The sequence below is a fragment of the Streptomyces sp. NPDC034043 genome, assembly GCF_055575675.1.
The window spans coordinates 681,975-738,021 of record NZ_JBVISF010000002.1 but is presented as its reverse complement, the minus strand read 5'-3'; the positions used below and the strand labels follow the sequence as shown (position 1 = coordinate 738,021).

The following is a 56,047-nucleotide window of genomic DNA, read 5'->3' as shown; positions in this document are numbered from 1 at the left end:
CGAGGAGGGCGAGTGGCAGGAGTTCCTGCCGCGCACCCGCCTGCAGCCCGACACCAACCACCGCTTCGTGCTGGACGCCCCGGCGGTCGGCACCCACGTGCGGATCGACATCTTCCCGGACGGCGGCTTCTCCCGCCTGCGCCTCTTCGGTTCGCTGACGGAGGGCGGCGCGGCCGCGCACGCCGCCCGCCACCAGGAGCTGGGCGGCTGACCCGCCCCGGCCGACCGCTCCGGGGGCCGACACCCCCGGGGCACGGGCACGGCCCTGTGGGGCGCACCGCACGCGGTGCGCCCCACAGGCGTTCCCGGGGCGGCCGGGCAGGGCTCCCCTCACGCCGCCGGTCAGGCGGCGTGGCCGCCGTCCACCGAGAACTCCGCACCGGTGACGTACGCGGCGTCCGGCCCGGCGAGGAAGGACACCACGGCGGCGACCTCCTCCGGGGTGCCGTAGCGCCCGAGGGCCGTCATCGACCGCTGCGGGTCCGCGTACGGACCGCCGGCCGGGTTCATGTCGGTGTCCGTGGGGCCGGGGTGCACCAGGTTCGCGGTGATGCCGCGCCCGCCGAGCTCCCGGGCGAGGGACTTCGTCAGGCCCGACATGGCCGCCTTGCTCATCGCGTACAGCGTGCAGCCCGCGCCGGGGACCCGCAGCGCCACGCAGCTGCCGATGGTGACGATCCGTCCGCCGGGGCCCATGTGCCCGGCCGCGGCCTGCGCGGCCAGGAAGGCGCCCCGGACGTTGACCCCGAGGACCCGGTCCACGTCGGCGGTGCCGAGCGTGCCGATCGGGCCGAGCACGCCGACGCCGGCGTTGTTGACCAGGACGTCGAGCCGCCCCAGCGCCCGTACGGTCTCCTCCACCGCGGTCCGCGGGCCGTCGGCGGCGCCCGCGTCGGCGCGCACCGCCAGCCCCCTGCGGCCGAGCGCCTCGATCCCGCTGACGACCTCGGCCGCGGCCGCGGCGCCGCTGACGTAGGTGAGCGCCACGTCGAAGCCGTCCTCGGCCAGCCGCAGCGCGGTCGCCGCCCCGATGCCCCGGCTGCCACCCGTCACCAGTGCCACCGTGTTGCCGTCCATGTGGTTCCTCTCCGCTCCATTTGGTTGCGGGTTCAATGAAATCGGGAGGGTGTGGACGGCGCTGGCGGGAATCCGCCCTGGCGTTCACGCGCGCCGCACCGATGAGCCGCGGCGCCGGCGGGAGTCTGAACCGACAACGGGATCCCAGCCACCGACACAAGGAGCGCCGAGCCATGGGCAAGCTGACCCTCACCACCTTCCTGACCCTCGACGGAGTGATGCAGGCCCCGGGCGGGCCCGACGAGGACCGCAGCGGCGGGTTCGAGTACGGCGGCTGGCTCGTGCCCTTCGCCGACGAGGGCATGGGGGAGTTCGTGAACGAGCTCTTCGGCCGCGCCGGGGCCTTCCTCCTCGGGCGCCGGACCTACGAGATCTTCGCCTCGTACTGGCCGCAGCACGACGACCCGGCCGACCCGGTCCCGGACAAGCTCAACCGGCTGCCGAAGTACGTCGCCTCGACCACCCTCGAGGACCCGGCCTGGGGCCCCGCCACCGTGATCGACGGGGAGCAGCTCCAGTCGGAGGTCGTCCGCGTCAAGGACGCCCTGGACGGGGAGCTCCAGGTGCACGGCAGCGGCCGGCTCGCCCAGTGGCTGCTGGCGCGCGACCTCGTCGACGAGCTGAACCTGCTGGTCTTCCCCGTCTTCCTCGGCGCGGGCCGCCGTCTGTTCCCCACCGGCGGGCTGCCCACGGCCTTCGAGCTGACCGGCTCCCGCACCACCGGCAGCGGCACCGCCATCCACACCTACCGCCCCACGGGCCGCGCCTCGTTCGGCACCTTCGAGGACTGAGCCCGGGCGGGGGCGGCGGAGCGTCCGGATAACGGGATTTCCGGTCGACCGGCAAGATCGGGACGGTTACCGTGGGCGCGCACCCGTGCGAGCCGCCGCCGTCTCCACGCCCTTCCCGCCGTCGGAGCCGCCCCGGTGTCCACCCTCGCCGCCCCCGCGTCCACGCTCGCCCCCCGCCGCGCCTGGCTCGCGGACCTTCCCGTACTGCTCGTCGCCGTCGTCTGGGGCGGCAGCTACCTCGCCGCCAAGGGCATCACCACCACGCACACCGTGATCGCGGTCCTCGTGCTGCGCTTCGCGCTGGTGCTGCCCGCCCTCGTCCTCGCCGGCCACCGGCGGCTGCGCGCGCTGAGCCCCGCCCAGCTGCGCGGCGGCGCGGCGCTGGGACTCGTACTCGGCGGGATCTTCCTGCTGGAGACCTACGGAGTGGTGCACACCTCCGCCACCAACGCCGGTCTGATCATCAGCCTGACCATGATCTTCACCCCGCTGGCGGAGTCCGCCGTACGCCGTCGGGCGCCGTCGGCCGGCTTCCTCGGGGCCGCCGCCGTCTCGGTCGCGGGGGTCGTGCTGCTCACGCAGGGCGCCGGGTTCACCGTGCCCGGCACCGGCGACCTGCTGATCCTCGGCGCCGCCCTGGCCCGCACCGCCCACGTCCTGCTGATGGCGCGGATCAAGGCCGTCCAGGACGCCGACCCGCTGTCCCTGACCACCGTCCAGCTCGGCGGCGCCGTCCTGGTCTTCGCGCTGCTGACGCTCGTGCCCGGCACCGGCGACGGCCCCTGGGCCACGGCCGCAGGGTTCGGGCCCGCCGAATGGGCCGGGCTCGTCTTCCTCTCCGTCTTCTGCACCCTCTTCGCCTTCTTCGTGCAGATGTGGGCCGTACGCCGCACCTCGCCCTCCCGCGTCAGCCTGCTCCTCGGCACCGAACCGCTGTGGGCGGCCGCCGCGGGCATCGCCATCGGCGGCGAACACCTCGGGGCCGCGGGCCTCGCCGGCGCGGCGCTCGTCCTCGCCGGCACCGCCTGGGGGCGCCGCGCGGCGGGCTGACCGCCCCCACCGCACCGGCCGGGCGGCGCGCCGAATGGCCGGTATACGGCTCCTGCGGGCTTGATCACGGGCCCTACTGTGGCCCGCATGCCCGCCAGCGCGTCCGCCCTACAGGTCCGGGAGCTCCTCCAGCCGTACGGGGCGGCGCTCGCGCCGGGAGCGCTCGCACGCCTCGGCCACGCGGAACGCGGCGAGCGCCTGGAACCCGTCGCAGGGATTGCCCCCCTCGCCGCGCACCAGCCGTACGAAGGCCGCCAGCTCGGCCTCGTACGCGGGCCCGAACCGCTCCAGGAAGCCGGTCCACGGCTTGCTCGCCGGGGGCGGGCCGTGCGGCTCCGTCGAGGCGATCGGCGTGCGGTCGTCCAGCCCGGAGGAGACCTGGTCCAGCTCCCCGGCCAGCTCCATCCGCACGTCGTACCCCGCGCCGTTGCAGCGGGTGCCGGTGCTGGTGACCAGGGTTCCGTCGTCCAGCGTCAGGACGGCCGCCGCCGTGTCGATGTCCCCCGTCTCGCGGAACCGGGCCGGACCCCCGTCGGAGCCGGCCGCGTACACCTCGGCCACCTCGCGCCCGGTCACCCAGCGGACGATGTCGAAGTCGTGCACCAGACAGTCCCGGTACAGGCCCCCGGAAACCGCCAGGTACCCGGCCGGCGGCGGAGCCGGATCGGCGGTCATCGTGCGCACCGTGTGCAGCCGCCCCAGGGCACCCGACCGGACCAGCTCGCGCGCGGTCCGGTAGCCCGCGTCGAAGCGGCGCATGAAACCGACCTGGAGCACCCCGCCGACGGCCCCCACCTCGCGCAGCACCGCCAGGGTGCGGGCCAGGTCCGGGGCCAGCGGCTTCTCGCAGAACACCGGCAGCCCGCCGCGCGCCGCCCGTACCACCAGGTCGGCGTGGCCCTCCGTGGCACAGGCCACCACGACGGCGTCCACGCCCCAGGTGAAGACCTGGTCGACCGTCGGCGCGGCGGTGGCCCCCAGCCGGTCCGCCAGCCGCGACGCCCGCCCCGGGTCGGCGTCGGCCAGCAGCAGCGAGCCGGCGTCCGGGTGGCGGGCCAGTGCGGCCGCGTGGAAGGAACCGATCCGGCCCGTTCCGATGAGCCCGATGCGCATGCACTCAACGTGACCCCGTACGGGGGACCTGTCAATCTGCCCGCGCCTGCCCCGATGACCCTTCATGGTCCACTGTGGCGGATACTGGGCGGCTGAAACCGGAATGACCGATTGATGACGGACGAGGGAAGGGCACGGGGACGTGGCTAGGGTTCGGACAGGGGTACGCGTCGTCGGCGCCGTGCTCGCGGCGGTACTGGGGGCCTCCCTCGCCGGCTGCAGCAGCACGGGCGGCAAGCGCGCCGAGGAACGGGCGAAGGCCGCGGAGGCGGGCCGGCCCGCCGTGTCCACGCCGCGCTGGACCTTCGCGATGATCACCCACGCGGGCGACGGCGACACCTTCTGGGACATCGTCCAGAAGGGAGCCAAGGAGGCCGCGGCGAAGGACAACATCAACTTCGTCTACTCGCACGACGACCAGGCGCAGCAGCAGGCCCAGTTCGTGCAGAACGCCATCGACCAGAAGGTCGACGGGATCATCGTCAGCCTCGCCAAGCCCGAGGCCCTCAAGGACGTCGTCGGCAAGGCCGTCAAGGCCGGCATCCCGGTGATCACGGTCAACTCCGGCTCCGCCCAGTCGGCCGAGTACGGGGCGCTCACCCACATCGGGCAGGACGAGCAGATCGCGGGCGAGGCCGTGGGCACCGAGCTGGCGAAGCGGGGCCGGAAGAAGGCCGTCTGCGTCCTGCACGAGCAGGGCAACGTCGGCCACGAGCAGCGCTGCGCCGGGGCGAAGAAGACCTTCGCCACGTCCGGCGGGGTCATGGAGAACCTGTACGTCGAAGGCACCAACATGCCGTCCGTGCAGGCCGCCGTCCAGGCCAAGCTCCAGGCGGACCCCACCGTCGACTCCATCGTCACCCTCGGCGCGCCCTTCGCCCCCACCGCCGTCAAGGCGAAGGACGCGGCGGGGAGCAAGGCCGAGGTGGACACCTTCGACCTCAACGAGTCCGTCGCCCGCGACCTGAAGTCCGGCACCCTCGGCTTCGCGGTGGACCAGCAGCCCTACCTCCAGGGCTACGAGGCCGTGGACCTGCTCTGGCTCCACCGCTACAACGCGGACGTCCTCGGGGGCGGCCGCCCCGTGCTGACCGGCCCGCAGATCGTCACCGGCGCCGAGGCCGCCGAGCTGGAGGAGTACATCAAGCGGGGCAGCCGATGAGCACCCCCGCCGCCCCGGCCGTGGACGAACGCCTCGCGCCGGCCTCGTACGTCCGCCGGCTGCTGGGCCGCCCCGAGCTGGGCGCGGTCGTCGGCGCCGCCGCGGTCTTCGTCTTCTTCTGCTTCGCCGCGGACAGCTTCCTGAAGCCCTCCAGCCTCAGCACGGTCCTGTACTCGGCCTCCACCATCGGGATCATGGCGGTCCCGGTCGCCCTCCTGATGATCGGCGGCGAGTTCGACCTGTCCGCGGGCGTCATGGTCACCACGTCGGCCCTGTTCAGCTCGATGTTCAGCTACCAGATGACCGCCAACGTCTGGGTCGGCGTCCTCGTCTCCCTGCTGGTCACCCTGGCCATCGGCTTCTTCAACGGGTTCATGCTGACCCGCACCCGGCTGCCCAGCTTCATCATCACGCTCGGCACCTTCCTGATGCTGACCGGCCTGAACCTCGGCTTCACCAAGCTGATCAGCGGCTCGGTCTCCACCAAGACCATCGCCAACATGGAGGGCTTCTCCTCCGCCCGGGCCCTGTTCGCCTCGCAGTGGAACATCGGCTCGGTCACCCTCAAGGTCACCATCCTGTGGTGGCTGGCCCTGGTCGCCGTCGCCACCTGGATCCTGCTGCGCACCCGCGCCGGGAACTGGATCTTCGCCGTGGGCGGCGGTGCCGACGCGGCCCGCGCCACCGGCGTCCCGGTCGTCAAGACCCGGATCGGCCTCTACATGGGCGTCGCCCTGTGTGCCTGGATCTCCGGGCAGCACATCCTCTTCTCCTTCGACGTCGTCCAGTCCGGCGAGGGCGTCGGCAACGAGTTCCTCTACATCATCGCGGCCGTCATCGGCGGCTGTCTGATGACCGGCGGCTACGGCTCCGCGATCGGATCGGCCGTCGGCGCCTTCATCTTCGGCATGACCAGCAACGGCATCGTCTACGCGCAGTGGAACCCGGACTGGTTCAAATTCTTCCTGGGCGCCATGCTGCTGCTCGCCACGCTGCTGAACGCATGGGTCCGCAAGCGGGCGGAGGCGAAGTGACCGCGCTGGTGAAGCTGACGGACGTCAGCAAGTACTACGGCAACATCCGCGCCCTCCAGGGCGTCTCCCTGGAGGTCTCGGCCGGCGAGATCACCTGCGTGCTCGGCGACAACGGGGCCGGCAAATCCACCCTCATCAAGATCATCGCTGGTCTGCACCGGCACGACGCCGGCAGCTTCGCGATCGAGGGCGAGGAAACGGAGCTCGCCAACCCCCGCGCCGCCCTCGACCGCGGCATCGCCACCGTCTACCAGGACCTGGCCGTCGTCCCCCTCATGCCGGTGTGGCGCAACTTCTTCCTCGGCTCCGAGCCCACCAAGGGCCGCGGCCCCTTCCGCCGCCTCGACGTGGAGCTCATGCGCGAGACCACCCGCACCGAGCTGCTGCGCATGGGCATCGACCTGCGCGACGTCGACCAGCCGATCGGCACCCTCTCCGGCGGAGAGCGGCAGTGCGTGGCCATCGCCCGCGCCGTGTACTTCGGAGCCAAGGTCCTCGTACTGGACGAGCCCACCGCCGCCCTCGGCGTGAAGCAGTCCGGCGTGGTCCTCAAGTACGTCGCCGCCGCCCGCGACGCGGGCCTCGGGGTGGTCCTGATCACCCACAATCCGCACCACGCCCACCTGGTCGGCGACCGCTTCGTCCTCCTCAAGCGGGGCGCCATGGCGGGCAGCCACGACCGCGACTCGATCACCCTGGACGAGCTCACCCGGCAGATGGCCGGCGGCTCGGAGCTGGAGGAGCTGAGCCACGAGCTGGAGCGGGTGGCAGAATCAGGGGCGACCACGCCCTCCGCTCCGGCCACCGACAGGGACGAAACGACTCGATGAGCACGTACCGGGACTTCACGCTCGCCCACCGGGGGGCGGCGCGGGGCACCGTCCTGCGGACCGTCGGGACCCGCGAACGCCGCTCGCTGCGCACCGCCCCGCGCGTCCCGACCGTCGGCATCGACATCGGCGGCACCAAGGTGATGGCCGGCGTGGTCGACGCCGACGGGGTCATCCTGGAGAAGATCCGTACCGAGACCCCGGACAAGTCCAAGAGCCCCAAGGTCGTCGAGGACACCATCGTCGAGCTGGTCCTCGACCTCTCCGACCGGCACGACGTGCACGCCGTCGGCATCGGGGCCGCGGGCTGGGTCGACGCCGACCGCTCCCGCGTCCTGTTCGCCCCCCACCTGGCCTGGCGCGACGAACCGCTGCGCGACGCCCTCCAGTCCCGGCTCGCGGTCCCCGTCATGGTGGACAACGACGCCAACACCGCCGCCTGGGCCGAATGGCGCTTCGGCGCCGGCCGCGGCGAGGACCACCTCGTCATGATCACCCTGGGCACCGGCATCGGCGGTGCCATCCTCGAGGACGGCCAGGTCAAGCGCGGCCGCTACGGCGTGGCCGGCGAGTTCGGGCACATGCAGGTCGTCCCCGGCGGACACCGCTGCCCCTGCGGCAACCGCGGCTGCTGGGAGCAGTACAGCTCCGGCAACGCCCTGGTCCGCGAGGCCCGCGAGCTGGCCGCCGCCGACTCCCCGGTCGCGTACAACATCATCGCCAGGGTGGGCGGGAACGTCCACGAGATCACCGGTCCCCTCATCACCGAGCTGGCCCGCGAGGGCGACGCCATGTGCGTCGAGCTGCTCCAGGACATCGGCCAGTGGCTCGGCGTGGGCATCGCCAACCTCGCGGCCGCCCTGGACCCGTCCTGCTTCGTCATCGGCGGCGGCGTCAGCGCCGCCGACGACCTGCTCATCGGCCCCGCCCGGGACGCCTTCCGCCGCCACCTCACCGGCCGCGGCTACCGCCCCGAGGCCCGCATCGCCAAGGCCCAGCTCGGCCCCGAGGCCGGCATGGTCGGCGCCGCCGACCTCGCCCGGCTCGTCGCCCGCCGCTTCCGCCGCGCCACGCGCCGGCGCGTCGAGCGGCACGAGCGCTACGCGCAGCTCGGCCGGCGCGGCGCCGCGGGCCCCACGGACCCCAAGGATCAGGAACCGCAGTGACACCGCCCTCCCTGCCCCGCCAGGCCGCCTCCCCCGAAGGAGGAGGCGACCGGCCGCCCACCCCCGAGGAGCGCGAGGACCGCCGCCGCACCGTACGGCGCCGCTGGGTCACCGCGATCATCATCCTGCTGCTCATCGGCGTCCCGGCGGGCTACCTGTTCGTCTCGGCCCAGCAGAGCCGCCAGAGCGGCAGGGACAAGGCCGCCCGGGTCGGCGCGGTCAAGGTGCGCACCGACTGGCCCTCCCGGGTGCAGCGCAGCATCTACGAGGTGCCCATCCCTCTGATGGCCTCCCACGTCGGCTACCTGGAGACCAACAACTGGCGCACCAGCCGGCTGTACGTCCAGTTCCAGGTGACCCCCGCGCAACTGGACGCCTTCCTGGCCGACGCCGGGACCAGCAGGGAGGCACTGACCCCCGGCGTGTCCGTCTCCGACCGCGACGCCGCGGTCGCCGGCTGGAGCTGGAGCCCGAAGCACACCTGGTCCGGGGTCACCCTGGAGGCGCAGGACCCGCGGCCCACCCGGGACATCACGGTCGACTCCACCAATCCGGCCGCTCCCCGCGTGTACGTGGTCTCCACCGCCGTTCCCTAGACCGCCTCCGGACACGGCCTATGGTGGGATCATGAAGCTCACCAAACGGCTGCATTCCTGCGTCCAGTTGGAGAAGGACGGGCGCGTGCTCGTCATCGACCCGGGCGCGTTCAGCGAACCGGACGCGGGCCTCGGGGCGGACGCCCTGCTGGTCACCCACGAGCACCCCGACCACTTCGACGAGGGCCGGCTGCGCGCGGCGCTCGACGCGAACCCGGCCGCCGCCCTGTGGACCCTGCGCAGCGTCGCGGACCGGATGGCCGCCGCCTACCCGGGCCGGGTGCACACCGTGGGCCACGGCGACGCCTTCACCGCCGCCGGGTTCGAGGTCCAGGTCCACGGCGAACTGCACGCCGTGATCCACCCCGACATGCCGAGGATCACCAACGTCGGCTACCTCGTCGAGGGCTCCCTCTTCCACCCCGGGGACGCCCTGACCGTTCCGGACGCCCCGGTGGAGACGCTGATGCTGCCGGTGCACGCGCCCTGGAACAAGATCGCCGAAGTGATCGACTACGTCCGTGAGGTCAAGCCCGCCCGGGCGATCGACATCCACGACGCCTACCTCGCGGACATCGCCCGGCCGGTCTACGACATGGTCCTGGACAACTTCGGCGGAGCCCCGCACGGCCGTCTCGGCGCAGGTGAGAGCGCCGTAGTCTGACTGTCGGTGCCGGGCGGTAGGTTGGTGTACATGCGTATCGCCACGTACAACGTCAACTCGATCACCGCCCGGCTGCCGCGCCTGCTGGCCTGGCTGGAGAGCTCCGGCACGGACGTGCTCTGCGTCCAGGAGACCAAGTGCTCCGTGGATCAGTTCCCCGCCGCCGAGCTGCGCGAGCTGGGGTACGAGTCGGCCGTCAACGCCACCGGCCGGTGGAACGGCGTCGCCCTGCTCTCCCGCGTCGGCCTGGAGGACGTGGTCATGGGGCTGCCCGGCGGCCCCGACTACGAGGGCGTGCAGGAGCCCCGCGCCATCTCCGCCACCTGCGGCGGGGTGCGCGTCTGGTCGGTTTACGTGCCCAACGGCCGCGAGGTCGAGCACGACCACTACGGCTACAAGCTGAAGTGGTTCGGCGCCCTGGCCACCGCCATCGCCGAGGACGCGGCGGGCGTCCGCCCCTTCGCGGTGCTCGGCGACTTCAACGTGGCGCCGACCGACGAGGACGTGTACGACCCCGCGGTCTTCGCGGGCCTCACCCATGTCACCCCCGCCGAGCGGGCCGCCCTGGAGGCGCTGCGGGTCGCCGGGCTCTCCGACGTCATGCCGCGCGCCCTGAAGTACGACCGCCCGTACACCTTCTGGGACTACCGCCAGCTCGCCTTCCCCAAGAACCGGGGCATGCGCATCGACCTGGTGTACGGGAACGAGCCCTTCGCGAAGGCGGTCAAGGACGCCTACGTCGACCGCGAGGAGCGCAAGGGCAAGGGCGCCTCCGACCACGCCCCGGTCGTCGTCGACCTGGACGTCTAGAAGGCCGCCGGCCCGGAGGTCCAGAAGACGGAGGGATCAAGGCGCGCCCTGTGGCCAGCGGGGGATCCGGGTGTCAGGGTGGTCGGTATGAACATCCCTTTCCTGGCCAACTGGCTGAACCGGCACGAAACGGAACAGGGTGCGGGGCTCGCCGCCGCCCTCGTGGATGATCCCGAGGGCGTCGCGGAGCTGTTCGCGGAGTGCGAGATGCTGCGGTCCCAGGCGAGGGCGGCCGGGCTGGAACTCGACCACACCCCGGCCTCGTTGGAGGCCTTGGACCAGCTGATGCCGCGCTGGCGCCGGGATCCCGAAGCGGTGCCCTGGCTGGGCAACGACGCCGGGTTCTACCTCGGGACCGTGATCGTGCGCAGTCTGCCGGGTGCCGGCTGGCAGGTCTGGCCCAACGGCCAGCCGGTGATCCGGCTGGCCTCGGGGCGGGAGCTCAACGTCATCGAATCGGGGCTGTCCTGGGCGGTGACCGGGTCCCCCGAGCTCAGTCAGGCCTATGCCGAGGCCTCCGAAGGCTGAATAAAGGCCAATGTACTTTATGTTCCTTTTAAGCGTGTCGAGGTGAAGTCCCCTTCGACCGCTGGATAGTTTGCGCTGACCTCGACACACCGACAAGTGGGCAGGGCAGCGCATGGCCGTCGATCCGTTGATCGAGCTGCGGGACGTCAACAAGTACTACGGGAAGTTGCACGTCCTCCAAGACATCGACCTCACCGTCGGCCGCGGCGAGGTGGTGGTGATCATCGGGCCCTCCGGGTCCGGCAAATCCACCCTCTGCCGCACCATCAACCGGCTGGAGACCATCGAGTCCGGCACCATCACCCTCGACGGGCGGCCGCTGCCCGACGAGGGCAAGGAACTGGCGGCCCTGCGGGCCGAGGTCGGCATGGTCTTCCAGTCCTTCAACCTCTTCGCGCACAAGACCGTCCTGGCCAACGTCTCGCTCGCCCAGATCAAGGTCAGGAAGCGCAAGAAGGAAGAGGCCGACAAGCGCTCCCGGGAACTCCTGGACCGGGTGGGCCTGGCCAGTCAGGCGGACAAGTACCCCGCCCAGCTCTCCGGCGGCCAGCAGCAACGCGTGGCCATCGCCCGCGCGCTCGCCATGAACCCCAAGGCACTGCTCTTCGACGAGCCGACCTCCGCCCTCGACCCGGAGATGATCAACGAGGTGCTGGAGGTCATGCAGCAGCTCGCCCGGGACGGGATGACCATGGTCGTGGTCACCCACGAGATGGGCTTCGCCCGCTCCGCCGCGAACCGCGTCGTCTTCATGGCCGACGGCCGGATCGTGGAGGACCGCACCCCGGAGGCCTTCTTCACCGCCCCCGAGAGCGACCGGGCCAGGGACTTCCTCTCCAAGATCCTCAAGCACTGACGGGCGCCCCGATGAAGCACACCCCGCGCGCACTCGCCCTGGCCGCCGCCCTCCTCCTCGCCACCGCCGGCTGCGGCATGTCCGGCAGCCCCCCGGTCAAGGGCCCCCAGCCCGAGGACCTGCCCGTCTACCAGGTCGACACCGGCTTCTCGCTGCCCCGGTCCCGCACCTGGGAGAAGGCGAAGGAACGCGGCCACCTCGTGGTCGGCGTCAAGGAGGACCAGCCCTACATGGGGGAGAAGGACCCCGCGACCGGCCGCTACTCGGGCTTCGACATCGAGATCGCCAAGATGATGTCGGCCTCGCTCGGCTTCGACCCCAAGACCGTCGAGTTCAGGACGATCGCCTCCGCCAACCGCGAGACCGCCCTGCAGAACGGCCAGATCGACTACTACGTGGGCACCTACACGATCAACGACAACCGCAAGAAGCAGGTCGGCTTCGCCGGCCCCTACTTCATGGCCGGCCAGTCCCTGCTCGTCCGCAGGAAGGAGAAGGACATCAAGGGCCCCGAGGACCTCGACGGCAAGAAGGTCTGCTCGGCCGCCGGCTCCACCCCCTACCAGCGGCTCCAGCGGGAGTTCCCCAAGGCCGTCCTCATCGCCTACGACACCTACTCGGTCTGCGTCGACAACCTGCTGACCTACCAGGTCGACGCCGTCTCGACCGACGACTCCATCCTCCTCGGCTACGCCGCGAAGGTCCCCGAGGAGCTCAAGGTCGTCGGCAAGCCCTTCTCCGAGGAGCCCTACGGCATCGGCGTCCCCCGCACTGACAACGCCCTGCGCTTCGCCCTCGACGACGCGCTGGCCGCGCACGAGAAGAACGGCTCCTGGAAGAAGGCCTACGAGGCCACGCTCGGCCTCTCCGGCCGGCCCGCCCCCGAGCCGCCCGCCATCGACCGCTACCCGGCGGGCTGAGGGGAGAGCACACCTCCATGGACGTACTCACCGAGAACTTCGCGCTCTACGGCAAGGGCTTCCTCGGCACGGTCGAGCTGACCCTCTACGCCTCGCTCCTCGCCCTGGTCCTCGGCTTCCTGATGGCCTCCTTCCGCGTCGCGCCCGTCGGCTCCTTCCGTGTCTTCGGCACGGTCTGGGTGACCGTGCTGCGCAACACCCCGCTCACCCTGCTCTTCTTCGCCGTGCTCCTCGGGCTGCCCCGCTTCGGGCTGGTCCTGCCCTTCCAGCTCTTCGCCGTCCTCGCGCTCGGCTGCTACACCTCCGCCTTCATCTGCGAGGCACTGCGCTCCGGGATCAACACCGTGCCCAAGGGGCAGGGTGAGGCGGCGCGCAGCCTGGGCATGTCCTTCGGGCAGACCCTGGGCACGGTGGTGCTCCCGCAGGCCTTCCGGTCCGTCATCCCGCCCATCGGCTCGACCCTGATCGCCCTCGCGAAGAACTCCGCGATCGCCGGCGCCTTCAGCGTCACCGAGCTGCTCGGCACGTACAAGAACCTCAACGAGCTGGGCTACAGCATCATCTGGACCTTCGTCTGGATCGCCGTCGGCTACCTGATCATCACCCTGTCCATCAGCGCGCTCTTCAACGTGCTGGAGAAGCGCTACGGAGTCGCCCGATGACCGCGCACGCGCTGCACGGGGACCTGGGGTCCACCGCCCTCTACGACCTGCCCGGGCCCCGGGCCCGGCGCCGCCACTTCTTCTACGGGATCGCCTCGACGGCGGTGATCCTCGCCCTGCTGGCCTGGCTCCTCTACCTGCTCTTCGACACCGACCAGTTCACCACCGCCAAGTGGCGGCCCTTCGCGTACGAGGGCATCCAGGAGCTGCTGCTGGAGGGGCTCGGGAACACCCTGAAGGCCTTCGCGTACGCCTCGGTGCTCTCGCTCGCCCTCGGCGCCGTGCTCGCCACCGGCCGCCTCTCGGCGCACCGGCCGGTGCGCTGGCTGGCGACGCTGTGCGTGGAGTTCTTCCGGGCCATGCCGGTCCTGGTGATGATCTTCTTCATCTTCGTGGCGCTGAAGGTCCAGCCCCTGCCCGCGCTGGTGGCCGGGCTGACCCTCTACAACGGATCGGTGCTCGCCGAGGTCTTCCGCTCGGGCATCAACTCCGTGGAGAAGGGCCAGCGCGAGGCGGCGTATGCGCTCGGGATGCGCAAGACGCAGGTGATGACCTTCGTCCTCGCCCCGCAGGCGGTCCGCGCGATGCTGCCCACGATCATCAGCCAGCTGGTGGTGGCCCTGAAGGACACCTCGCTCGGCTTCCTGATCACCTACGAGGAGTTCCTGCACGCCGGCAAGCTGATTGCCTCGAACCTGGACTACGACCTGCCGTTCATCCCCGTCGTGCTGATCATCTCGCCGATCTACATCGGGATGTGCATGCTGCTGTCCTGGTTCGCCACGTGGGTGGCGCGGCGGGAGCGGCGCAACCCGAAGACCCGGGCCGTCGAGGTCGCCCCCGCCGAACCGGGCACGGTGCTGCCGGGGAGGTAGGCGCGGAGCCCTCCTTCCCCCCACGCCCGGGGGCGTGGGGGGACCCCACCGGCGGCAGCCGCGGATCACTGCTCGCGCAGCGGCACCGAGACGTACGAGGGATCGGTGCCCGGCGAGGAGAAGGTCAGCTGCGCGCCGGTGGGGTTGTGCTCGATGTAGAGGGGGTCGACCGTGTCGACGACGAGCGCGAGCCGGTGGCCCCGGGGCACGTCGTAGGCGGTGGAGAAGAGGTCCAGGTCGACCCCGAAGGACTGGCCGGGGGTCTTCCCGTGGAAGGTGTACGGGGCGTTGCTGACGAGCTTGCCGACGCCGAGCGGGCCGACGTCGTAGAGGTAGGCGACGAAGGTGCCGTCGCCCTTGGTGGGCGTGACGGTGGTGTGCAGGCGCACGGTGCCGCGGATCCGGCGCTCCTCCTCGTAGCGCGGTGACTGCCAGACGGCGGCGAAGGCGCGGGGGAGGAGGGGGACCGAAGCGGTCGGCGGCGCCTTCGCGAACTGGTCGAGGACGCTGGAGAGGAAGAGGATCCCGCCGTTGGCGCCGGAGTCGACGTTGGCCCAGACGTGCTCGCTGTCCGCGAGGGGGAGCCTCTCGGTGCCGCCGGAGCCGACCGACGCCCAGTCGGCGTAGCCCTCGTAGCCTTCGGCGGCGCGGGACTTGATCTGTACCGGGGCCTCGGTGTCGACCCCGTTGCGCTCGCCCTTGAGGTAGCGGTCGAACCAGCGGTGGGCGTTGGTCCAGGTGTCGTTGGGCAGGCCGAGCAGGCCGGTGGCCTCGGCGGTGGCGTGGTCTCCGGGGCGGAACTCCAGGCGCTTGGGGCCGGTGAGCCTCTCGAAGAACTTCGCGTACTGGTTGGGCGGGAAGACGGTGTCGCCCCAGGCGTTGCCCAGCATGATCGCGGCGCCGTTGGCGTTGATCCGGTCCACCTGCTCGGAGGCGGAGCGCTTCCGGCCCCACTCGATCATCGCCTGCTCGTTCTCCAGCTTCGATCCGAGGAAGTCGCCGAGGATCCGCTGGAGTTCGGGGCCGGGACGGCCGGTGAGGTAGCCGGCGGCGCCCAGCATCCCGGCGGCCTGGAGGTGCTGGGTCCGGCCGGAGTAGATGGATTCGATGAGGTCCGCCCATCCGCTGAGGGCGACCACCGCCTTGATCCGGGGGTCGTGCGCGGAGGCCAGCAGGCTGATGCCCGCGCCGTACGAGACCCCGCCGAGGCCGATGCGGCCGGGATCGGCGGGGGAGTTGGCGAGGGCCCAGTCGATGACGGCGGAGACGTCGGCGATGTCCGCCGGCCCGGCCGTCTCGATCTGTCCGCCGGAGAGCCAGAAGCCGCGGGAGGTGTAACTGACGACGACGTAGCCGGAGTCGGCGAGCTGCTTGGCCTGGGCGACGTATTCGATCTGCGGCATGCCCCAGCTGGTGGGGAGCACGATCAGCGGATATTTCCGGCCGGGTTCGGCGCCGGCCGGGGTGAAGACGTTTCCCTTGAGGGTGATGCCGCCGGAGCCGGGGATGTCGTGGAAGCGTACCTGTGAGGAGGCGTCCGTGCGTGACGCGGTGGCGGCGGGGGCCGCCTGGGCCTGGTGGGGGGCCAGGCCCAGGACGGCTGCCGCGAGCAGCGCGGCCACCGCCGTCGCGGTGGTGGGGCGGGTTCTCATCGGTGGCTCCTCGCGTGCGCCGGTGTCCGAAAGTGAACCGACGGTAACGGGAGGGGCTTACCGGGGGTAACCCATGAGTAAGTTACGTAGCGGTAACAATTGCGGGAGGGGTCCTGCCCTCGGGTCAGCCCTGCTGGGAGCCGCCGCCGGCCAGGGCGCTCTTCGCCTTCCACTGGTCCCAGGACAGGTTCCACTCGCCGTACCCGTTGCCGAGGTCGGCGTTGCCCTTGGAGCCGCTGCCGACGACCTCGAACGGGTCGCCGACCTGGACCCGCTCGTAGAAGGTCCTGGCGTCGGCGTCGCTCATGCCCACGCAGCCCGAACTGCTGTTGGCGCGGCCGAAGTTGGCGGCGTTCCACGGAGCGGCGTGCGCGTACATGCCGGACCAGGTCAGCCGCATCGAGTAGTCGACCATCTTGTCGTAGGAATCGCCCAGCCCCACCGTCTGGGAGTCCATCCGGATGGTGCCCTCCTTCGACATCAGGACCATCTTCCCGGACCAGGAGGCCTTCTGGCCGCCGGGCGTGCCCGCCGAGACCGGGATCGTCCTGACCGCCTGGCCGTCCTCGGCCACCGTCATCTTCTTGGTGTCGAGGCTGACCTCCATCCGGCGGTCCTTGCCTATCTTGAACTCGGTGGTGTAATCGCGGGCGAAGAGGCCGCCGCCGGGACCCGAGTCCACGCCGTTCAGGTTCATGTCGACCTTCACGTCGGTGCCGGACTTCCAGTACTCCTTCGGGCGCCAGTCCACCCGGTCCTTGCCGGAATAGTCCTTGAACCAGCCCCAGGAACCCTCGGTGCCGTTCGAGCTGGTGACCTTCAGCTGCTTCTCGACCTCGGCCTTGTTCTTCACCGGATTGTCGAAGACGAGCGAGACGGGCATCGCGACGCCCACCGTGCTGCCCTTCGGGATGTTGATGGAGACCTTGTTCACCTTGTCCGCGGGCGAGGTCTTGAACTGGGTGCTCGCGCTCTGGCTGGCGGTGTTCTGCGCCTCGACCCGGTAACCGGTGCCGGGGGAGGCGTTGCGCTCCGAGGTCCAGGTCCGGCCGTCGGCGGATATCTGCCCGGGCAGCTCCCCGCCCTTGCCGTCCGTCACCTTCACCAGCGAGAACTTCCCGTCGGCCAGGGTCACCCTGACCGGCTCGCCCGCCTTGACCTGCTCGCCCGTGAGGTTCACCGAGATCGCCATGTCCGGGCCCTTCTTCGGGTCCGCCCCCTTGCCGTCGCCGCCCCCGTTCCCCCCGGAGCCACCGCCCCCGCAGGCGCTCAGCGCCAGGGTGAGCAGCGCGGTGCCCGCCAGCATCGCGTGACGGGTGCGGCGGCGCGGAAGTGCGGTGCGGCGTGTACGGCTCAACGAAAACCCCTCCGGAATAACGGTCGTCCTCATATGAGGAGCGAACGCGGCCACTTCAGGTTGCGCATTCCCCGAAAAATCTCCTCCAGGCGGTTGTGACATGTGCCGCAGCGGAACCGTTGCCATCCGGTCACATCCGGAAGGCCGATGCGGAAACCGGCCGTCCGGAATTCACCCACCCGCGGCCCCGGAACCGGAAAAGGACCTTCCGCACCCGGTGAGGGGCCAAAAGTCCCTACCGTCCCCGCCAATTCACCGCGGCCGCCCGGTAACGGGACGCTCCGGCGGCCGGGATACCCTCCATCTTCGGCACGGCGAAGGAGAAACACCCCGATGTACGGATCCACCAGCAGCGCGGCGCGCGAGCAGGCCCCACCGCGCCCGGAGACGGGCGACGCCCGGGCGGCGGGCCCCGCGCCCGTGGCCGCACCGGCACCGGCGAAGACCTCGGTGCTGCGCAGCGGAGCGCTGATGGCCGCCGGCTCCGTCGTCTCCCGCGCCACCGGCTTCGTCCGTTCGGCCGTGGTCCTCGCCGCGCTCGGCGCCGGGTTCCTCGGGGACGGCTACACCGTCGCCAACACCATCCCGAACATCATCTACATGCTGCTGGTCGGCGGAGCCCTCAACGCCGTCTTCGTCCCCGAACTGGTGCGCGCCGCCAAGGAACACCGCGACGGCGGGGCCGCGTACACCGACCGGCTGCTGACCGCCTGCACCGTGGCGCTCCTCGCCCTCACCGCCACGGCCGTCCTCGCCGCACCGCTGATCGTCGACGCGTACACCCCCGAGGCGTACACACCGGCCCAGCGGAGCACCGTCGTCGCCCTGGCCCGCTTCTGCCTGCCGCAGATCCTCTTCTACGGGCTCTTCACCGTGCTCGGCCAAGTGCTCGGGGCGCGCGGCCGGTTCGGCGCCATGATGTGGACCCCCGTCCTCAACAACCTCGTCATCATCGGCGTCTTCGGCCTCTTCCTGTACACCTCCCACGGCGGCCGCGACGCCCTCAGCGCCGCGGACACCCGGCTGCTGGGCATCGGCACCACCGCGGGCATCGTCGTCCAGGCCCTCGCCCTCGTCCCCTCGCTGCGCGCCGCCCGCTTCCGCTGGCGCCCCCGCTTCGACTGGCGCGGCAGCGGCCTCACCCGCCCGCTGCACAACGCGGGCTGGCTGGTCCTGCTCGTCCTCACCAACCAGATCGCCTACTGGGTGGTGACGGTCCTCTCCACCACCGTCGGCCACCGGGCCGGCGGCTTCGGCTACGCCGCCTACACCAGCGCCTACCAGCTGTGGATCGTCCCCCAGGGCATCATCACCGTCTCCCTGGTCACCGCCCTCATGCCCCGGATGAGCTCGGCCGCTGCCGACGGGGACCTCGGCGCCGTCCGCGAGGACGTCTCGTACGCGCTGCGCTCCAGCGCCGCCCTCGTGGTGCCCGCCGCCGCGCTCTTCGCCGCGCTGGCCCCCTGGGTGATGGACTGCGTCTCCGGGTACGGGAAGGTCACCGCCGCCGAGGTCGCCGCCATGGCCGGCATGCTCACCGCGTTCGCCCCCGGCCTGGTCGCCTTCTCCGCCCAGTACGTGCTGGCGCGCGGCTTCTACGCGCTCTCCGACACCCGGACCCCCTTCTTCCTCAACCTCGTCATCGTCGCCTGCAACGCCGGACTGTCGTACGCCGCCTACCTCCTGCTGCCGGCGCGCTGGGCCGTCACCGGCATGGCCGCCGCCACCTCCCTCGCCTTCACGGCGGGCGCCGCGGTCACCGCGTACGCCCTCTCCCGCCGGCTCGGGCCGCGCACGGGCCGCCGTACCGCCACGGCGCTGCGCACCCACCTGCGGCTGCTGGCCGCCTGCCTGCCCGCGGCCGCCGCCGCCTACGGGGCCGCCCGGGCCGCCGACGGCCTCGGTGCCTTCGCCGCCGCGGCGGCGGGAACCGCCGCGCTGGCCCTGGTCGTCGTACTCCTCGCCCGGCCGCTGCGCCTGGCGGAGATCACCGACCTGCTGGACTCCCTGCGCCGGAAGGTCCGCAGATAGCGGGAGTACACCATGAAACGCCCTGGAGCACTGGCCGGATGCCGCGCGTACTGCTGATCGAGGACGACCCGTCCATCCGGGAGGGAGTGGGCCTCGGCCTGCGCCGGCGCGGCCACGAGGTGAGCACCGCGGCGACCGGCGAGGAGGGACTGGCCCTCATCGGCGGCTTCCGTCCCGAGCTGGTGCTCCTGGACCTGATGCTGCCGGGGATCAACGGGGTCCAGGTCTGCCGCCGGATCCGCGAGACCAGCCAGGTCCCGGTCATCATGCTCACCGCGCGCGGCGACGACGTCGACATCGTCGTCGGCCTGGAAGCCGGAGCCGACGACTACATCGTCAAACCCGCCCGCACCGAGATCATCGAAGCCCGCGTCAAGGCCGTGCTGCGCCGCCTCAAGGACCCGGGCGGCCGCCCCGGCGTCGAACACCACGGCGGGCTCGCCATCGACCGCGCCGGGCTGACCGCCGCCAGGAACGGCGAGCGCGTCGCCCTCGCGCCCAGCGAGATCAAGCTCCTGCTCCACCTGTCGGCCTCACCCGAGCAGGTCTTCTCCCGGCAGCAGCTGCTGGAGTACGTCTGGGAGCACAGCTACCACGCCGACGCCCGGCTCGTGGACGCCTGCGTGCGCCGGCTGCGCAACAAGATCGAGGACCCCGGCGGACAACCCCGCTACATACAGACCGTGCGGGGATTCGGCTACCGCTTCGGCCCGCTCTAGACGTGCGCGGCCTCGCACCCCTCGGACTGCGCACCCGGCTGATCGCCGCGTTCCTGCTGGTCGCCACGATCTGTGCCGTCAGCACGGCCGCCCTCACCTACCGGCAGGCCCGCAGGGCCGTCCTGACGCAGAGCCAGGACACGGCGGTCAGCACCCTGCGCGACCAGCTGGAGGGCCGCGGCATGAGCCTGCCCATGGACCGCCCGCAACTCCAGCGCCTCGTCAACGACCTGGGCAAGCGCGGCAAACCGCACTCCTGGGTGGTCTACGGCGAGTACGGCACCCTGCGTGCCTCCTCCAACGGCACCCCCACCACCTCCGCCGTCCTCACCGACACCCTGCGCGACCAGGTCGCGGCGAACCCGCACGGGGCATTCCAGCGGGTCGAGGACGCCCGCGGCGAGCCCTACCTGACCATCGGCATGCCCGCCGTCTTCGCCCGCGACGGCAAACGCGAGCCGACCGGCGTCACCGTCTACGCCGTCATGCCGCTCACCGGCGAACAGCAGACCGTCGACGCCATGGTCGAAGCCGCCAAGCAGGGTGCCGTACCGGGCCTGGCCATCGCCCTCGTACCCGCCCTGCTCGCCGCGCGCAGCGTCCTGCGCCCCGTACGCGACATGCGGCGCGCCGCGCGGAACCTGGGCCGGGGCCGCCTCGACACCCGGATCGACGTCAGGGGGACCGACGAACTCGCTGGCCTCGCCCGCACCTTCAACGAGACCGCCGGCGCACTCGAGGAATCCGTCACCGAACTGCGGGAGGCGGAGGCCCGGGCCCGGCGCTTCGCCGCCGACGTCTCCCACGAACTGCGCACCCCGCTCGCCGGGATGCTCGCCGTCACCGAGGTGCTCGACGAGGACGCCGCCGGCCTCGACCCCGACACCGCCAAGGCGCTGCGGCTGATCAGCGCCGAGACCGGGAAGCTGGCCGTCCTCGTCGAGGACCTGATGGAGATCTCCCGCTTCGACGCCCGCGCCGCCGAACTCAACCCCGACGACGTCGACGTCGCCGAGGCCGTGGGGAAGACCCTGGAGCGCCGCCACTGGGACGACGGCCGGGTCACCGCCGACCTGCCCGAAGGGGTCCGCGCCAGGCTGGACCCGCGCCGCTTCGACGTGGTCCTGGCCAACCTCGTGGGCAACGCGCTGCGCCACGGCGAGGCCCCCGTACGGATCACCGTACGCACCCGGGAGCACCCGGGCGGGCCGCGCCTGCTGCTGGAGGTCGCCGACAGCGGACCGGGCATCGCCGACGAGGTGCTGCCGCACATCTTCGACCGGTTCTTCAAGGCCGACGCCGCCCGCACCCGCTCCGCCGGCAGCGGCCTCGGGCTCGCCATCACCCTGGAGAACGTCCGGCTGCACGGCGGCGGCCTCAGCGCCTCCAACGCCCCCGGCGGCGGAGCGGTGTTCACCCTCGACATGCCCCTGGAGGCCGCCGCATGAGCCGTACGCGGGCGCTCGCGTCGGCCGCCGCCCTGCTGGCGCCGCCCCTGCTGCTCACCGGCTGCGGGATCAAGCCCACCGGAGTCGTGGAGAGCGGCGCGGCCGCCAAGGTCGCCGTCGCCGCGCCCGCCCGCGCCTCGATGGCCTACTTCGTCACCCCCGAGGGACGACTGGTCCCCTCGCCGCGGCCCGAGCACACCCGCGACGGCCCCCGCGGCAGCCTCACGGGACTGCTGAGCGGCCCCGGCGCCGCGGAACTGGAGGCCGGACTGGGCACCAGGCTGCCCCCGGTCGACGAGCGGCGGCTCGCGGAGGTCGGGGCCGGCTTCACCGCCCGGGACCGGGTCGAGGCACGGCTCCCCTTCCCCGTGGCCGGGCTGGATCCCGTCGCCCGCCGCCAGCTCGTGTGCAGCGCCCTGTCCACCCTGGCCCCGGCCTTCGACGTGGTGCTGCGCGGCTCGGACACGGCGCTGGAGGCGGCCCGCTGCGAAACGGGGGGCGGAGGGGCTTGAGGGGCCGGGAGGTGAGGGGTCGGGAGGTGAGGGGGCGAGAGGCCCCTCGGCTCCGGCCGGCGAGGGCCCCTTGCGGCGCCCCCGGTGTCCCGCCACCGTGTGGACCATGGAACGCGCCGCCCGGCCCCCCGGCATCCCCGACGTCTTCGACCCCCGCCTCTACGCCGAGGCCGTCCCGCACGAGCGCTACCGCCTGCTCCGCGACCGCCACCCGGTGGCCTGGCAGGAGGAGCCCGAGGTCCAGGGCTGGCCCGCCGGCCCCGGCTTCTGGGCCGTGACCCGGCACGCCGACGTCGTCCGCGTCCTGCGCGACCACGCCTCGTACTCCTCCTGGCTCGGCGCCACCCAGATCCGCGACCCCGACCCCGCCGACCTGCCGTTCCTGCGCAGCACCATGCTCAACCAGGACCCGCCGGGCCACGGCGGGCTGCGCCGCCTGGTCTCCCGCGCCTTCACCCCCGCACGCGTCGACGCCTTCGCGGACCGGGTCCGGGAACGCGCCCGCACCCTCCTCACCGCCGCGCGGGACGGCGCCGAGGACGGGACCGCCGACGTCGTGCGCGCCGTCACCGACGAATACGCCCTGCTCAACCTCACCGACCTGCTGGGCGTCCCGCCCGCCGACCGGGGCCTGCTGCTGGAGTGGACCGTACGGATCATCGGCTACCAGGACCCCGAGGACGCCCCCGCGCCCCTCCTCGGCCCGGACGGCAAGCCGCTCAACCCGCGCTCCCCGGCGCTGCTCGGCGAGATGTTCGGGTACGCCCGCGAACTGGCCGCGTACAAGCGCGCCCACCCCGGGGACGACGTCATGACCGCCCTCGCACAGGCCGGACTGGAGTCCGCCGAACTGGAGATGTTCTTCTTCCTGCTGACCGTCGCCGGCAACGACACCGTACGCAGCGCGGCGCCGGGCGGCCTCCTGGCCCTGGCCCGCCACCCCGACGCCTACCGGAGCCTCGCCGACGGCACCGCCCCGGCCGGCCGGGCCGTCGAGGAACTGCTGCGCGTCCACCCGCCCGTGCTCAGCTTCCGCCGCACGGCCGCCCGCGACACCGAGCTCGCCGGCACCCCGATCCGGGCCGGGGACAAGGTGGTGGTCTTCCACGCCTCCGCCAACCACGACGAGCGGGTCTTCGCCGACCCGCACCGGATCGACCCCCACCGCGCCCCCAACCCCCACGTCTCCTTCGGTGACGGCCCGCACGTCTGCCTCGGCGCCCACTTCGCCCGGCTCCAGCTGCGCACCCTCTACGAGGAGTGGCGCGACTCCATGCCCGCTCCGGAACTCGCGGGCCCGCCCCGCCGGCTGGTCTCCAACTTCATCAACGGCATCACGCGACTGCCGCTGCGGGTGTCCGGGCCGCGACGGTGACATCGGCGACCAGTTCGGTCACGTCCGGCCCGTAGGCGTTGGAGTTGACCACCTTCAGCATGAGGCAGAAGGACTTCCCGCGGTAGTCGCGCGCCAGCTGCCGGTGGTTGCGGGCGAGATAACGGGCCGCGGCCTGATTGCTGTTGGCGGTCTGCCCGGAGAGCAGGAACACCGGCCGCGACCCCTGCTCCGTCGTGAGCCGCGCCAGCAGCACGTATTCGACCAGGCCCGGCTCCCAGCGGTACGCCTCCCCGCCGACGGTGATCATGCCCCGGTCCGGGCCGGGTTCGGAGGACACCTCGACCCGGACCCCGGGGAGCAGGGAGTGGAGGTGCGCCGCCGTACGGGAGTTGGACGAGGGACCGCCGACGCAGAACTCGGCGCGCTCGCCGAAGCCCTGCCGCGCCTCGTGGGTGACGATCTGCACCGTCGCCCCGCAGTCCTTGATCAGGGACGATATCTCCAGCAGCGCGAAGGCGTCGTTGCGGTGCAGCGAGGATTCCTTGCCGCCCATCTGGCGGTTCACCACGAACAGGCAGTCGGAGCCGGCCGGGAGCCCGAAGAAGGCCTGCTTGCGGCGGAGCGCGCGGCGCCACACGTACGTCCGCGTGAACCAGCCGAATCCACCGCTGAGGGCGGTGGCCACCACTCCGAGCACGATGTTGCGGACGTCGTCGTTCATGCGGCGGATGGTAGCCGCCGCGCCGCCTTCCTGACGCGGGGGGCGGGGCGGACTAGGCTGCCGGGCCTGGGACCCGTCGTCGGAGCAGCACCGGGCCGGGGGCTGCTCCGACGACGGGCCCGGGTCTGACCGGCCGTCGACTGGAGGAACCGGATGCGCGCTTCCGCCGCACGTCAGTTAGCGTTCGCAGCCCTCGCCGGGGCGCTCGTCTCCACCGGGGCCGCCGCCCCGCCCTCGCAGCTCCCCGTCCCGCCCAAGGTGCCCGTCGCAGCCGGTTACGGCGGGGCCGTCGCCAGCGTCGACGCCGACGCCTCCGCCGCCGGCATCGCCGTGCTGCGCGCCGGGGGCAACGCCGTGGACGCGGCGATCGCCACCGCCGCCGCGCTCGGGGTCACCGAACCGTACTCGGCGGGGATCGGCGGGGGCGGCTACTTCGTCTACTACGACGCCTCCTCGCGCCGGGTGCACACCATCGACGGCCGCGAGACCGCCCCGGCCACGGCCACCGAGACCCTGTTCCAGGAGAACGGCGCCCCCATCCCCTTCGCCGAGGGCCAGACCAGCGGCCGCTCGGTCGGCGTCCCCGGCACCCCCGCCACCTGGAAGAGCGCCCTCGACGCCTGGGGCAGCCGCCCCCTCGCCCAGCTCCTGCGCCCCGCCGAGAAACTGGCCCGCGACGGCTTCGAGGTCGACGGCACCTTCCGCGCCCAGACCGAGGCCAACCAGGACCGCTTCAAGGACTTCCCCGCCACCCGCGAGCTGTTCCTGCCCGGCGGGCAGCTGCCCGTCGTCGGTTCCACCTTCAAGAACCCGGACCTCGCCGCCACCTACGCCGAACTCGCCCGCAAGGGCACCGGCGCGCTCTACCGGGGCCCGATCGCCCAGGACATCGTCAACACCGTCCGCAAGCCCCCCGTCGACCCGGCCGCCACCCGCAACGTCCGCCCCGGCGACCTGACCACGGCCGACCTGCGCGCGTACGAGACCAAGCGGCAGGCCCCCACCCAGATCTCCTACCGGGGCCTGGACGTCTACAGCATGGCCCCCTCCTCCTCCGGCGGCACCACCGTCGGGGAGGCGCTGAACATCCTGGAGCGCACCGACCTGTCGAAGCTGTCCCCGGCGCAGTACCTGCACCGGTACATCGAGGCGTCCCGGATCGCCTTCGCCGACCGGGGCCGCTGGGTCGGCGACCCCGCCGCCGTGCCCGTCCCCACGCGCGAGCTGCTCTCGCAGCGGTACGCGGACTCGCGTGCCTGCCTCATCAGGCCCGACCGGGCGCTGACCAGCCCGCTGGCCCCCGGCGACCCCCGCAATCCCGTCCCGTGCGCCACCACGGGCGAGGCCGCCCCGACCACCTACGAGGGGGAGAACACCACCCACCTGACGGTCGCCGACCGCTGGGGCAACGTGGTCTCCTACACCCTGACCATCGAGTCGACCGGCGGCAGCGCCATCACCGTCCCGGGGCGGGGCTTCCTGCTCAACAACGAGCTGACCGACTTCTCCTTCGCCCCGGCGGCCCCCGGGGTCCCCGACCCGAACCTGCCCGGGCCGGGCAAGCGCCCGCGCTCCTCCATGTCCCCGACCATCGTCCTGGAGCACGGCCGTCCGCTCCTCGCGGTCGGCTCCCCGGGCGGCGCCACGATCATCACCACCGTGCTGCAGACCCTCACCGGCCACCTGGACCGGGGCCTGCCCCTGGTGGACGCCATCGCGGCCCCGCGCGCCAGCCAGCGCAACCAGACCACCACCGAGCTGGAGCCGGGCCTGTGGAACAGTCCGCTGCGCACCGAACTGGAGGGCCTGGGGCAGGCCTTCCGGCAGAACCCGGAGATCGGCGCCGCCACCGGCGTCCAACGGCTGCCGGACGGCCGCTGGCTGGCGGCGGCCGAGACGACCCGCAGGGGCGGCGGCTCGGCGATGGTGGTGCGCCCGCACGGCAAGCCGTAGCACTCGGGCCGCCCCGGCCGTTCCCGCCGTTTCGGCCGGGGTGTCCGGCCCGCGTTCCTACAGCGCCGTGAGGATCCTCGGGCCGGCGGCGGTGATGGCGACCGTGTGTTCGGCGTGGGCGGCGCGCGAGCCGTCGGTGGTGCGCAGGGTCCAGCCGTCGGGGTCGCAGGCGTAGTCGTCCGTACCGCCCGCGATCAGCATCGGCTCGATCGCGATGACCATGCCGGGGCGCAGCTTCATGCCGTGCCCCGGCGGGCCCTCGTTGGGGACGCCCGGGTCCTCGTGCATGCTGCGGCCCACGCCGTGGCCGCCGAAGCCCTCGGGGATGCCGTAACCGGCGGAGCGGCAGACGGTCCCGATGGCGTGGGCGATGTCGCCGATCCGGTTGCCGGGCGCGGCGGCGGCGATGCCGGCCGCCAGGGCCCGTTCGGCGGTCTCGACGAGGCGCAGGTCGGCGGGGCGGGGGCGGCCGACGGTGAAGCTGACGGCGGCGTCCCCGACCCAGCCGCGCAGCCGGGCGCCGCAGTCGATGCTGACCAGGTCGCCGTCGCGCAGCCGGTAGCCGTCGGGGATCCCGTGGACGATCGCGTCGTTGACCGAGGCGCACACCACCCCGGGGAAGGGCACCGGCGCGAAGTGCGGCCGGTAGCCGAGGAAGGGAGAGGTGGCGCGCGCCTCGCGCAGGACCGTGCGGGCCACCGCGTCCAGCTCCAGCAGGGACACCCCGACCCGGGCCGCCCCGCGTACGGCTGCCAGGGCGTGGGCGACCACCCGGCCGGCGGCGCGCATCTCGTCGATCGCTCGATCCGTCTTGAGTTGAACCATGCCAATAACTATACCGGTATAAGTTTACCGGGATAGTTATTGGGCTCCGGGGTAGGATGGGGGGCATGGTCCGTACCCCCCTGACACCCGAAGAGCGCGAGCGCGGCGAGCGCCTGGGCGCGCTGCTGCGCGAAGCACGCGCAGGCCGCAGCATGGTCGAGGTCGCGGCCGGCGCGGGGCTCTCCGCCGAGACCCTCCGCAAGATCGAGACCGGCCGGGCGCCCACCCCCGCCTTCTTCACGGTCGCCGCCCTGGCCGGTGTCCTCGGACTCTCCCTGGACGAGGTCGTACGGCGCTGCGCGCTCGTGCCCGCCTGACGGGCCGGCCCGGCCCCTCACGGGGCGTGTCCGGCGGCCGGACGGCCCAATGGGCGGTGCGAGGGGCGGGACCGGGGGCAGTGGTGCAGGCGTGTCAGTGATGAACGCAACGAAACGCCTCGGCCTCGCACTCCTCGGCGCCCTCCTCGCGGCCGGCCTGCTGGCCGCCGCCTGCTCCAACCCCGGAGGGCGGACCGGCGCCCTGCCCCCGGCCCCGCACGACGGCTTCCTCACGGCCGGCGGGAGCGCCGCGGACGCGCCTTCGCCGTCAAGGTTTGAGATTTCCGTAGCCCGCCCGTAACGCGGGTGGGATGCAATGCGTGCATGGAGACGCCGACTGCGCGGGTGATCGGGCAACTCACGGACTACCTGAGGGGCTTGACGCGGAGACTGGATCCCGGAGCCGGCTGGTACGGGGAATTCCTGCGGCGGGACCCGGAGGGGATGCGCGCCTGCCTCGACGGGGTGGCGATGCCGCCGTGGGACGTACTGGAATCGCTCCTCGGTGACCTGCCGCGGGAGGCGGGCGACGCGGCGGGCGAGGCCGTGTACGCGGCCGCGCTGCGGGCGGCGGCCGTCGCCGCGTGGGACGCGATGCCGGGCGGGGAGGGCGAGCTGCGGACCCTGCTCGACGCGGCCGTGGCGCAGCGGGCCGCCCTGGAGGAGGCGCTGCGCGGCCTGACCGCCCGGCGCGCCGGTGCCGGCGACCCGGCGGAGGCGGCCGCCCTGGACCGGGAGCTGGCCTGGGCCCGGGACGACGCGGCCCGCGCGGCCGCGCGGCACGCGGACCTGGCGGCCCGGCTGGCGGCCCTCCGGGCGGGGCCGGGGCCGGGGGCTGGGGCGCAGGAGCCGCAGTCGTCGCAGCCGGGGGCCCGGCTGCCGGAGCTGCCGCAGCGGCGGCCGGGGTCGCAACTGTCGCAGCCGTCGCCGCCGCCTTGGCCGCAGTCGGGGCCGCCGTCGCCGCCGCCGTCGCCCGAGCAGCCGCAGCCGCAGCCGCAGCAGCCGTCACCCGAGCCGCCGTCGTCGCCCGAGCCGCTGCCGGCCGTTTCGCCGCAGCGGGAGGGCCGGTGGCTGCGCGGCGCCCGGCGCTCCGGAGGAGCCCGGTACGCGGGCGCACCGTCGGCGGCGCTGCCCGCGCCCGGGGAGCCGGTCCCGGCGGCGGCCGTCCCGGACCTCCCCGTTCCGGCCCCGCGCGGCGCCCGCTACATCCGCCCGGCCGCCGGCCGGACCCCGCCGGCGCGTGGCGACGCCTCCCCGGCGCCGGGGACCGCACCGGCCGCGGCCGGAGCCACCCGGGCCGGACACCCCGGCCCGCACCCCGATGCGCACCCCGCCCCGGCCCCCGCCGGCCCCGACGCGCCCTCCGTACGGGACACCCCGGCCGGAACCCCGGCGCCCGGCCCGCGCGGCGGGTTCACCGCCGAGCTGCTCACGCTGCGCGCCCAGGGCCGCGGCGGCGAGGCCCACGCCCTGCTCTGCGAGGCCGCGGCCTGGCCCGCCGCCGAACTCCCCGCCCTCGCCGCCGAACTGGGCCGCGCCGGCCTGGCCGCCGACTGGGCCACCCTCCTGTGGGAGGCGGCCTCGCTCCCGCCCGACCGGCTCGCCGCGGCCGCCGCCGCCCTCGGCGAGGCGGGCCGGGAGGCCGACTGCGACGGCCTGCTCCGCCAGGGCGTGGCCCGCCCGGCCGCCGAGGTGGCCGAGGCGGCCCTCGCCCTCGGCACGGCCGGCCGGGACCGCGAGGCCCAGGCCCTGCTGGGCGCCTTCGTCCGGCTGCGCACCGCGGAGGAGGCGGCCGGCCTGGCCCGCCGGGACCCGCACTGGTTCGCCCCCCGGCTGCTGCGCGCGGCCCGGGCCCTGTCCGGGACCCGCCACCGCGATCTGGCGCACGCCCTGAGGGTGGCGGGAATCCCGGTGCCCTGAACCGCCCGTCCGCTGACCGCAAACGACCGCGTGGCGTCGTAACGTGATCGACTACTCCAACCGCGCAAGGTGGTCTTGCCCCAGGCTGTGACGAGGCCTACCTTCGACTCCCTACGGACACCCTCTACGTGCGTAGAAGCCGGCGTTCCCGTCGCGAGGAGCAGCTCATGGCCCAAGTCGTCCGCGCCGCACTCGTCCAGGCCACCTGGACCGGAGACACCGAGTCGATGATCGCCAAGCACGAGGCGCACGCCCGCCGGGCGGCCGCCCAGGGCGCTCGGATCATCGGCTTCCAGGAGGTGTTCAACGCCCCGTACTTCTGCCAGGTCCAGGAGCCCGAGCACTACCGCTGGGCCGAGCCCGTCCCCGACGGCCCCACCGTCCGCCGGATGCAGGACCTGGCCCGCGAGACCGGAATGGTGATCGTCGTCCCGGTCTTCGAGCTGGAGAGCGAGGGGTTCTACTACAACACCGCCGCCGTCATCGACGCGGACGGAAGCTACCTCGGCAAGTACCGCAAGCACCACATCCCCCAGGTCAAGGGCTTCTGGGAGAAGTTCTACTTCCGCCCCGGCAACCTCGGCTGGCCCGTCTTCGACACCGCCGTCGGCAAGGTCGGCGTCTACATCTGCTACGACCGCCACTTCCCCGAGGGCTGGCGCCAACTCGGGCTCGGCGGCGCCCAGCTGGTCTACAACCCGTCCGCCACCTCCCGCGGCCTGTCGGCCTACCTGTGGCAGCTGGAACAGCCCGCCTCCGCCGTCGCCAACGAGTACTTCATCGCCGCCATCAACCGCGTCGGCCAGGAGGAGTACGGGGACAACGACTTCTACGGAACCAGCTACTTCGTCGACCCGCGCGGCCAGTTCGTCGGCGAGGTCGCCAGCGACAAGGAGGAGGAACTCCTCGTCCGCGACCTCGACTTCGACCTGATCAAGGAGGTCCGCGACCAGTGGGCCTTCTACCGCGACCGCCGACCCGACGCCTACGGAGGACTCGTACAGCCGTGACCAACCCCATCCCGCTGCACAGCCGCCACCGCACCGTCCTGCCCGACTGGCTCGCGCTCTACTACGACCGCCCCATCGAGCTTACGCACGGCGAGGGCCGCCACGTCTGGGACGCGGACGGCAACCGCTACCTCGACTTCTTCGGCGGCATCCTCACCACGATGACCGCCCACGCCCTGCCCGAGGTCACCAAGGCCGTCGCCGAACAGGCCGGGCGGATCATCCACTCCTCCACCCTGTACCTCAACCGGCCCATGATCGAGCTGGCCGAACGGGTCGCCGCCCTGTCCGGCATCCCCGACGCCCGGGTCTTCTTCACCACCTCCGGCACCGAGGCCAACGACACCGCCCTGCTGCTCGCCACCACGTACCGCCGCTCCAACCAGATCCTGGCGATGCGCAACAGCTACCACGGCAGGTCCTTCTCCACCGTCTCCATCACCGGCAACCGGGGCTGGTCCCCGACGAGCCTCTCGCCGCTCCAGACCTACTACGTCCACGGCGCGGTCCGCTCCCGCGGCCCCTTCGCCGGCCTCGACGACAGCGCCTTCACCGCCGCGGCCGTCGCCGACCTGGAAGACGTACTCGGCCAGGCGCGCGGGGGAGTGGCCGCGCTGATCGCCGAGCCGGTCCAGGGCGTCGGCGGGTTCACCTCCCCGCCCGACGGGCTGTACGGAGCCTTCCGCGAGGTCCTCGACCGGCACGGCATCCTGTGGATCAGCGACGAGGTGCAGACCGGCTGGGGCCGCACCGGCGACCACTTCTGGGGCTGGCAGGCCCACGCCCAGAACGGCCCGCCCGACATCCTCACCTTCGCCAAGGGCATCGGCAACGGCATGTCCATCGGCGGAGTGGTGGCGCGGGCCGAGGTGATGAACTGCCTCGACTCCAACTCCATCTCCACCTTCGGCGGCTCCCCCGTCACCATGGCGGCCGGACTCGCCAACCTCGCGTACCTCCTGGACCACGACCTCCAGGGCAACGCCCGCCGCGTCGGCGGCCTGCTCCTGGAACGGCTCCGCGCCATCGCCGCCCACGTGCCCGCCGTACGGGAGGTCCGCGGCCGGGGCCTGATGGCCGGAGTGGAACTGACCGTGCCCGGCACCGACCAGGCCGACCCGCAGGCCGCCGCCGCCGTCCTGGAGGCCGCCCGCGCGGGCGGGCTGCTCCTCGGCAAGGGCGGCGGGCACAACACCAGCGTGCTGCGCGTCGCGCCGCCGCTCTCCCTCACCGTCGCCGAGGCGGAAGAGGGCGCCGGGATCCTCGAACAGGCGCTGCGCGGCATCCAGTAGGGGGACGCACATGAGCATCCGTACGCTGATCAGCGGCGGCCTGGTCGTCACCGCCGCCGACGAGCTCCACGCGGACGTCCTGATCGAGGACGGCCGGGTGGCCGCCCTCGCCGCGCACGGCTCGGCGGCCGCCGAGGCCTGGACGGCCGACCGTACGATCGACGCGAGCGGGAAGTACGTCATCCCCGGCGGGGTCGACGCGCACACCCACATGGAACTCCCCTTCGGCGGCACCGCGGCCTCGGACACCTTCGAGACCGGCACCCGCGCCGCCGCCTGGGGAGGCACCACCACCATCGTCGACTTCGCCGTGCAGAGCGTGGGCCGCTCGCTGCGCGAGGGGCTCGACACCTGGTACGAGAAGGCCGACGGGAAATGCGCGGTCGACTACGCGTTCCACATGATCGTGTCGGACGTGAACGAGCACACGCTCAAGGAAATGGACGGACTCGTCGAGGAAGGCGTGAGCTCGTTCAAACTGTTCATGGCGTATCCGGGGGTCTTCTACTCGGACGACGGGCAGATCCTGCGGGCCATGCAGCGCGCTTCCGCCAACGGCGGGCTGATCATGATGCACGCGGAGAACGGCATCGCGATCGACGTGCTCATCGAACAGGCCCTGGCGCGCGGGGAAACCGACCCCCGCCACCACGGCGAGGTCCGCAAGGTGCTCCTGGAGGCCGAGGCCACCCACCGCGCCATCCAGCTCGCCCGGGTGGCCGGAGCCCCGCTGTACGTGGTCCACGTCTCGGCGGAGGAGGCGGTCGCCGAGCTGGCCGCGGCCCGGGACAAGGGCCTGCCGGTCTTCGGCGAGACCTGCCCCCAGTACCTGTTCCTGTCCACCGACAACCTCGCCGAGCCCGACTTCCAGGGCGCCAAGTACGTCTGCTCCACCCCGTTGCGGCCGCGTGAGCACCAGGCGGCCCTGTGGCGCGGCCTGCGCACGAACGACCTCCAGGTGGTCTCCACCGACCACTGCCCCTTCTGCTTCCGCGGCCAGAAGGGGCTGGGGCGGGGCGACTTCTCCAAGATCCCGAACGGGCTGCCGGGGGTGGAGAACCGCATGGACCTCCTGCACCAGGCGGTCCTGGACGGGCACATCAGCCGCCGCCGCTGGATCGAGATCGCCTGCGCGAGTCCGGCCCGGATGTTCGGCCTCTACCCGCAGAAAGGGACCATCGCGCCGGGCTCCGACGCCGACATCGTCCTCTACGATCCGCACGCCGAGCAGGTCATCTCCGCCGAGACGCACCACATGAACGTGGACTACTCGGCGTACGAGGGCAAGCGGATCACCGGACGCGTCGACACCGTCCTCTCCCGCGGCGAACTGGTCATCGACCGCCGCGAGTTCACCGGACGGGCCGGGCACGGCACCTTCGTGCACCGCTCCACCTGCCAGTACCTCTAGCGGGTGCCGGGGCGGCCCGCCCCGGCACCCGCACTCCCCAGCAAGGAGCAGCCCGCCCATGGACTTCGGCCTCGTCCTGCAGACCGACCCGCCGGCCTCCCAGGTCGTCAGCCTGATGAAGCGCGCGGAGCGCAACGGCTTCCGCTACGGCTGGACCTTCGACTCGGCCGTGCTCTGGCAGGAACCGTTCGTCATCTACAGCCAGATCCTGGCCAACACACAGAAGCTGCACATCGGCCCCATGGTCACCAACCCGGGCACCCGCACCTGGGAGGTCACCGCCTCCACCTTCGCCACCCTCAACGACATGTACGGCAACCGCACCGTCTGCGGCATCGGCCGCGGCGACTCGGCGATGCGCGTCGCGGGGCGCGCCCCCAACACCCTGGCCCGCCTCGGCGAGGCCATCGACGTCATCCGCGACCTCGCCGAGGGCCGCGAAGCGCTCGTCGACGGCAACCCGGTCCGCATCCCGTGGATCAAGAACGGAAAGCTGCCCGTCTGGATGGCCGCGTACGGGCCCAAGGCCCTCGCCCTGGCCGGGGAGAAGGCGGACGGGTTCATCCTCCAGCTCGCCGACCTCTACCTCACGGAATGGATGGTCAAGGCGGTCCGCGCCGCCGCCACCAAGGCCGGCCGGGACCCGGACGCGATCACCATCTGCGTGGCGGCGCCCGCGTACGTGGGCGAGGACCTCGAGCACGCCCGCGACCAGTGCCGCTGGTTCGGGGGGATGGTCGGCAACCACGTGGCCGACCTCGTCTCCCGGTACGGCGAGCACTCCTCGATGGTCCCCGACGAGCTCACCGAGTACATCAAGTCGCGCGCGGACTACGACTACAGCCACCACGGCCGCGCCGGCAACCCGTCCACCGACTTCGTCCCCGACGAGATCGTCGACCGCTTCTGCCTGCTCGGCCCGATCGAGGCCCACATCGACAAACTCCGTGCCCTGCGCGACCTGGGCGTCGACCAGTTCGCCGTCTACGACATGCACGACGCGAGGGAGTCCACCATCGACGCGTACGGACAGCACGTCATCCCGGCGCTGCGCGACTGATCCCCGCGCCTGCTCCCGCGGGGTTCTGGTCAGGGCCAGTGATGAAGGGGAGGTCGGTCTCGGTGGTGCTGGTCATCGAGATCTCCAGGGTGGGGGAGCCCCGGCCGGGCGAAGCGCACCGCTCGGCCGGGAGGCGAGGGCGGGGTGGTTACGGCGTCGTTGCCTTAGCCGGTACGGGCGCGTCCTGGAGCGGCTTCTCCGTGATCGAGAACGCGACGGTGAACTTTGCGGCCTCGTTGTCCACGCTGTACTGCGGGGACCGGGAGCCGATACGAACCGGGAAGACGTCCATCGACCGGGAGCCGGGCACGTCGCCCTTGCGCAGGAACACCACCCAGCCGGTGGAGTCCTTCGTGAGCAGCTGCTCGATCTCGTCCGCGACCTTGTCCTCGTAGAAACCGAGGGACGAGTCGTCGGCCTGGTCCACGCCGGGGATCTTCGACTCGAACGTGCTCCCCAGGTCGGGGGTCTCGATGGCCTGGTTCGACAGAGACCAGCCGTCGATCGCTGCGACCGCGTTCGTCAGGTCGGTGCCGGCGGTCAGCTCCGCCCGAGTAGGAAGGTGGCCAGGACTTGTCCCGTAACTGCTGGTCACGGGTGAGATGATCTCGATGTGGCTGGTGTGATCACGGCGTCCGAGCCGTCCTGGATAGCCCCGTTCACCGGGCTGAGCCCGCGTGCTTTCGGGAAGCTGGTGACCGTGCTGCGGCGCGAGGGCGCGGACGCAGTCCGCAAGGGCCGGCCGTGGGGCCTTCCCCTGGAGGACCGGGCACTGCTGGTCGCGGCGTACTGGCGCACGAACCTGACCATGCGCCAGCTCGCACCGCTGTTCGGGGTGTCGAAGTCGGCCGCGGACCGCATCATCGACCACCTCGGACCGATGCTCGCGCTCCAGCCCCGCAAGCGGTTCGCCAAGGACACCGTGCTCATCGTGGACGGCACCCTGGTACCCACCCGCGACCACACCATCGCCGCGCAGTCGAGGAACTACCGGTACTCCACCAACCACCAGGTCGTCATCGACGCCGACACCCGCCTGGTCGTCGTGGTCGGCCGGCCGCTCGCCGGGAACCGCAACGACTGCAAGGCCTGGGAGGAATCCGGCGCCAAAGCCGCGGCCGGAAGGACCATGACGATCGCCGATGGCGGCTACCCGGGCACCGGACTCGTCATCCCGCACCGCCGCCGCAAGGGCGAAGACCTGCCCGAGTGGAAGGAAGTGCACAACACGTCCCACAAGCAGGTGCGTGCCCGGGTCGAGCACGTCTTCGCCCGCATGAAGACCTGGAAGATCCTCCGCGACTGCCGCCTCAAAGGTGACGGCGTCCATCACGCCATGCCCGGCATCGCCCGCATGCACAACCTCGCCCTCGCCGGATAGGCAAGCGGACCGCACCGCGATCGACCCACCCCGGCGACTCAAAGATCATTTACGGGACAAGTCCTAGGTGCGCCAAGCGCACGCCGACCGAACCTGGGCGTCTTGTCCTGACCCACTGAAAGCCGCTTGGAAGGACGAGCTCGAGTCCCTCCCCCCGTAAGGTCCGTGCTCGGGTCGAGCGCGCTTGCGCCCGGGATGAAGATCCGGACAATCCTGCGTGACTTCGGACTCAAGGGTGATGGCGTCCCCACGCGATGTGCGGGTCGCCCGGCTGCACAACCTCTCCCACGCTGGGCAGCGCGCGGCCCGAACAGCGAACGGTCCGTCCAGGCCGACACAAAGATCGTTTCTGGGATATCCGATCAGCAGGCGGCACGCTCTGCGGGCATGGCCTCGAAGGCAGTGTCCTGCGCGGCCAGCTGCTGTCTGGCCGAAACCATGTTTTGTGTTCGCAAGATCTCTTAGGTAGACAGGGGGGTCACGAGAGTGAGACGTGTTGGGCGCGTGACGGAACGACAGGTGGGGCATGAAGTTCGGCATGGGCAGCACGACGCTGTCCGAGCTGGGCAAGGCCACGACCGGTTCCAGCGACGACCTCGGCACGCTGATCGAGTTGCTGATCGCCGCGGCGGACCCGTTGGAGGGCAAGTTCAACGGCGTCGGCCGGACCGCGTTCGACTCGTTCAAGCGGCGCTCCGACGCGATCACCGCCGAGCTGAACGGATCCCTGCGGGCCATCCTCGGCGGTCAGGCCGGGATGGACACCTCGTTCAGCACCGGTGACCAGGAGCAGGGCGACAACGCCCACCAGAACATGGGCTCCGCCAACTTCGACGCCGCGCGCTTCGGCGCGCGCTGACACCCGGGGACTGAGACGCATGGCAAACCAGGGCCGCACTTCGTACGACATCGCTGCTTGCGTGGGGGTCCAGGGCGCGGCGGTGAAGGCGGTGATGGCCGAGTTCACGGCCGACGGCGTCTCGGACGAGTAGCACGGCAAGGAAGTCCGCTGGAGCAAGGCGGCGAACGAGGGTGCGCGACTCATCCGACTCGTCCGCACCACGCTGGAGCAGAACGACGCGACCGCGCAGGCCCGCTGGCGCGGGCCAAGGCGGCGGTCGACAACATCGGCTGACGCCGAGCTTACGGGGAAGAGGGGGTTGGACATGGACTGGGACATTAAGCCGTCTGGCGTGCGGGGAGTCCTGAATAAGACAGGGACCGCGGCGGAGGGATTCCAGAAGGCGAGCAAGGCGTTGGAGACGACGCTGCCAAACGCGGCGAAGCACGCGGGGCCCCTCTCCTTCGGTGGCGGTGAGGGTTCTGGGATGGGGCCCATCGCTGCCGCGCTGGCGGCGCTGATGGCGTCCCACAACGTGCGTCTGACGTTCATCGGGGCCCGGACGGGCGCCTCGATCAAGGGTGCGATGGACGCGACGACGGCGTACGTGAACGGCAACCTCGAGCAGGCGGCGAACGCCCAGCGTGAGGCTTTGAAGGCGCCGCAGGTCGTCTTTTTGGAGGCGGTCAAGAAGTGAGCGGCGACCATCCAGTCAACCCCTGTACGGTCCCGACATTCACGGGTGACCTGGAGGCGCTGGAACAGGACTATGCCGCCATCAAGGTTGCCGCGGTCACCTTCCGTGACGCGGGAGCCAACGTGGACTCCGAGTTCCAGGGCCTGTCCGCGTTCTACTCGGCGCCAGAGGCGGCCCAGCTGTTCGCGACGACGCATCCGGTGCGCACGGACAGCGACTTCTTCGCCGACCAGCTGGATGACGCGGCGAAGGCACTGGGTGAATACGTCAGCGAGGCGCGGCCGATCGCGGCGCGGCTGAAGGAGCTCCAGGCGAGGGCCGCAACCTTCAGCGACAAGATCAGCGGGGATGAGCACTGGAAGGACGACAAGAAGAAGACCGACGAGAACAGTCAACTGATCCGTGACATCAGTGCGACCGTCGCCGCGTTCTGGGCTGCCGAGAAGGCCTGCGCTGACAAGCTCCGTGCGCTGCATGGTGAACCCCCGCTCCGCTATGACGACGGATCGCACGGAAAGGACATGTACGGCTACCGATTGGAGGACCTGAACGCCTCCAAGTCGTTGCCGTGGGGTACCCGGTTCGGGCAGACGCACCGGTGGTACGAGATCGACCACTGGGCAAAGTCCTTCGTCTGGGACGGCATCGTCGTCGACGGCATCGTGGGCACCGTCCGAGGCCTCGGAACCCTTGTCGGCGTCGATGGCTGGGACAAGGCCGGCCAGGCCTGGACGGGCCTTGCGAAGCTGGGCACGGGACTGGCCCTCACCCTCCAGCCGGGCATGGGCGTGGTCTACTGGACGGCTGACGACAAGGCACTCCCCGCCTGGCTGCGCGACTCGCGCACGGCGATGAAGGAGACCGGCAAAGCCCTGGTCGCGTGGGATGAGTGGGGCAAGAACCCCGCTCGCGCGGCTGGTGCGGTCACCTTCAACGTCATCACCACCATCTTCACCGGCGGGGCCGGAACCGCCGCCAAGACGGGCACGGTCGCCAAGGCCATCGCAACGGCCGGCAAGGTCGGCAGGCTGATCGACCCCGTGACTTACGTTTTCAAGGCCGGCTCCTACACCTTCAACAAACTCAAGGTCGGCGAGCTCTTCGCGAAGCTGACCACGAGCGGTGACGCTGCCTTCCCGAAGCCCGACGACGTGGTCTGGAAGACATTCCCCAAGGCACAACCCCCGACCGGTGTGCGTCTGCCGCACCCCGAGGACACGGTGCGCCTCCCTGACGACGCCCTGGGCCGGCCCCAGTACTACGACAAGATCACCAACCAGCTCCTCGACCAGGCAGGCGTCCCGAAGCAGGAGCTCACCACGGTCCCCAAGGGTGTAGGCCACCCCCTGGCCGAGGCCCCCAAACGCCAGGAAGTCACCGTCGGCGCCCCCAACACCCACACAACAGTCGGCATAGCCCATCCCTCCGGCGGCGCGGTTACCCACACCCCCGGCGGGGCTGCGTCCCACACCCCGGGCGGCACTGCGGACAACATGCCGCATAACAGCCACACCGAACCCGGCGGCGGAGGCGCAGGCCGCGGCGGCGCGGACACCTCCCCGGCTGACGGCCACACCGACACGCCATCCGCGAGCGGTCACGGCACATCGGGTGGCAACGGCAACGGCCCCCATCAGCACAGTGGCGACTCCGCTCCTGCCAGTCGTTCCGGTCACCCCACGGAATACGAGCGGGCACGTTCGACGCCCCCCGAGCAGCGGACCGCCGCGGAACGGGCCGCCATCACCAGAGAACATGTGCGACTCGTGAACGAGGATGACGCCTGGCGCCAGAAGCATTACAACGAAATCAGACGTCGGCTAAGCATTTATCGGGAGGTTGATGGTCAGATCCTCCCGCAGCTAGTCAAGAAGCCGGAGGGCGGATGGATGAATGCCGACGACCTCCCATTTGGCGACTCCGAGGCATTTCGACTCGAACCATTGGAGCGAGGGCGTAACACAGTCCCGGACGACGCCGGCCTCCAACATCTCGACGACGTATCTGACAGGCGCTGGGCCGGTATGGAACTCACAGACGCGCAAGCGAAGTTCCAAGCAGATCCTTCCATGGAGAAGCTGGAGGCCCTTCGCCTGGCCAAGGAGTCCTTCAACGACAGGGTAGGAAGTGGGGTAGCAAACAACACCAAGCTTGGCGAAGCTCTCGGCGAGGAGGCCGCGAGACACCACATGCTGCTACTGAAGGAGTTCGAAGGAGCGAGGGAGATCACAGATCTTCCTGAAACACCCAACGGATCACGCCGTTTCGACCAGCTTTGGCGGACAAAGGACGGCAATCTACTCATTGTCGAGGCCAAGGCTCCCAACGGGACGCTCAAATGGCGCCAAGGAAATGGGGCACTAGATGCGCAAACCCAAGTGAAGCAAGGGACGCTCGGATACGTTCGCACCGTCGTGACCGATATGGAGGATCGCGCGATGACATCCCCGAAGGACGCCGAATACGCGGACGAACTCCGCATCGCCATCAAGAATGAGACCCTGCAATACGTGCTCGTCACGGCCGCCGAGAACAGCGGAAGGTATGCTGGAGCCGAGCTGAAGTACTTCAAGATATTCGAGGAGTCATAAGGTGACTGTGACCGTTTCCCGGCACTCGTTCCCTACGGAACATGCCGCCGAGGGTCTTGCGGTACTGACCAGAAGTGCGGGTCGGCTGATCGATGACCTGGAGGAGCCCCCCACCGATCTAGGTGATGCCCTGCGGCTGACGCTCACCTTGGCGAAGTCCCGCTGCCTGTTGGACCCCGAGGCCGGCGAGCTCGCCACCTGGGAGGCCTGGGTCACCGCCATGCAGACCGGCTCCGCGCTGTTCGCCGCGGCCACCGCGGGCGAAGGGTCCGTAACCTGCCGCATCGCGGATAAGGACCGGGTCCTGCCTGCGATGGGCGCTCATCGTCAAGCCGACGCGGGAGCCTGGCTGGCGGCCTTCTACCTGGCAGTCGTCTGCCGAGAGAAAGCGCGGCTGACTGCCCTGTGCCAGATCCCCATCTCTCTCCTCCGCGAGGCTGAGGCCCCGTACGACGAGTACGTCTACGCATGGGTGGACACTCTTCAGACATACTGGCTCGGCAACTCCGAGCTGGTCAGCAAGCTGGTCGCCGCAGTCGACGGCACCGACCCGTCGGTCGTCACCATCGCCGACCACGAGGTGACGGCGAAGATCCTCTATCCGCCAATGGAGCTGTTTCACCGCTTGGTGCGCGAGGACCACGACAACTTCAACCGGGCACTGAACGAAACGCTCCGCTGGCACAAGGACTACTGGAGCGACGAGGACCGGGCCCTTCAAGCGAGCGGTCTCGTCGCGCTCGCCCCGCTGGCCATGGCCTGCTTCGCCTACGACGCGGGCTTCCCCGTCGAAGTCCGCTCGGACTACCTGCCGAAGTACCTGCTGGAACGCGCATGGGCCGGAGAGTTTCCGACCTGACAGCGGCCCTTTGGTCCCTCACCAAGACAGCCGGACCGCCCCCGACGCGTCCGGGGTGGTCGGGGTCGGGTCGGTGTCCTCGTAGAAGCGCAGGGAGCCGATCGGGCGGTCCGCCGAGGTGGTGAGGTGCGGGGTCAGGGCAGCGAGGAAGGCCTCCACGTGCGGGAGGCACTCGGCGTGGATCTCCTGGCGGGCCGTGAGGGCCCAGCCCCTTGGAGTGCGAGTGAGGTCGGCGGAGCAGTCGCCGCCCACGCGGTACACCGGGCGGCGCCCCGCCAGCACTTTGAAGGGCGGGTGTACGTACTCGCCGTCCGCGTCCGCGTCCTCGTACTCGTCCTCCTCGGGGTACGGCTCCGTGTGGTCGCGGATCAGGACGAGCACCGGCTCCGGGGTGGAGGCGTCGAGGTCGAGGGCAAGTTCGAGTGCGTAGATATCGGCCATGAGGCCCTGACCTCGACGGGTACCGGGCTGGCCTGGACCGGCTGCAGGAGGCATACGACCGGTCGTTGTCTCCCGCCGCCGCGCTTGCCCAGCTCGGAGTGCATCCTGGAGATCCGGTGGCCGGGCGAGCCGAGGTGTGTGAGATGGCCGAGACGGACGAGCTCTGGAGGCTACGGGAACTAGCGCAGGAGTGAGGCGCTCGTCCAGGTCCGAAATCCGCCGACCGGTATGGAACCTGCCGCCGTGCGCGGTGACATCAGCTGAAGGAGGATGTGTGCTCACGCGCGTTCCGCGTCACGCGTTCATCGCTGACAACGTGGCCGAGGCCATGGCACCGATCATCGAGGGTGCTGGGGAGGCTCTTGCGGGGCTCGGGACATCCGGGGACGACCGTCATGACGCCCTGATGCTCACACTCGTCACAGCCAAGTGGCACTGCCTCGCGGACCCCATTGCGGACCGGTTCACGACATGGGAGGCCTGGATCCTCGCCATGCAGACCGGCTCCGCGCTGTTCACGGCCGGTCAGGCCACCGTAGGGCCCGTAAGGTGCCGCATCGGCGTCAATCACGAGGAGAAGGAGCTGCCGGCGACAGGACCTCAGGAGTACCTGCACGCCGCCAACTGGCTCACCTCCTTCTACCTGGCGGCGATCTGCCGGGAGGGCGAGCGCATGAACCGGCTCGCGCAGGTTCCCCTGCCCTTCCTCCGCGCGTCCGGTGCGGAGTTCGACGAGTACATCTACTCGTGGGTGGAGACGCTCCAGAACCACCGTTTCGGGAGGCAGGAGACGTGGGACAGCCTGGTCCGTGCAGTAGAGGGCACCGACCCCGCACACGTTCAGATCGCCAGCCAGGAGTTGATGCTGAAAATCCTCTGCCCGCCGCTCAACCTGTTCCACAGGTATGCGACCCGGGACGAGGAACGGTTCAACGAGGCCCTGGCCGAGGCGCTCACATGGCACAAGGAGTACTGGACTGCAAACGAGGCCCGTTCGAGGAGCGGCGAAGGCCTGGTCGCGCTTGGCCCGCTCGCGATCGCCTGCATGGCCCGTGACGCAGGTATGGCGATCAAAGTCGAGTCCGAGTATCTCCCCAAAGAACTCCTGGAGTTCGGCTGGGCCGGAGAAGTAGACGCCTGATAACCGACTCCGGCGCCCGCGCCGGAGTCGCCGCCTCTCTCAAGCACGCCTTCCGCGTCGCCATGGCCCCTCGTCCCGCACCGGCCGTCGGGTCCACCACGGACGCGGTCCTTGATGCCCTGCTCCAGCACCGTAGCCAAACTGTCCTCGACCAGCGGCTACGCGCCTTCCACGAAGCCGTTCGGAGTCGGCGACTGCCCCAGTGCCAGCCTGGCACCGAGCTGCCCGCCGCATCGCGGCACTACCAGCCGCAGGGCTCCGGACCGTTCGCGTTCGCCCGCGCCGCACACCAGGGAGCCCGTAGATGCTGCCATCCGGACCGTCTCGTTCGGTGCCGTAGCGTGAAGCGCGTCCCCCGCTCGACGCCTCCCTGACCCCGCTGTCCGTCACCGGCGCGGTCGAGCCACCAGGGGGACGCTGGTGAGCGACACGAACGACGTCTCGACAACGTCGTCGGGGGCGACCTGATCAGATACCTGAGCCAGACGGCGTTCGAGCGCCGCAACGTTGCTGGTCTGGTCGATCGTGGCGACACCGTTGATGCTGATCCGCAGCGGCTCAGCCAGCAGGGCCGCGACCCGCTCGTGAAGAACTTCCTGCGCCACGGCCCGCGCCGCGCCGAGCCGTTCGTACCTCTGGCCCAGGTCTGCCGGATCAGTGTCCGGCCCGAGCCGCGGCATCAGCCAGCGCAGGACCTCGCTGTTCATGATGCTCCCTTCCACTCCACATGCGGAACTGGGGAGGAGCGCCTGCTCCTCCCCAGCCGGTCTACGTCGTCTTGCGGGGTGCCTTGGCCTTCGGAGGCGGCTCGCCTTCCCAAGCAAGCAGGGTTGGTGATCTGCTCGGCGATGGCCGGGTCCCTCACCTTCGTGCCGGCCGTCAGCACGATGGGGACGCGCTCCTCAGGGTCGAGGACGTGCACCGTGGCCGCGAGGACGCCCACGGCCTTCACCGCGGCGCTCACAGGACAGTCGCCGTGATGTGGCAGTCCGGCGAGACCAGGACCGGCATGGCGACGGCGGCGCCCTCGGTCCAGATCTGCACCGGGTCATCCTGGGCATCCCGCGTGATCACGATGCCCGGGGCCTCCTGCCGTTCGATCTGCGGGCCGTGCCCCGGGACAGGGCCAGGGACTCGGCGGTGGTGCCGTACTGGGTCTGGCCCCACCGATGTCGGTCCGGCGGGAGGAGGATCCACTCGTCCTCGGGCAGGACGCGCTTGGACACGTCGTCCTGCCAGACCTGCGCCTTGTACTGGGTGATCGGCGGAAGACCGTACGTACCGCGCACGGAGTTGACCTGCTCCGGGGTGAGTGCGGACGTCGGGGTCTGGCCGCCGGCCGGGGTGCCGTAGTACGCGGCTCGGTAGGCCTGGTTCCCCGCGAGGTGGGAGCCCGCCTTACGGGAGGTGCGGACCATCTCGGGAGCTGGGGCGCCGATGGAGTCGAGGTAGTCGATCCAGCGAAGCTCGTCGGCGAGCGGGTCCGCATCTGGCGCGCTCCACGGCATGTTCGCCGCGGGGACGCCGTAGTCCACCTCGACGGTCAGCCCGTTCTCCCCGGCCAGGGTGAAGCGGGCGTCCACTAGCGTTCTGACATACGATCAGGAGCGCGGGTCGTCGCGGTAAACGGGGTGCTCATGTACAGGTTGTTGGTTTCGCAGACGGACCCGAGGGGGCTGCGTACGATCGCCGATGCGCTCGAGGCGAGCGTGCCGACCGGACCGGTCCTGATCGACGTCGCGCCGGGTCACTACCGGACCGAGGCACTCCGCTGCTGGGGCACGGTCGCCGTCAACGCGCTCGGCGGACGCGGATCAGTCGTCATCGACGGGGCCGCCGCGTACAACTTCCAGGTGGAAGGCCACATGACACTGCGGGGCCTGGTCCTGCGCAACTGGCACGAGACCGGACGGGTGCTGAATGCGGTGGGCGGTACGGCGGTGGTGGAGGACTGTGAGTTCCTCGCCAAGTCCGGCAACGCCGTCAGCGCTTGGGGCGGAGCCGAGCTCTTCCTGCAGCGCAGCACCGTACGCGAGGGGGCCGTCGTCTACTCCGATGCCGCCGGCCTGATCGAGGAGAGCTCGGTGATCGGCTCCGCCCTCTGCGGTATCGCGCTGCGGGACGGCAGCCGGGTCAGCGTCCGCAACACCCGGGTGCAAGGCGCCGCGGACCACGGCATCCTCGTGGCCTCGGGAGTGAACGCGCTGATCGAACAGTGCCGGGTCGAGGAGACCGGACAGGCGGGGATCCTGGTGCGGGAGCATGCGCAGGCCACCATCCGTGCCAGCGAGATCCACCGTTCGACCCAGTGCGGTCTGGTGGTGCGCGACAGTGGGCAGGCCGATGTCCACGGCCTCCTCATCGCGGAGCCGGCGGTCGACGGCGTCTGGTGCACGACCTCCGGCAACCTGACCGCCGCCCGGATGACCGTCAGGGACGCCGAACGCAACGGGGCCTTGGCGGACGAGCGGTCGACGGCCACCCTCACCGACTGCGAAGTCGTGCGGGCCGGCGCGCACGGGATCCTGGCCGGCGATGGGGGCAGGGTGGCCCTGGTCAGGGGAGTGGTCTCGGAGTCCGACCTCGGAGTGGGCGTCACCGGCGACGGCTCCTTGATCATGAACGGCACCCTGGTGGCGCGCAACGGCCGGGCCGGCATCGGCGTCGACGCCGGGGCGCGGGTGGTGATTCAGGGCTGTGAGGTCACCGGTACGGACGGCCCGGGGATCATCACTGCGCAGGGCTCCCATGTCGAGATCCGGGATCTGGTGGCGGAGGGCAACAAGGCCGAAGACCGCCTGGAGGTCTCGCCCGTGGCGACGGCCGCTTCGGCGCAGGCCCCGGCCCCGGCAGCGGCGGCTGTGGCGCCCGCGCGGACCGAGCCCGCCGGGGCGGAGACGCCCGTGACGGCCGAGGCGATGGACGGCCTGCTGGCCGAGCTGGACGCCATGGTCGGGCTGCGGGAAGTCAAGGAAGAGATCCGGAAGCTGGTCAAGTTCCTGCGGGTCGCCGAACAGCGCCGGGCGGCGGGGCTGCCCGAAGGGCCGGTGATCGGCCGGCACATGGTGTTCTCGGGCTCCCCGGGTACTGGCAAGACCACCGTCGCGCGCGTCTACGGCCGGTTGCTGGCCGCGCTCGGCGTGGTCGTCGGCGGCCACTTCACCGAGGTCTCCCGCGCCGATCTGGTCGGGTCACACCTCGGCGAGACGACCGCGATGACCACCGCGGTCTTCAACAAGGCGCGCGGCGGAGTGCTGTTCATCGACGAGGCCTACACCCTCTCCCGCCGATTCGGCACCGGAAGCGACTTCGGCCAGGAGGCGATCGACACGCTGGTCAAGCTGCTGGAAGACCACCGGGAGGAAGTCGTCGTCGTCTTCGCGGGCTACTCGGCCGAGATGCGCGAGTTCCTGTCCGCCAACCCGGGCCTGCAGTCGCGGATCTCCCGGACCATCGAGTTCGAGGACTACAGCCCGGACGAGCTGGTCGGCATCTTCGAGCGACTGGCCGGGCAGTACGGCTTCCTGCTCGCCGAACCGACCCGGGCCGCGCTGGCGGCCCACTTCCAGCAGGTCCGGCGGACCGAGACCTTCGGCAATGGACGGGAGGCCCGGCGGATCTTCGAGGCCGCCCTGGAACAGCAGGCGCTCAGGCTGGCCGACCGCGAGGACACCCCCTCACCCGAGGAACTGGTCCTGCTCCTGCCCGACGACCTGGACGGAGTCGTCGATCGCGGACTGGGCGCACGGTTCGCGGAGGCCAGGGATTCCGCGCAACTGGACACGATCCTCGCCGAGCTCTCGGCCATGGTCGGGCTGGAGGACATCAAGGCGCAGATCCGAGGCCTGACCGACCTGATCATCACCACCCGGCGACGCCGGCAGGCCGGCCTTCCCGCCGACCCGATGCCGAGCCACCTGATCTTCTCCGGCCCGCCCGGCACCGGCAAGACCACGGTCGCCCGCCTGTACGGCTCCCTGCTCGCCGCTCTCGGCGTCCTGGCCCGTGGCCAGGTGGTCGAGGTGTCCCGCAGCGACCTGGTCGGCCCATGGGTCGGAAGCACCGCCCTCCAGACCGCCGAGCAGTTCGAACGAGCCCGTGGCGGCGTTCTGTTCATCGACGAGGCCTACACCCTGGCCCGCCCGGGCGGAACGGGACACGACTTCGGGCAGGAGGCGATCGACACCCTGGTGAAGCTGATGGAGGACCACCGGGACGAGGTGGTCGTAATCGCCGCCGGCTACACCGACGAGATGACGGCCTTCCTCGACGTCAACCCCGGTCTGGCCTCCCGGTTCTCGGCCACCATCGGCTTCCCCGCCTACAGCCCTGAGGAACTGCTCACCATCCTGGCTCACCACGCGGAGCGTTCCGGCTTCGAGACCCCGGACGCCACTCTCCAGGCGGTCCGAACCCAGATCGCCGCCGACCCCGAGAGGTTCGCCCAAGGCAACGCCCGCGAGATCAGAAAACTTTTCGACGAGGTCAAGAGCGCCCATGCCCGCCGCATCGCCGCCCTCGAACGCACCGGCCGTGAAGCGACCCTGGACGATCTCCGCGTCCTCCTCCCGGAGGACGCCGCCGGCTAGGGCGGGTTGTGAAAGTGCTGTTCACAGCCACTCGTTGATGGCTGCGACCGGCACTGTCGCCTCGTATCGGACCGCGATTTCGTCGTGCCTGGTGGCGGCGGCCCGGTGGCGCTTGAGGCGGTTGATCCCGCACTCGATCGCGTGCCGATGCTTGGAGTCGTCCCTGTCGAACTTCGGCGGGACGGCCGCCGCGTGAGCCCCGCCCGGGGCGGTTGCGGGCTCGGTCCGCAGGACCCGGAATCGTTGCCTTGATCCCGTGTCCGCGCAGGTGTGCGGGGCGTCGCGGCAGCTGACCTGAGGGTTGTCCGATAACCCGAATGGACCAGGTTAGGATTCCACGGCGGCGCAACCCGCCCATCGCGTGCCCTGTCGCAAAGCTGCTGTAGGTGCGCTTCCGTACAGGGCGTTCCGCCCAGCGCTCTGGAGAGTTCTCGCCGTGTTTGGACAGCGTTCCCGTTCCCGTGCCGTCGTGACCGGCGCCACCGCCACCGCCGTGGCTCTGGCCGTCGCGCTCGCGGGCTGCGGGAGTACCAAGGGTGACAAGGGGAAGAAGAGCGCGGCGGCGAGCGGCCCGACCGCCGCGGCCCCTTCCCCCTCCGCGGCCGGGAAGGTGCAGATGCCGGCCGGTCCGGCCGCCGCCATGACCAAGGCCCGGGACACCGCCGTCGGCCCGATCATGACGACCAGACTGGTCGGCCCGAAGTCCGGCGTGACCGGCCAGGTGTGGGTCTGGCTCCCTCCCGAGTACCACGACCCGAAATACGTCAAGACCGGCTTTCCGGTGCTGACCTTGTACGCGGGCGGTCAGAGCAACGGCTACAACACCTGGGCCGGCAGCGAGCTGCCGATCCAGGAGGAGGACGTGCGGCTGGTCAAGGCGGGCAAGGCCCATCCCTTCATCATGATCATGCCGGTGCAGAACTTCAGCGGCGACGAGAAGAAGACGCTGGACTGTTCGGACATCCCCGGCCAGCCCAAGATGGCGACCTGGATGACCCAGGACATCCCGGACTGGGTCCGCGCCAACTTCCGTACCCTGAAGGGCCGCGACAGCTGGGGCGTCATGGGCGCCTCCACCGGAGGGTTCTGCAGCGCCAAGCTCGCTCTGCAGTACCCGGACGTCTACAAGGCCGCGGTGCCGATCGACGGCTACTTCACCCCGGACTCGCGCCTGTGGCAGGGACACGACGCGGAGAAGGCGGCCAACAGCCCCGACCAGCTGGTCACCCAGGGCAAGGCCGACGTGAAGATGCTGGTCACGGCCGGCGGTGCCGACGCCTACGAGAAGCGCGTCGTCAAGAGCTGGATGGTCAAGGCGGTCCCGCCGGTGTCCATCGAGTACTACGAGCAGCCCGGCGGCAAGCACCTCACCTCGGACTTCAGGAAGATGATCCCGCACACCCTGGAGTGGCTCACCAAGAACCTGGAGGGCCCCGCCCACGACTGACCTGCCCTCCGGTGCCCGTCGTCAGCGCCTCGAGCGCGGGGCCGAGCTCCAGGACGCAGACGCGGGGGTTCGCCCGTGAAGCCCAGCTCGCGGCCCTGGGGGTGCTGGCGTATCGAACAGCTGGACTAATATGTCCGGGTGAGAGATCAGAGTACGCATATGCGAACATCGGGGGTGTGGGGGTGTCGTGCGGCGGGGGCCTCCGCCCGCCTGGCGGGATCCTTCGGCCGCTGGTGGGTGTTCGGCCCGCTGGTCGGCCTGGCCGCCGCCGTGGCGATGGCCCTCCGGATCTTCCACAACGGCCCGATCGGGATGGCGGACAACGGTGACGGTCCGTCCCGGATGTGCGCGCTCGACACTTCCGTCCACCTCGACAAGGGGTCCGCGCGGTGGTTCCACTACGCCAACTTCCGGTATGACCAGGCCAGCCCGGAGGCGTGCACATCCGCGAACACCTACCCGGGCAGCGGCAAGTGGATGCCCATGCTGGCCCGGCCGCTGAGCCACCTGCTCGGCTATCCGGGCGCGATTGACCTCCGGGCCCAGGCACTGCTCTGGTGCGCCCTGGTGGGCGTGGCCTTCGCGGTCTTCGCCATCGCGCTGCGGGGCCGTCTCCTGCTCCGCCTGCTGGTCTGTGCCGCGCTGTTCCTGGTGGTCGGGGACTCCGTGGTGGCGGGGTACGCCGCTTCGCCGTTCAGTGAGCTGGCCGGGCTGACCGGGTTGCTGCTCGCCACCGCGGGTGCGGTCCACCTCGGCGGTTCGCCCCGGGCCAGGCTCGGCGGGCTGCTGCTGTTCACCGTCGGGTCGGTCACCCTGGTGGGATCCAAGATGCAGGCACTCACCATGGCTGTCCCCCTCCTGGCGCTCCTGCTCTTCTCCGAAGTACCGGTCGGCCGGCTCGCCGGCCGGTTCTCCGCCCGGGTGCTCCCGCTCGCTGCCGCGGTGGTGATCGGCGCGGCGGGCACGCACACGCTGCTGTTCCAGATGGAGGCCTTCAAGGAGATCAACCGGACCGAAGTGATCTTCGTGGGGATCATGGGCAAGAGCCCCGACCCTGCCAAGGACGCCGTCGAGCTCGGGCTGCCGGCCGACTTCGGCCAGTACGCCGGGCTGAACTGGTGGGGGGAGAAGGCACCCCAGAAGGACCCCCGCTGGCCCGAAGTCCGGGACCGCATCACCTACACCAACATCGGCACCTACCTGGCCAAGCACCCCGGCGTCGCGCTCCGGATCGCCGACGGCGGGCTGGACGACTTCGCCGCCTCCCGGCCGGACAACCTCGGCTCCTACCCGGTCAGCGCCGGCAAGCCGGCCGGCGCCCAGGAGCACCGACTGGCCCTCTACACCGGATTCCTGCGGACCCTTGGCGGCGGCTGGGTGCTCGGCCTCCAATTCGCGCTCGTGGTGGCCGGCGCCTGGTGGCTGCGCCGCAGCCCGGACAACCCGCGTCGCCGCGCTTTCCTGGCCATGATGATCTGCCTCGGCGGGGCCACCCTGACCCAGTTCGTCACCGCCATGTACGGCGAGGCGATCGAGAACACCAAGCACCTGATCTTCGGCATCTTCGCCACCGGCCTGGCCTTCGTATTGGCGGCGGCCGCTGTGCTGTGCACCCCCGCCGCTGTGAGATCCACAGCCGAGGAGGAGGCTGAGGAAGACGCGACCGCGAGGAGCGGGCGCGCAGCCCTCGCAGGGCTGGCCAAGCTTTGAGTCGAGGAACTCCCGATGTCTCCTGCCTGTGGCCGCCCGCGCCGTCCGGTGCCGCCGACTGGCTGCTGGAGCTGTGCGGCGACGGCCTGACCGGGTTCATGCCTCCGGCGATGCCCGACGCGGTGTGGGTGCTGAACGCGATGTACGAGCACGAGCAGGGGCCGTTCGACGTGTCGTACCACGAGCACCACCAGGCACGTCTTGCCGACGGGAGCACCCGGCCCCACGTCGTGGGGGACATCGATCTCGACGCCGTGGGCATCACCACCGGAGGGGGTCTGGGCCGGGCCCGGCACCCCGGCCCCGGCTGGCGGCGGCTGCGCTGGGCCGAGCTCGCCCGGCGGACCGGCGACCCCATCGTGCCCGACGGGCTGATGCCCTCCTATCGCTGTTTCCCCTCGGCCAAGAAGGAGGGCAGCTGGCCGCTGGGCGTGGTACCGCCGACCGAAGGGAGCCTGGACCGTGAGACCTGGAGCCGACTGATCGCCGTCCTCACCCATTACGGTCCCGAGGGCCCCGACACCCGCTGCTCGGCCTACTACAACCCGCTGACGCTCGGAGCCGCCGACTTCGACAACCTTCATGTGCGTGCGGGGCGACTCGGCGATGCCGAGGTCCTGTACGACCTGTCCGAAGCGGATTTCAGCCCGTCCAACCTGTGGGCCGACGACCACTCCTGGGTCCTGTGCACCGATTACGACCTATGGGCCACCAAGGTCGCCGGCCCCCCGGCCCTCATCGACGCGTTGCTGAACGACTCCGAGATCGAGGCGGTTCGTCTGCCCTGGGCCCACTGATCGGCACAGGCGTGTACGTGCGCTCGGCGCACGACCGCACGCCGGGCGCATGCAGCAGCGGAGGTGTCGGACCGGCAGTTCAGGCGTCACTGGGACCGGCGGTCCAACCGGTGCGCTGGGCCCATGCGTCAGCGCGTCGGATGACGTCCCACACGAAGTCGTCCTTCGCTTGGACGTAGCCGGGCCGGTCGTCACGGAAACGGGCCGCGCAGCGCCGTTTGGCTTCCGCGTACTCGGCCGCGGCGGACGTGTGGCAGCGGAGGTAGTCGCGGAACAGGAGGGGGAACTGCTGGGAGAAGGTGCCCAGCTGTCGCACGTGCACGTGTGTGCGGTGCCGGCCCGGCGGTTCCCGGAAGTACCGCTTGGTCCGTTCGGGGTTGTCCGCCCGGTACACGAAGCCCATGCCGGTGAGCGGGCCCAGGAACTCCTCGGTCGGCTCCAGCGATGTGACCGAGATCTGGATGTCGATCACCGGCTTGGCCGCCAGCCCTGGCACCGAGGTGGACCCGATGTGGTCGATGCGAACCGCAGTATCACCGAGGGCTGTACGTAGGCCCGCGCCCCGCTTGGCGAACATGGCCGGCCAAGCGGGGTCGTAAGGCATGACGTCGACCGGCTCTCCCATACCGAGGAGTGTTCCACGGCTCGCCACAGCCGTGACACGGGAGCGTCGGGCGGAGCGGCCATCCCGTCCTCGAGGAGCCCCGGGGTGGGTCAGTTGACGTTGACGGCCTTCCAGGCGGCCGCCACCTGCTGGTACTCCGGGCCGGAGGCGCCGTAGAGGTCGGCCGCCGCCTGGAGGGTCGCGGTGCGGGCACCCGCGTAGTTGGTGGTCGAGGTCATGTAGGTGGAGAGCGCCTTGTACCAGATCTTGTACGCCTTGGTGCGGCCGATCCCGGCGACGGTGGAGCCGTCGTAGGTCGGGGAGTCGTAGGACACCCCGTTGACCGTCTTGGCGCCGCTGCCCTCGGAGAGCAGGTAGAAGAAGTGGTTGCCGACGCCGGAGGAGTGGTGGACGTCCAGCCGGCCGACGGTCTTGGACCAGTAGTCGGCGGAGACGCCGTCCTTGCTGGGCTTGTCCATGTAGCGCAGCGGCGTGCCGTTGCCGCGGATGTCGATCTTCTCGCCGATGAGGTAGTCGCCGGCGTCGGAGGAGTTGTTGGCGAAGAACTCCACCGAGGTGCCGAGGATGTCGCTGGTCGCCTCGTTCAGGCCGCCCGACTCGCGGCTGTAGTTCAGCTTGGCCGTGGCCGCCGTCAGGCCGTGGCTCATCTCGTGGCCCGCGACGTCCAGTGAGGTGAGCGGCTTCTGGTTGTTCGCGCCGTCGCCGTAGGTCATGCAGAAGCAGCTGTCGGACCAGAACGCGTTGACGTAGGCGTTGCCGTAGTGGACGCGGGAGTACGCGGCCTTGCCGTCGCCGGCGATGCCGTTGCGGCCGAGTTCGGACTTGTAGAAGTCCCAGGTCACGGCCGCGCCGTAGTGGGCGTCGACAGCGGCGGTCTGCCGGTTGGACGGGGTGCCGTCGCCCCACGCGTCGTCGGCGTCGGTGAAGAGGGTGCCGGTGGCGGTGGAGGCCGCGCCGTTCAGGTCGTAGGTCTTGTGGCTGCCGCGCGCGGCGTCGGTCAGGCTGTACGCGGATCCGCTCTGCGTGGTGCCGAGGGGGACGGTGCCGGAGTAGCCGCTGGTGCCGGTCCCGGTGTGGATGGCCTCGTACGCGTAGAGCTCGGCACCCGTCGCGGCGTCCGTGATGACGTGGCGCTCGCTGGGAGTGCCGTCGGGCTCGGTGCCGGTGACGACGGACTCGTAGGCGAAGACCGGCGTGCCGGTGGCGGCCCATACGACCTGCCGGGCGCCGGCGGGAGCGGGCTTCAGGCCGCGTGCGGCCGCCGGGGCGATGCGGGCCTCGGTGCCCTTGGTCGTCTTGCGGCTGCCGTCCTTCTTCTGGTGGACCACCAGATCGCCGCCGAGGACCGGGAGTCCGGCGTAGGTGCGCTCGTACCGGGTGTGCACCGTGCCGTCGGCGTCCTTGATGACGTCCCGCGCCACGAGGCGTTCCTCGGAGGAGAGGCCGATGGCGCGGGCGGTGGTCGCCGCCTCGCTCTGCGCGGCGGATATCGCCTGGGCGCGGGCGCCGGACGACAGCGGGAGGGCGGTCGCGCCCGCCTCCCGTTCGGCCGCGGCGCTGACCGTGCCGCTCTGGACCGCGACCGCGACCATCGCGGCCGAGGCGACGACGGCGGCGGTGCGCAGCATGCGGGTGCGGTTGCGAGAGGTGGGGGAAGAGGACATGGGGTGGGTCACTCGCTCTCCTGGTGTCGTGGGGGACGCCAGGGAGATTGCCAGAGAGAAGCCACCTAATGACAGGTACGCAACAATTATTTGACCTGCTGTTATCCGGGGAGCGGAGATCGATGTCCGCTCAACGACCGAAAACCGGAGCATTCCGGCGCCCGCCCCCGGTGCGGCGGGCGCCGGGCGGTCGGGGCCTACTGGACCCCGGGGATCCGGCGGTCCTTGAACGCGGTACGGACGGCGTCCGCCGCGCTCTGTCCGTACATGCTCCGGGCGGTGTCGATCGTGGCCAGCGCCGCCTCCCGGAAGCCGGTGTCCGGGGCGAACCGGAACTGGGCGTTCACGATGATGCGGTCGGCGGTCCTGGCGCCGAGGGCGCCGCGGATGTCGAACAGGGCGCGGGACCAGATCTCGCCGTCGGCGTGGACCTCGCCCACCCGGTCCTCGTACACCTTCGTCCCGTCGATGCGGCGCAGGCAGTGCGGGGCGGCGCTGTACGGGACCGAGTCCCAGTCGGCGACGCACGCCCGGTCCGCCACCCGGGGCCAGCCGTACGCGGCGGCGGCGTGGTCGCCGACCTCCACGGCCAGGTAGTCGCCGAAGGCCTCGCCGATCGCCCCGGCCTCCGTGGAAGTGCCGAAGCCGGGGACCTGCGCGTGGTGCACGGCGTGCCCGTACTCGTGGAGGATGACCTCGGCGTCTTCGGCGTCGTCCACACCGCCCTTGCCGAAGCGGATCTCGGCCTTCTTGTCGGTGAAGTAGGAGTTGTCGGCGCCCCACTGGTTGATGCGGACCGGCTGGACGCGGTCGTTGGCGCCGGGCAGCTCGCTGCCGAAGCCGAGGCTCTGGAGGTACTCCTGCGCCTCGTTGAGCCAGAAGTAGGCCATGACCTGCTCGAACTGGTCGTCGGAGCGGTTGTAGCCCGCGGCGTCGGCCACCGAGGCCGGCGCGCCGGTCTCCGAGCGGACGGCGGCCCACTTGCCCGAAAGGCCGCCACTGGCGTCGAGGTTGCGCAGCGCGGCGGTGGCGTAGGCGGACGCGGGTATCGCGCCGGCGGAGTCCTTGGCGTCGCTGAGCGTCTGGTCGCCGGACGACTGCACGGGGTTGACCATGAACACGCGGCCCTGCGGCAGGGCGTTGGCGGGCCGGGGCGCGGTGGCCGAGGCGGGGACGGCGAGACCGAACAGTGCGACGGCGGCGGTGGCCGTCGCGACGAACCCGCGGGGTGTGCGCGGCATGGACATCCTCCTGTGAGGGGTGCGGGATGGCGGAGAAAAGAGCGGCCGCGTGGTGCGGACGCGGCATCCTTGCGCACGCGCGGCGCCTTTGACCAGGCTTCGGACCACACGCCCTCGCCCGGACGCTGCTGAAGTACTCGCCGTGGTCCCTCGCCCCGGGCGAGGCCTCCACCCCCCGGCGGCCCGCGCCCTGGGGGAGGCGGCGGCCGGAGAAGACCGACGCGGAGCCGACGGGGGCGGGGCCCGGTGCCGGTCCGGCCGTTCACCGGACAGCACCCCCGTGTACGGGACGCCGACCGGAAACGGCGATGGGTTTGTCAGCCGCACGTGCTTTGCTGGGGGCATGATCGATGAATTTCCGGCCCTTGACCTGTCCGCTGTCGACGAAGCCGTCCGCAAGGCCGCGGCGGTCGAGATCATGCCCCGGTTCCGGCAGCTCGCCGAACACGAGGTGGACCAGAAGAGCGGCCCGCACGACCTCGTGACCATCGCCGACCGGAAGGCCGAGGAACACCTCACCGCCTCCCTGACCCGGCTGCTTCCCGGCTCCGCCGTGGTCGGCGAGGAGGCCGTGCACGCCGACCCGAACGTCTACGGGGCACTGCGCGCCGACGCCCCGGTGTGGATCGTCGACCCGGTCGACGGCACCCGGCAGTTCGTCAACGGCGACCCCGGCTTCTGCACCCTGGTGGCGCTCGCCCTGCGCGGCGAGATCCTCGCCTCCTGGACCTTCGCCCCGGCCCTGGACGAGATGGCCACCGCCGTACGCGGGCAGGGCGCGTACGTCAACGGCGAGCGGATCCACAGCGGTTCGCCCGAGCCCGGCGCCGAGCTGCGCGTGGCGACCGCGCACCCGCTGTACACGTCCGAGGAGGACCGGCGGAACCTGGCCCGGCTCGACGTGCCCGGCGTCGCCGCCCGCCCGTGCGGTTCGGCGGGTCTGGAGTACCTGAAGGTGGCGCGCGGGGAGATTGACGCGCTGGCCTTCACCTGGCCCTCCGCCTGGGACCACGCGGCCGGTCTGCTGCTGGTCGCCGAGGCGGGCGGCGCACAGAGCACCGTCGACGGGGTCCCCTTCCGGGTGGACCGGGACAACGCCCTCCCGTTCGCGATCGGCCGTGACGAGGCCACCGCGGTCCGCGTCCGCGAGCTGCTGCGGGGCGCGTAGCCGCCGCGCCGGACGTCGAGGCCCGCGGAGCACCTCCCCGCGGAGCACCTGCCGGCGGAGCACCTCACCGCGATAGCCGCGGGAGGGGCTCCGACGGCAGGGCCTAGGCTGGAGGCAGTTGCCGTCGCCGGACGAAGGAGCTGTTGTCAGTGCCGTCGATTCTCGACGCAGTCGTGGTGGGGGCGGGGCCCAACGGCCTGACGGCCGCCGTCGAACTGGCCCGCCGGGGCCACTCGGTGGCCGTTTTCGAGGCCGCCGGGACGATCGGCGGCGGCGCCCGCACCGAGGAGCTGACCCTCCCCGGGTTCCGGCACGACCCCTGCTCCGCGGTGCACCCGCTCGGCGCCGGCTCCCCGGTGTTCGCGACCATGCCGCTGGCGCGCTACGGGCTGGAGTGGCTGCACGCCCCGCTGCCCATGGCGCACCCCTTCGACGACGGCACGGCGGCCGTGCTCGCCCGTTCCGTGGCGGAGACGGCGGCCTCCCTCGGGCCGCGCGACGCGGGCGTGTACCGGCGGCTGGTGGAACCGTTCCTCGGCACATGGGACACCCTCGCCCGGGACTTCATGTCCCTGCCCAACACCGCCCTGCCCCGGTACCCCCTCACCCTGGCCCGCTTCGGCCTCGCCGGACTGCCGCCCTCCACCTGGCTGCTGCGCCGCTTCCACGACGACCGCGCCCGTGCCCTGTTCGCCGGACTCGTCGCGCACGTCATGGCCCCGCTCAACGGGATCGCCACTAGCGCTGTTGGCCTGGTCTTCGCCCTCGCCGCGCACGCCGGCGGCTGGCCGATGCCGCGCGGCGGCTCGCAGTCCATCTCCGACGCCCTCGCCGGCTACCTGACGGACCTCGGCGGCACCCTCCACACCGGCTTCGAGGTCAAGCGCCTCGACGACCTGCCCCCGGCCCGCGCCTACGTCTTCGACACCTCGCCGACCGCGCTGGCCCGGATCGCCCGCCTCGGCCGGGCGTACGACGGCTACCGGTACGGCGCGGCGGCCTTCAAGCTCGACTACGCCCTCGACGGGCCCGTCCCCTGGACCGCCGAGGCCGCCCGCAGGGCCGGCACCGTCCAGATCGGCCCCGGCAGCCGCGACATCGACGCCGCCCTCCAGCTGGCCTCGGGCGGCCGCGCCCCGCGCACCCCCTTCCTCATC

At 71.4% G+C, this 56,047-nt stretch carries 53 protein-coding genes and 1 pseudogene (2 of these 54 only partly in view); 41 read left to right on the top strand and 13 right to left on the bottom strand.

Annotated elements, in window-relative coordinates; translation table 11 throughout:
• Positions 1–211, top strand: the end of a protein-coding gene (gene alc / locus ACZ51S_RS08020; protein WP_468479107.1) for an allantoicase. The gene continues 917 nt to the left of window position 1, outside the view; 211 of the gene's 1,128 nt are visible here — the last part of the coding sequence; its start codon lies beyond the left edge, outside the window; the stop codon is at positions 209–211.
• A gap of 131 nt (positions 212–342) precedes the next feature.
• On the opposite strand, the gene ACZ51S_RS08015 is transcribed toward alc, so the two are convergent.
• Complete coding sequence (locus ACZ51S_RS08015) at positions 343–1,077, bottom strand: SDR family oxidoreductase (protein ID WP_468886215.1); 735 nt, start codon at positions 1,075–1,077, stop codon at positions 343–345.
• A 173-nt stretch (positions 1,078–1,250) separates the two neighbouring features.
• On the opposite strand from ACZ51S_RS08015, the gene ACZ51S_RS08010 reads away from it, so the two are divergent.
• A complete protein-coding gene (locus tag ACZ51S_RS08010) occupies positions 1,251–1,868 on the top strand; it encodes a dihydrofolate reductase family protein (protein ID WP_468479105.1) in 618 nt (205 codons plus the stop codon).
• Between the two features lie 135 nt (positions 1,869–2,003).
• Entirely contained in the window at positions 2,004–2,918 is a 915-nt protein-coding gene (locus tag ACZ51S_RS08005) for a DMT family transporter (protein WP_468479104.1), read from the top strand.
• Positions 2,919–3,026: 108 nt separating this feature from the next.
• Here ACZ51S_RS08005 and ACZ51S_RS08000 read toward each other — a convergent pair whose 3' ends face one another.
• On the bottom strand, positions 3,027–4,031 hold the full coding sequence (locus ACZ51S_RS08000; RefSeq protein ID WP_468479103.1) for a Gfo/Idh/MocA family protein: 1,005 nt from the start codon (positions 4,029–4,031) through the stop codon (positions 3,027–3,029).
• Positions 4,032–4,173: 142 nt separating this feature from the next.
• Here ACZ51S_RS08000 and ACZ51S_RS07995 point away from each other — a divergent pair, with 142 nt between their 5' ends.
• The 12 genes from ACZ51S_RS07995 to ACZ51S_RS07940 all read left to right on the top strand — a co-directional run bounded on the left by ACZ51S_RS07995 (position 4,174) and on the right by ACZ51S_RS07940 (position 14,134).
• Positions 4,174–5,193, top strand: a complete 1,020-nt coding sequence (locus ACZ51S_RS07995) for a sugar ABC transporter substrate-binding protein (protein ID WP_468479102.1) — start codon at positions 4,174–4,176, stop codon at positions 5,191–5,193.
• Complete coding sequence (locus tag ACZ51S_RS07990; RefSeq protein WP_468802397.1) at positions 5,190–6,227, top strand: ABC transporter permease; 1,038 nt, start codon at positions 5,190–5,192, stop codon at positions 6,225–6,227. Before ACZ51S_RS07995 ends, ACZ51S_RS07990 begins: the two co-directional genes overlap by 4 nt.
• Entirely contained in the window at positions 6,197–7,057 is an 861-nt protein-coding gene (locus ACZ51S_RS07985) for an ATP-binding cassette domain-containing protein (protein WP_468479101.1), read from the top strand. The genes ACZ51S_RS07990 and ACZ51S_RS07985 overlap by 31 nt, the downstream gene beginning before the upstream one ends.
• Positions 7,054–8,223 carry an ROK family glucokinase gene (locus ACZ51S_RS07980; RefSeq protein ID WP_388942822.1) on the top strand — a complete coding sequence of 390 codons (1,170 nt, stop codon included), beginning with the start codon at positions 7,054–7,056 and terminating at the stop codon, positions 8,221–8,223. The genes ACZ51S_RS07985 and ACZ51S_RS07980 overlap by 4 nt, the downstream gene beginning before the upstream one ends.
• Positions 8,220–8,819, top strand: a complete 600-nt coding sequence (locus ACZ51S_RS07975; protein ID WP_468479100.1) for a hypothetical protein — start codon at positions 8,220–8,222, stop codon at positions 8,817–8,819. Before ACZ51S_RS07980 ends, ACZ51S_RS07975 begins: the two co-directional genes overlap by 4 nt.
• Positions 8,820–8,850: 31 nt before the next feature.
• Positions 8,851–9,483 carry an MBL fold metallo-hydrolase gene (locus tag ACZ51S_RS07970; protein ID WP_468802398.1) on the top strand — a complete coding sequence of 211 codons (633 nt, stop codon included), beginning with the start codon at positions 8,851–8,853 and terminating at the stop codon, positions 9,481–9,483.
• 30 nt (positions 9,484–9,513) lie between these two features.
• Positions 9,514–10,293: an exodeoxyribonuclease III gene (locus ACZ51S_RS07965; RefSeq protein ID WP_468479098.1), complete on the top strand. Its 780-nt coding sequence runs from the start codon at positions 9,514–9,516 to the stop codon at positions 10,291–10,293.
• An 87-nt stretch (positions 10,294–10,380) separates the two neighbouring features.
• Positions 10,381–10,821 carry a DUF6278 family protein gene (locus ACZ51S_RS07960; RefSeq protein WP_468479097.1) on the top strand — a complete coding sequence of 147 codons (441 nt, stop codon included), beginning with the start codon at positions 10,381–10,383 and terminating at the stop codon, positions 10,819–10,821.
• Between the two features lie 112 nt (positions 10,822–10,933).
• Positions 10,934–11,677, top strand: a complete 744-nt coding sequence (locus ACZ51S_RS07955; RefSeq protein ID WP_468479096.1) for an amino acid ABC transporter ATP-binding protein — start codon at positions 10,934–10,936, stop codon at positions 11,675–11,677.
• An 11-nt stretch (positions 11,678–11,688) separates the two neighbouring features.
• Positions 11,689–12,597 (top strand): glutamate ABC transporter substrate-binding protein, encoded by a 909-nt coding sequence (locus ACZ51S_RS07950; protein WP_468802399.1) that lies wholly within the window; start codon positions 11,689–11,691, stop codon positions 12,595–12,597.
• Positions 12,598–12,614: 17 nt separating this feature from the next.
• Positions 12,615–13,259, top strand: coding sequence for an amino acid ABC transporter permease (locus tag ACZ51S_RS07945; RefSeq protein ID WP_388942803.1), 645 nt, complete (start codon positions 12,615–12,617; stop codon positions 13,257–13,259).
• On the top strand, positions 13,256–14,134 hold the full coding sequence (locus ACZ51S_RS07940) for an amino acid ABC transporter permease (protein WP_468479094.1): 879 nt from the start codon (positions 13,256–13,258) through the stop codon (positions 14,132–14,134). Before ACZ51S_RS07945 ends, ACZ51S_RS07940 begins: the two co-directional genes overlap by 4 nt.
• Before the next feature lie 65 nt (positions 14,135–14,199).
• Here the strand turns inward: ACZ51S_RS07940 and ACZ51S_RS07935 are convergent, their stop codons facing one another.
• Positions 14,200–15,786, bottom strand: a complete 1,587-nt coding sequence (locus tag ACZ51S_RS07935) for a CocE/NonD family hydrolase (RefSeq protein WP_468960122.1) — start codon at positions 15,784–15,786, stop codon at positions 14,200–14,202.
• A gap of 124 nt (positions 15,787–15,910) precedes the next feature.
• Positions 15,911–17,092, bottom strand: coding sequence for a L,D-transpeptidase (locus ACZ51S_RS07930; RefSeq protein WP_468960212.1), 1,182 nt, complete (start codon positions 17,090–17,092; stop codon positions 15,911–15,913).
• 384 nt (positions 17,093–17,476) lie between these two features.
• Here ACZ51S_RS07930 and murJ point away from each other — a divergent pair, with 384 nt between their 5' ends.
• The 5 genes from murJ (at position 17,477) to ACZ51S_RS07905 (ending at position 23,228) form a co-directional block, all read left to right on the top strand.
• Entirely contained in the window at positions 17,477–19,174 is a 1,698-nt protein-coding gene (gene murJ, locus ACZ51S_RS07925) for a murein biosynthesis integral membrane protein MurJ (protein WP_468960121.1), read from the top strand.
• A gap of 38 nt (positions 19,175–19,212) precedes the next feature.
• Positions 19,213–19,893 (top strand): response regulator, encoded by a 681-nt coding sequence (locus ACZ51S_RS07920; protein ID WP_468479091.1) that lies wholly within the window; start codon positions 19,213–19,215, stop codon positions 19,891–19,893.
• Positions 19,894–19,895: 2 nt separating this feature from the next.
• Complete coding sequence (locus ACZ51S_RS07915; RefSeq protein WP_468802401.1) at positions 19,896–21,341, top strand: ATP-binding protein; 1,446 nt, start codon at positions 19,896–19,898, stop codon at positions 21,339–21,341.
• Positions 21,338–21,853, top strand: a complete 516-nt coding sequence (locus ACZ51S_RS07910; protein WP_468479089.1) for a hypothetical protein — start codon at positions 21,338–21,340, stop codon at positions 21,851–21,853. The genes ACZ51S_RS07915 and ACZ51S_RS07910 overlap by 4 nt, the downstream gene beginning before the upstream one ends.
• A 106-nt stretch (positions 21,854–21,959) precedes the next feature.
• Positions 21,960–23,228, top strand: a complete 1,269-nt coding sequence (locus ACZ51S_RS07905) for a cytochrome P450 (protein WP_468479088.1) — start codon at positions 21,960–21,962, stop codon at positions 23,226–23,228.
• On the opposite strand, the gene ACZ51S_RS07900 is transcribed toward ACZ51S_RS07905, so the two are convergent.
• Complete coding sequence (locus ACZ51S_RS07900; protein ID WP_388942784.1) at positions 23,188–23,910, bottom strand: hypothetical protein; 723 nt, start codon at positions 23,908–23,910, stop codon at positions 23,188–23,190. The two genes, ACZ51S_RS07905 and ACZ51S_RS07900, sit on opposite strands and share 41 nt — an antisense overlap.
• Before the next feature lie 153 nt (positions 23,911–24,063).
• On the opposite strand from ACZ51S_RS07900, the gene ggt reads away from it, so the two are divergent.
• The gene (gene ggt, locus ACZ51S_RS07895; RefSeq protein ID WP_468960118.1) at positions 24,064–25,863 is read left to right on the top strand and encodes a gamma-glutamyltransferase; all 1,800 of its coding nucleotides are present in this window, start codon (positions 24,064–24,066) and stop codon (positions 25,861–25,863) included.
• Positions 25,864–25,920: 57 nt separating this feature from the next.
• On the opposite strand, the gene map is transcribed toward ggt, so the two are convergent.
• Positions 25,921–26,688 (bottom strand): type I methionyl aminopeptidase, encoded by a 768-nt coding sequence (gene map / locus ACZ51S_RS07890; protein WP_468479896.1) that lies wholly within the window; start codon positions 26,686–26,688, stop codon positions 25,921–25,923.
• A gap of 65 nt (positions 26,689–26,753) precedes the next feature.
• On the opposite strand from map, the gene ACZ51S_RS07885 reads away from it, so the two are divergent.
• From ACZ51S_RS07885 to ACZ51S_RS07855, 7 genes are all read left to right on the top strand, one after another.
• Complete coding sequence (locus ACZ51S_RS07885; protein ID WP_361603255.1) at positions 26,754–27,005, top strand: helix-turn-helix domain-containing protein; 252 nt, start codon at positions 26,754–26,756, stop codon at positions 27,003–27,005.
• Positions 27,006–27,105: 100 nt separating this feature from the next.
• Positions 27,106–27,306: a hypothetical protein gene (locus ACZ51S_RS07880; RefSeq protein ID WP_468479895.1), complete on the top strand. Its 201-nt coding sequence runs from the start codon at positions 27,106–27,108 to the stop codon at positions 27,304–27,306.
• A gap of 23 nt (positions 27,307–27,329) precedes the next feature.
• On the top strand, positions 27,330–28,925 hold the full coding sequence (locus ACZ51S_RS07875; RefSeq protein ID WP_468802403.1) for a hypothetical protein: 1,596 nt from the start codon (positions 27,330–27,332) through the stop codon (positions 28,923–28,925).
• Positions 28,926–29,092: 167 nt separating this feature from the next.
• Positions 29,093–29,935: a nitrilase-related carbon-nitrogen hydrolase gene (locus ACZ51S_RS07870; protein WP_388942770.1), complete on the top strand. Its 843-nt coding sequence runs from the start codon at positions 29,093–29,095 to the stop codon at positions 29,933–29,935.
• Positions 29,932–31,227, top strand: a complete 1,296-nt coding sequence (locus tag ACZ51S_RS07865) for an aspartate aminotransferase family protein (protein WP_468479893.1) — start codon at positions 29,932–29,934, stop codon at positions 31,225–31,227. Before ACZ51S_RS07870 ends, ACZ51S_RS07865 begins: the two co-directional genes overlap by 4 nt.
• A 10-nt stretch (positions 31,228–31,237) precedes the next feature.
• Positions 31,238–32,638, top strand: a complete 1,401-nt coding sequence (gene hydA, locus ACZ51S_RS07860) for a dihydropyrimidinase (protein WP_468960117.1) — start codon at positions 31,238–31,240, stop codon at positions 32,636–32,638.
• Positions 32,639–32,696: 58 nt separating this feature from the next.
• Positions 32,697–33,698 (top strand): TIGR03842 family LLM class F420-dependent oxidoreductase, encoded by a 1,002-nt coding sequence (locus ACZ51S_RS07855; RefSeq protein ID WP_468479891.1) that lies wholly within the window; start codon positions 32,697–32,699, stop codon positions 33,696–33,698.
• A gap of 148 nt (positions 33,699–33,846) precedes the next feature.
• Here the strand turns inward: ACZ51S_RS07855 and ACZ51S_RS07850 are convergent, their stop codons facing one another.
• Positions 33,847–34,293, bottom strand: a complete 447-nt coding sequence (locus ACZ51S_RS07850; RefSeq protein WP_468479890.1) for a phage tail tube protein — start codon at positions 34,291–34,293, stop codon at positions 33,847–33,849.
• Positions 34,294–34,311: 18 nt separating this feature from the next.
• Here ACZ51S_RS07850 and ACZ51S_RS07845 point away from each other — a divergent pair, with 18 nt between their 5' ends.
• The 6 genes and pseudogenes from ACZ51S_RS07845 to ACZ51S_RS07820 all read left to right on the top strand — a co-directional run bounded on the left by ACZ51S_RS07845 (position 34,312) and on the right by ACZ51S_RS07820 (position 40,067).
• Positions 34,312–35,079, top strand: coding sequence for a transposase (locus ACZ51S_RS07845; protein ID WP_468960114.1), 768 nt, complete (start codon positions 34,312–34,314; stop codon positions 35,077–35,079).
• A gap of 526 nt (positions 35,080–35,605) precedes the next feature.
• Entirely contained in the window at positions 35,606–35,938 is a 333-nt protein-coding gene (locus ACZ51S_RS07840; RefSeq protein WP_468479888.1) for a hypothetical protein, read from the top strand.
• Positions 35,939–35,957: 19 nt separating this feature from the next.
• Positions 35,958–36,214, top strand: a pseudogene (locus ACZ51S_RS07835) (hypothetical protein).
• Between the two features lie 31 nt (positions 36,215–36,245).
• On the top strand, positions 36,246–36,617 hold the full coding sequence (locus ACZ51S_RS07830; RefSeq protein ID WP_468960111.1) for a DUF6507 family protein: 372 nt from the start codon (positions 36,246–36,248) through the stop codon (positions 36,615–36,617).
• Complete coding sequence (locus tag ACZ51S_RS07825) at positions 36,614–39,208, top strand: hypothetical protein (protein ID WP_468960108.1); 2,595 nt, start codon at positions 36,614–36,616, stop codon at positions 39,206–39,208. Before ACZ51S_RS07830 ends, ACZ51S_RS07825 begins: the two co-directional genes overlap by 4 nt.
• Before the next feature lies 1 nt (position 39,209).
• The gene (locus ACZ51S_RS07820; RefSeq protein ID WP_468479885.1) at positions 39,210–40,067 is read left to right on the top strand and encodes an immunity 49 family protein; all 858 of its coding nucleotides are present in this window, start codon (positions 39,210–39,212) and stop codon (positions 40,065–40,067) included.
• Positions 40,068–40,085: 18 nt separating this feature from the next.
• Here ACZ51S_RS07820 and ACZ51S_RS07815 read toward each other — a convergent pair whose 3' ends face one another.
• Complete coding sequence (locus ACZ51S_RS07815) at positions 40,086–40,508, bottom strand: hypothetical protein (RefSeq protein WP_468479884.1); 423 nt, start codon at positions 40,506–40,508, stop codon at positions 40,086–40,088.
• 274 nt (positions 40,509–40,782) lie between these two features.
• On the opposite strand from ACZ51S_RS07815, the gene ACZ51S_RS07810 reads away from it, so the two are divergent.
• The gene (locus ACZ51S_RS07810) at positions 40,783–41,649 is read left to right on the top strand and encodes an immunity 49 family protein (RefSeq protein WP_468960105.1); all 867 of its coding nucleotides are present in this window, start codon (positions 40,783–40,785) and stop codon (positions 41,647–41,649) included.
• Positions 41,650–42,035: 386 nt separating this feature from the next.
• Here the strand turns inward: ACZ51S_RS07810 and ACZ51S_RS07805 are convergent, their stop codons facing one another.
• Both ACZ51S_RS07805 and ACZ51S_RS07800 read right to left on the bottom strand, forming a co-directional pair.
• Entirely contained in the window at positions 42,036–42,356 is a 321-nt protein-coding gene (locus tag ACZ51S_RS07805; RefSeq protein WP_468960103.1) for a hypothetical protein, read from the bottom strand.
• Between the two features lie 363 nt (positions 42,357–42,719).
• Positions 42,720–43,232, bottom strand: a complete 513-nt coding sequence (locus ACZ51S_RS07800) for a major capsid protein (protein ID WP_468886246.1) — start codon at positions 43,230–43,232, stop codon at positions 42,720–42,722.
• A 66-nt stretch (positions 43,233–43,298) separates the two neighbouring features.
• Here ACZ51S_RS07800 and ACZ51S_RS07795 point away from each other — a divergent pair, with 66 nt between their 5' ends.
• The 4 genes from ACZ51S_RS07795 to ACZ51S_RS07780 all read left to right on the top strand — a co-directional run bounded on the left by ACZ51S_RS07795 (position 43,299) and on the right by ACZ51S_RS07780 (position 50,192).
• Positions 43,299–46,238 carry a right-handed parallel beta-helix repeat-containing protein gene (locus ACZ51S_RS07795; RefSeq protein ID WP_468960102.1) on the top strand — a complete coding sequence of 980 codons (2,940 nt, stop codon included), beginning with the start codon at positions 43,299–43,301 and terminating at the stop codon, positions 46,236–46,238.
• Positions 46,239–46,707: 469 nt separating this feature from the next.
• Positions 46,708–47,685: an alpha/beta hydrolase gene (locus ACZ51S_RS07790; RefSeq protein WP_468960099.1), complete on the top strand. Its 978-nt coding sequence runs from the start codon at positions 46,708–46,710 to the stop codon at positions 47,683–47,685.
• 159 nt (positions 47,686–47,844) lie between these two features.
• The gene (gene wsfD / locus ACZ51S_RS07785) at positions 47,845–49,395 is read left to right on the top strand and encodes a glycan biosynthesis hexose transferase WsfD (RefSeq protein ID WP_468960096.1); all 1,551 of its coding nucleotides are present in this window, start codon (positions 47,845–47,847) and stop codon (positions 49,393–49,395) included.
• Entirely contained in the window at positions 49,392–50,192 is an 801-nt protein-coding gene (locus ACZ51S_RS07780; protein WP_468479921.1) for a hypothetical protein, read from the top strand. The genes wsfD and ACZ51S_RS07780 overlap by 4 nt, the downstream gene beginning before the upstream one ends.
• 79 nt (positions 50,193–50,271) lie before the next feature.
• Here the strand turns inward: ACZ51S_RS07780 and ACZ51S_RS07775 are convergent, their stop codons facing one another.
• From ACZ51S_RS07775 to ACZ51S_RS07765, 3 genes are all read right to left on the bottom strand, one after another.
• Entirely contained in the window at positions 50,272–50,817 is a 546-nt protein-coding gene (locus ACZ51S_RS07775; protein ID WP_468479920.1) for a GrpB family protein, read from the bottom strand.
• 89 nt (positions 50,818–50,906) lie between these two features.
• Positions 50,907–52,481 (bottom strand): M4 family metallopeptidase, encoded by a 1,575-nt coding sequence (locus tag ACZ51S_RS07770; RefSeq protein WP_468479925.1) that lies wholly within the window; start codon positions 52,479–52,481, stop codon positions 50,907–50,909.
• Positions 52,482–52,678: 197 nt separating this feature from the next.
• Entirely contained in the window at positions 52,679–53,722 is a 1,044-nt protein-coding gene (locus ACZ51S_RS07765; protein WP_468960094.1) for a M4 family metallopeptidase, read from the bottom strand.
• A gap of 343 nt (positions 53,723–54,065) precedes the next feature.
• Between ACZ51S_RS07765 and ACZ51S_RS07760 the strand changes: the two genes are divergently transcribed.
• The gene (locus tag ACZ51S_RS07760; protein ID WP_468960092.1) at positions 54,066–54,890 is read left to right on the top strand and encodes an inositol monophosphatase family protein; all 825 of its coding nucleotides are present in this window, start codon (positions 54,066–54,068) and stop codon (positions 54,888–54,890) included.
• Positions 54,891–55,039: 149 nt separating this feature from the next.
• Positions 55,040–56,047, top strand: the 5' portion of a protein-coding gene (locus ACZ51S_RS07755; protein ID WP_468960089.1) for a phytoene desaturase family protein. 411 nt of this gene lie beyond the right edge of the window; the window shows 1,008 of its 1,419 coding nt (coding positions 1–1,008); it begins with the start codon at positions 55,040–55,042; its stop codon lies beyond the right edge, outside the window.

Excerpts from the sequence above, each read along its gene's own strand:
- ACZ51S_RS08015 (WP_468886215.1), bottom strand. The coding sequence starts at position 1,077 with ATGGACGGCAACACGGTGGCACTGGTGACGGGTGGCAGCCGGGGCATC.
- ACZ51S_RS08010 (WP_468479105.1), top strand. The coding sequence starts at position 1,251 with ATGGGCAAGCTGACCCTCACCACCTTCCTGACCCTCGACGGAGTGATG.
- ACZ51S_RS08000 (WP_468479103.1), bottom strand. The coding sequence starts at position 4,031 with ATGCGCATCGGGCTCATCGGAACGGGCCGGATCGGTTCCTTCCACGCG.
- ACZ51S_RS07990 (WP_468802397.1), top strand. The coding sequence starts at position 5,190 with ATGAGCACCCCCGCCGCCCCGGCCGTGGACGAACGCCTCGCGCCGGCC.
- ACZ51S_RS07985 (WP_468479101.1), top strand. The coding sequence starts at position 6,197 with ATGGGTCCGCAAGCGGGCGGAGGCGAAGTGACCGCGCTGGTGAAGCTG.
- ACZ51S_RS07980 (WP_388942822.1), top strand. The coding sequence starts at position 7,054 with ATGAGCACGTACCGGGACTTCACGCTCGCCCACCGGGGGGCGGCGCGG.
- ACZ51S_RS07970 (WP_468802398.1), top strand. The coding sequence starts at position 8,851 with ATGAAGCTCACCAAACGGCTGCATTCCTGCGTCCAGTTGGAGAAGGAC.
- ACZ51S_RS07965 (WP_468479098.1), top strand. The coding sequence starts at position 9,514 with ATGCGTATCGCCACGTACAACGTCAACTCGATCACCGCCCGGCTGCCG.
- ACZ51S_RS07960 (WP_468479097.1), top strand. The coding sequence starts at position 10,381 with ATGAACATCCCTTTCCTGGCCAACTGGCTGAACCGGCACGAAACGGAA.
- ACZ51S_RS07955 (WP_468479096.1), top strand. The coding sequence starts at position 10,934 with ATGGCCGTCGATCCGTTGATCGAGCTGCGGGACGTCAACAAGTACTAC.
- ACZ51S_RS07950 (WP_468802399.1), top strand. The coding sequence starts at position 11,689 with ATGAAGCACACCCCGCGCGCACTCGCCCTGGCCGCCGCCCTCCTCCTC.
- ACZ51S_RS07945 (WP_388942803.1), top strand. The coding sequence starts at position 12,615 with ATGGACGTACTCACCGAGAACTTCGCGCTCTACGGCAAGGGCTTCCTC.
- ACZ51S_RS07940 (WP_468479094.1), top strand. The coding sequence starts at position 13,256 with ATGACCGCGCACGCGCTGCACGGGGACCTGGGGTCCACCGCCCTCTAC.
- ACZ51S_RS07935 (WP_468960122.1), bottom strand. The coding sequence starts at position 15,786 with ATGAGAACCCGCCCCACCACCGCGACGGCGGTGGCCGCGCTGCTCGCG.
- ACZ51S_RS07930 (WP_468960212.1), bottom strand. The coding sequence starts at position 17,092 with ATGCTGGCGGGCACCGCGCTGCTCACCCTGGCGCTGAGCGCCTGCGGG.
- murJ (WP_468960121.1), top strand. The coding sequence starts at position 17,477 with ATGTACGGATCCACCAGCAGCGCGGCGCGCGAGCAGGCCCCACCGCGC.
- ACZ51S_RS07920 (WP_468479091.1), top strand. The coding sequence starts at position 19,213 with ATGCCGCGCGTACTGCTGATCGAGGACGACCCGTCCATCCGGGAGGGA.
- ACZ51S_RS07910 (WP_468479089.1), top strand. The coding sequence starts at position 21,338 with ATGAGCCGTACGCGGGCGCTCGCGTCGGCCGCCGCCCTGCTGGCGCCG.
- ACZ51S_RS07905 (WP_468479088.1), top strand. The coding sequence starts at position 21,960 with ATGGAACGCGCCGCCCGGCCCCCCGGCATCCCCGACGTCTTCGACCCC.
- ACZ51S_RS07900 (WP_388942784.1), bottom strand. The coding sequence starts at position 23,910 with ATGAACGACGACGTCCGCAACATCGTGCTCGGAGTGGTGGCCACCGCC.
- ggt (WP_468960118.1), top strand. The coding sequence starts at position 24,064 with ATGCGCGCTTCCGCCGCACGTCAGTTAGCGTTCGCAGCCCTCGCCGGG.
- map (WP_468479896.1), bottom strand. The coding sequence starts at position 26,688 with ATGGTTCAACTCAAGACGGATCGAGCGATCGACGAGATGCGCGCCGCC.
- ACZ51S_RS07885 (WP_361603255.1), top strand. The coding sequence starts at position 26,754 with ATGGTCCGTACCCCCCTGACACCCGAAGAGCGCGAGCGCGGCGAGCGC.
- ACZ51S_RS07880 (WP_468479895.1), top strand. The coding sequence starts at position 27,106 with ATGAACGCAACGAAACGCCTCGGCCTCGCACTCCTCGGCGCCCTCCTC.
- ACZ51S_RS07875 (WP_468802403.1), top strand. The coding sequence starts at position 27,330 with ATGGAGACGCCGACTGCGCGGGTGATCGGGCAACTCACGGACTACCTG.
- ACZ51S_RS07870 (WP_388942770.1), top strand. The coding sequence starts at position 29,093 with ATGGCCCAAGTCGTCCGCGCCGCACTCGTCCAGGCCACCTGGACCGGA.
- hydA (WP_468960117.1), top strand. The coding sequence starts at position 31,238 with ATGAGCATCCGTACGCTGATCAGCGGCGGCCTGGTCGTCACCGCCGCC.
- ACZ51S_RS07855 (WP_468479891.1), top strand. The coding sequence starts at position 32,697 with ATGGACTTCGGCCTCGTCCTGCAGACCGACCCGCCGGCCTCCCAGGTC.
- ACZ51S_RS07840 (WP_468479888.1), top strand. The coding sequence starts at position 35,606 with ATGAAGTTCGGCATGGGCAGCACGACGCTGTCCGAGCTGGGCAAGGCC.
- ACZ51S_RS07830 (WP_468960111.1), top strand. The coding sequence starts at position 36,246 with ATGGACTGGGACATTAAGCCGTCTGGCGTGCGGGGAGTCCTGAATAAG.
- ACZ51S_RS07815 (WP_468479884.1), bottom strand. The coding sequence starts at position 40,508 with ATGGCCGATATCTACGCACTCGAACTTGCCCTCGACCTCGACGCCTCC.
- ACZ51S_RS07805 (WP_468960103.1), bottom strand. The coding sequence starts at position 42,356 with ATGAACAGCGAGGTCCTGCGCTGGCTGATGCCGCGGCTCGGGCCGGAC.
- wsfD (WP_468960096.1), top strand. The coding sequence starts at position 47,845 with ATGCGAACATCGGGGGTGTGGGGGTGTCGTGCGGCGGGGGCCTCCGCC.
- ACZ51S_RS07775 (WP_468479920.1), bottom strand. The coding sequence starts at position 50,817 with ATGGGAGAGCCGGTCGACGTCATGCCTTACGACCCCGCTTGGCCGGCC.
- ACZ51S_RS07770 (WP_468479925.1), bottom strand. The coding sequence starts at position 52,481 with ATGTCCTCTTCCCCCACCTCTCGCAACCGCACCCGCATGCTGCGCACC.
- ACZ51S_RS07765 (WP_468960094.1), bottom strand. The coding sequence starts at position 53,722 with ATGCCGCGCACACCCCGCGGGTTCGTCGCGACGGCCACCGCCGCCGTC.
- ACZ51S_RS07760 (WP_468960092.1), top strand. The coding sequence starts at position 54,066 with ATGATCGATGAATTTCCGGCCCTTGACCTGTCCGCTGTCGACGAAGCC.